This window comes from Streptosporangium sp. NPDC050148 (assembly GCF_055586505.1).
Window position 1 is genome coordinate 1 of sequence record NZ_JBVJIA010000030.1, and the last position, 57,671, is coordinate 57,671.

Genomic DNA, 57,671 nt, shown 5'->3' on the forward strand with positions numbered 1-57,671 from the left:
CCCCCCCCCCCCCCCCCCCCCCCCCCCCCCCCCCCCCCCCCCCCCCCCCCCCCCCCCCCCCCCCCCCCCCCCCCCCCCCCCCCCCCCCCCTCCCCTCAGGGGCCGCCCACGCGGATCCCACCCCCGCCGCACCCCCCGCGCCCGCCTGCGACGCCACCGGGACTCCCCCCGCCTACCACGGCAGGGTCCCCACCCCCAGGAGCGTGCTCGGCTTCGACCTCGGCGAGCGCGAGGTCACCTCGGCCGAGTCCGACACCCTGCTCGGCGCGATCGACAGGGCCAGTGACCGGGTCGTCTCCGGCACCCTGGCCACCAGCGCCGAGGGGCGCCCCCTGAAGTACGCCGTCGTCGGCACCCCGCACAACATCCGGAACCTGCGCGCGATCGAGACCTCGATCAAGCTGCTGCGCAACCCGCTCACCCCCGCGGGCGCCGCGAGGGTCCTGGCCAGGAACACGCCCGCGATCCTGTGGGTCGCCGGGAACGTGCACGGCGGCGAGGAGAGCGGCACCGACGCCGCCCTGAAGACCCTCCACGACCTGGCCGGGCGGGACGACTGCGCGGCCAGGCGCATCCTGGACAACGCCGTCGTGGTGATCCTGCCGACCCAGAACCCCGACGGCCGCGAGGCCGACACCCGGCGGAACGCCTACTCCTTCGACATGAACCGCGACTGGTTCGCGCGGACCCAGCCGGAGACCGACGGCAAGATCGAGCTGATGCGGAAGTACCCCCCGCAGCTCTTCATCGACGCCCACGAGATGGGCGGCACCGAGTACTTCTTCCCGCCGAACGCCGACCCGTTCTACCACGACATCGCCGAGCCGGCGATCGACTGGATCAACAACACCTACGGCGCCGCGATGATCGGCGAGTTCACCAGGCGCGGCATCCCGTTCTTCAACCGCGACGTCTACGACATGTTCTACATGGGCTACGGCGACACGGTCCCCACCACCGGCTTCAACGCCGCGGGCATGACGTTCGAGAAGGGCAACGCCTCCCCGATCGCCGCCCGTACCTTCGAGCAGTGGCTCACCCAGTGGGTCTCGCTCTCGGCCGCGGCGGCGAAGAAGACCGAGATCCTCACCACCTGGCACGGCATGTACGCCGAGGCCTTCAAGCAGGGTCTCGAAGGAAGGCTGGAGCCGAACCAGGTCTACAACCCGGGCAACGAGGTCATCACCCAGGTGCCCGACCGGAAGGTGCGCCACTACTTCCTGCGCGCGGACGACCCGGCCAAGAAGGCCGAGACCGACCTCGTCGTACGGCGTCTCCAGCGGATGGACGTCCAGGTGTTCAGGCTGGCCAGGCCGCTGACGGTCGGTGACTTCAAGCCCTACGGCAGGCCCGGGACCAGGACCACGCTGCCCAGGGGCACCTACTGGATCCCGATGGCCCAGGGCCAGAAGCACTGGATCCAGGCCATGCTGAACGAGGACACCTACACGCCGTTCCCCTACTTCTACGACGTGACCGCGTGGAGCCTGCCGCTGCTCGGCAACGTCTCCGGCGGCTCCTCCGGCCGGGCCCTGCTCCCCCTCGCCACGCCGGTGCGGGCGGTGGACGCCCCCTCGGCACGGGTCACCACCTCCCGCGCGATCGGCGTCCTGCAGCTGTCCGGCGGCACCGCGCAGAACGCCGCCGAGTCCTCCGGCTGGCTCCGCCACCGCCTGGACCGCGAGTGGAAGCTGCCCTACCGGGTGCTCACCCCGGCCGACGTGGCCGCGGGCGGCCTGGCCGGGCTGGACGTGCTGCTCGTACCGGACGGCCCGGCGAACGCCGCGAACACCACCCTCGGCGAGACCGGCCGCGCCGCGCTGCGCGACTGGGTCGGCGCCGGCGGGCGCTACGTCGGCTGGTCGGGCGGCACCCAGCTCGCCGTGCTGGCCGGGATCTCCGGTGTGACGCTGACCGAGCCGACCTCGGACGTCCCCGGCTCGCTGCTGCGCACCACCGTGGCCCAGGGGCCGCTGAGCCGTGACGTCGGTCCGGACGTCATGCAGTTCTACGCCTACGACCTCGTCATGCGGGCCGCGAACCCGGCACACGTGCTGACCTCCTACCCGGCCGCGGGCTCGCCCGAGTGGTTCCTGTCCGGCTTCGCGCTGGGCGCCGAGGAGCTCGCCGGGACGGCGGCGTCGGTCGCCGAACCGGTCGGCGCCGGTCACGCGGTGCTGTTCGCCGCCGAGCCGAACTTCCGGGCCTTCACCGACGGCACGGCGAAGATCGTCGCCAACGCGATCACCGCCGACCTGCCGTCGGCCTCGGCCCGGTCGTCGCGCGCCCCTGCACCCGACGCCTCCAGGGCGGCGGCGGCCGTCCCGGACCGCGAGTCGCCGATCCGCGTCACCGTCGCGGCGTCCGGCCGTGACCGGGTCGCCTCGGTGCTGAAGGGCCTCGGCGCCGTCTGGACCGAGCAGGCCGCCACCGGCGGCGCGGTCCGGTTCACGGTCGCCAACCCCGGCGGCCTGGACGCGCACGAGCACCCCTGGGCCGGGAGGCTCCCCGGCGCGCTGCGCACCGCGGGTGTCTCCCCGCTCGCGGTGGTCCTGCCGAACTGACCGGGCGCGGCGCGCGGCTCGTCTCCTCACGGGCCGCGCGCCGCGTTCTCACACGATCCGGACGACGTGCTTCCCCTGGACGCCGCCGGCCTCCAGCGCGCGGTGCGCCCCGGCGATGTCGGCGAGCGGGTGCACGGTGTCCACCACCGGCCGCAGCGCCCCGCTCTCCACGTACGCCGTCAGGTCGGCGAAGAGCCGGTGGGTGGGGTTCCCGCTGAAGAACCGCACCCTGCGGGAACCGAACACGACGGAGGCGATGACGTACGACAGAGAAGGGACGACCTTCCGGCTGTCGAAGGTGATCGACACCATGCGCCCGCCAGGCGCCAGGAGGCGGCGGTAGGCGCCCAGGTCGGTGCCGGCGCTGTCGAAGATCACGTCGAACGGCCCGAGGTCGGCCGGGCCGGTGGTCGCGTAGTCGAGGACCTCGTCGGCGCCGAGATCCCGTACCAGGTCGAGGTTCCGCGCGCCGGCGAGCCCGGTGACGCGTGCGCCGTAGGCCCGGCCGAGCTGGACGGCGACGCTGCCGACCCCGCCGGCGGCACCGCGCACCAGCAGCCGCTCCCCCTCCCTGAGACGGGCCCTGTCCCTCAGCGCGGTGATCGCCGTCGTGCCGACGGGCAGCGCCGCGGCCTGGACCAGGTCGAGCCCGGCCGGCGCGTGGGCCAGCTGCCGGGGACGGACGACCACGAACTCGGCGCTGCTCCCGAAGACCCCGCGCGGCAACGTCCCCCACACCCGGTCGCCCACGGCGAGGCCGGACATGGCCGACCCCAGGGCCGCGACCTCACCGGCGAAGTCGATCCCGGTGCGCTTCGGGAAGCCCCACCCCGGCGGCAGTCCCGTCACGGGCCGTATCCTCCCCGCCCGGCCCATGAGCTCGCCCCCGTTCACGGTGGTGGCGTGGACGCGCACCAGCACCTCCCCGGGACCGGCGACCGGTGTGGGCACCCTGCCCTCGTACAGCACCTCCGGAGGCCCGTACCTGTCGTACAGGGCCGCGCGCATCTGGCTCACCGTCGCCGTCCGATCCGCCGGTGTCCACCGGCATTCTCCGGACCCGCCGCTCCGCACCTCGCGCGGCCGAGCGGATCCGCCCTCGTCACCTGGGGAAAGAGCCCCGGTGCGGTCAGGCTATGGTCCAAACGGACGGGGTAGCCCACTTAGAGACGATGTGAGACACATGCCTTCTCGTTCCTCTCGGATACCGCGCGCCTCCGGCACCGTTCCCGCCCAGGGGGGCGGGCTGCGGGCGGACGCGCGCCACAACCGCGACCGCATCGTCGCGGCCGCCGGTGAGGCCTTCGCCGCGCGCGGGCTCGACGTGCCGATGACCGCGATCGCCCGCCGGGCCGGTGTCGGGACGGCCACGCTCTACCGGCACTTCCCCACCCGGGAGTCGCTGGTCACGGAGGTCTTCGCCGACCGGCTCACCGCGTGCGCGTCGGTCGTCGACGACGCCCTCGCCGACCCCGACCCGTGGCGCGGATTCCGTACGGTCATCGAGAGGGTGTGCGCCATGCAGGCCGTCGACCGGGGGTTCACCGCGGCGTTCCTGCGGGCGTTCCCCGGCGCGGCCGGCTTCGGGCGGGAGCGCGCCCGCGCCGAGCACGGGTTCGCCGAGCTGACCCGTCGGGCCAAGGAGTCCGGTCACCTGCGCGCCGACTTCGACCACACGGACCTCACGCTGCTGCTCATGGCCAACAACGGCATCACCGCCGGCTCCGCCGAGGCGGCGTCGGCGGCGTCCCGGCGGCTGGTGGCCTACCTGCTCCACTCCTTCCGCGCCGACCGCGCCGACCCGGCCGTCCCGTTGCCGCCGCCGTCACCGCTCGGCCTGGAGCACGTGCACGGCCTGGCGGGATGACGCGGGCCCGCGTCCCCACGAACGACGGGCCCGCGGGCGGCCGGAGCGCCTCGGTCAGAGCGCCTCGGCCAGGGCGCGGGCCAGGTTGCCGGGGGCGTCGGGCGCGTACCGCAGGAACAGGTAGGGCTCGGTGAGCTCCAGCTCGATCAGGGCCGGGGCGCCGTCGGCCAGGCGGACCAGGTCGACCCGGGCGTACAGCAGGGTCGGGTATCCGGCGAGCACCCGTTCGGCCAGCGCGACCTGGTCCGGGTCGGGGTCGCGGAACCGGCCGTGGTCGTCGGTCCCCTGTCCCGGCTTGCTGGCCTCGCCCCCCAGCATGGCGTTGCGCCGGACGGCGTGGCTGAACCGGCCGCCGAAGTAGAGCAGCGAGGTCTCCCCCTCGGTCTCGACCATGTCCAGGTACGGCTGGATCATCGCGGTCCGCCCCGCGCCGGTCAGCCGGGCCACGTGCGCCTCGGCCTCGGCACGGTCGGCGGTCCTGATGGTGTCGCGGGCCCCCACCGAGATCGACGGCTTGACCACGTACTCGTCGAGGTCCGGGAAGTCCACGGCCTCGCCCGGCACACCCCAGTAGGTGGGGATGATGGGCGCGTCCAGCTCCCGCAGGTAGGTCTTGTCGGTGTTGCGCTCCAGCACGTCGGCCGGGTTGAGCAACCGGGTGACCGACCCGACGCGCCGCGCCCAGGCGAGGAACTCCGCCCTGCGGTCCACGTAGTCCCAGGTGGTACGGACCACGACGGCGTCGAACGCCGCCCAGTCGACCCCGGGGTCGTCCCATCGCTCCACCCGTCCGGTGATCCCCGCCTCGGCCCAGGCGGCGACGGCGATCTCCTTCTCGTCGTCCACCTTCTCGGGGTCGGCCCAGGTCACGTACACCGCGGAAGCTCCCACCGGAACATCTCCCTCTGTCAGCACCAAACTAATAGGAGACACCTTACTTAGGGAGGTCTCCCGGCAGCCGCCCGCCCCCGGGAGCCGTGACGAGAAACGAGGGACGGTGCGGTGGTGCCGGGTGGTCCCGGTCACCGTCGTTGAGGACGCCGGAGACCACCAGGACCTCCCCGGGCCCCGGTTCAGAGCAGCCGACGCCGGGGTGAGGCCCCGGCCCGTCAGTTCACGGTCAGGCCGCGCAGGGCGAGGATGGCGGCGGCCTGGACGGGGCTGACGACCGCTCCGCGCAGCGACCGGAGCCGGGTGTCGTCGACCTCGCCCAGGTCGGCACCGCGCAGGTCGGCACCGGCGAAGACCGTCTCGACGGTACGGGTGCCGATCAGGCGGCAGTCCTCGAACACGGTCTTGGTGAAGTCACAGCCCGACAGGTTCGCGTCGTCGAGGCGGACACCACGCAGGTGCAGGCCCCGGAACGAGCAGCCCACCAGCTCGGCCAGCGTCAGGTTGCAGCCGTCGAACCGGTAGCCGGTGCCCCGGCAGGTGGAGAGCACGGCACCGATCATGCGGCAGCCGGTGAAGGAGGCGTCGGTGAGCAGGGCCGACTCGAAGACCGCGCCCGACAGGTCGACGTCGCCGAAGACCGCGTCGACGAGGTCGGCACCGCCGAACCTGAGCCCGGCTCCCCCGCCACCGGAGAAACGGGCCCCGTCCAGATCGGCCCGGCGGAAGTCGGCCCCCTCCAGCACGCACCCCTCGAAGGCGGCGTCCACCAGCGACGCCCCGGCGAGGTCGGCGCCGGTGAGATCGCACTCCGTGAAGACGTAGGGGCCGTCCTCGGCCAGGTGCCCGCCGAGCGAGAGCCCCGCCAGGTCGGCCCCTTTGATCTCTCGCTGGTCCGCCAGCAACCTCGCCGCATCCATGCGGCGATTCAAGCAGCCCGCCCCGACAGAATCACCGGGCGCCTCCACGGGACAGAAGGCCGACCCGCGGGTCAGGTGACGACCGGCTCCCCGGCCAGGAGTTCGGCGGCGGCCTGGCCGCAGACGCGGGCGGCCCCGTGGGTGGCGATGTGGACCGCGCCGAGGTCGGAGCGGCCGGGCAGGCCCATCTCCACCACGACGGCGTCGGCACGGGCGGCCAGGAGGTGGCGGAGCGCGTCGGTCTGCCAGGCGTGGCGGTGGGCGTCACGGACCACGACGACCAGCGGACGCCCGGTCGCGGCGACGAGCGCGGCCTCGATCGCCCCGCCGGTGGCGGTGGCGGCCTCCAGCCTGGTGACCGTGGTCCCGGCCAGCAGCTTGCCGAGCGGCTCGCCGACCCCCCAGGGGGTGTCCTTCTCGATGGCGAGGTTCATCTCGGGGGCCAGCTCGACGACGTGCGGCGGGGAGGCGAGCGGGAGCACCGCGGCCGCGGAGCGGCGGGTCACCCGAAGGGCCCGTCGTGCGGCGGCCAGGCCGATCGGCGGTCCGGAGGGGGTGCGCGCGTCCTCTGCGGGGTTCGCGGACGTCCGGCGCGCCGCGGAGGTGGTCCAGAGGGCCAGCTCGCAGACCCTGCGGGCCGCGTCGGCCAGCCGCTCCTCGTCGAGCCGGCCCTCGATCACGGCGTCCACGATGGCGTCGCGGACCGCGATCGCGGTCTCCTCGTCGGCGTGCTCGCCGCCCACGCAGATCGCGTCGGCGCCCGCGGCGACGGCGAGGACCGAGGCGCCGCCGATCCCGTACGAGCGGGAGACCGCGGCCATCTCGATGCCGTCGGTGACGACGACGCCGTCGAAGCCCAGCTCGTCCCTGAGCAGGCCGTGCAGGATCGGCCGGCTGAGCGTGGCGGGCATCGCGGGGTCCAGGGCGCCGACCAGGAGGTGACCGGTCATGATCGTGCGTACCCCCTGGGCGACGGCCGCGCGGAAGGGGCGCAAGGCCACGTCGCGCAGTTCCTCGGCGGTGGCGGTGACGAGCGGCACGCCGTGGTGGGAGTCGACCGAGGTGTCGCCGTGGCCGGGGAAGTGCTTGGCGCACGCGGCCACGCCCGCCGACTGCATGCCCCGGATCCAGGCGGCGGTGTGCCGGGCCACCAGGTCGGGGTCGGCACCGAAGGAACGCAGCCCGATGACCGGGTTGTCAGGGTTGGAGTTCACGTCCGCCGAGGGGGCGAAGTTGAGGTTGACCCCCGCGGCGGCCAGGTCGCGGCCCAGGTCCGCGGCGATCTCCTCGGTGAGGGCTGGGTCGTCGGCCACGCCGAGGGCGAAGTTGCCCGGCCGGGTGCTGCCGTCCACGGCCTCCAGGCGGGTGACCTCGCCGGACTCCTCGTCGATGCCGACGAGGAGCTGGGGGTTCTCCTCGCGGAGCGCGGCGGTGAGATCGGCGACCTGCGCGGGGGTGGCGATGTTCCGGGAGAAGAGCACCACGCCGGTCAGCCCCTCACCGAGCCGGCGACGGAGCCAGTCGGGCGGCGTTCTGCCCTCGAAGCCGGGAAAGACGACCGTCTCCGCCAGACGGAGCAGCTCTGGGCCGCGCTTCATTCACCCTCCTCGCCTGACGACCGGCCGGTGTTCCCTGCCGAGGACGCGTCAGACACCACGTTGCCCGACCCGCCGGGAAAGCGCTCCCACGGCGGCTTGGGCGCAAATCTAATAGGAAAGTTTCCTAATTGCTAGGGGGTTGACCATGGGTCTTCGTCATGGACCCGCCGATTTCGTGATCACACCCCGTTGTGCGCGGACCGTACGGGAACACGTCGCGGACGGGAGCCCTCACCGGCACGGCCCGGACGCTGTCCCGCACCTCCCTGCCAAGGCATCCGATCCGGCCACCTTCCTGGGCGGGCACCGTGGCCGCCACCTCCGGTCGGCGCACGGCGTGGCGGCTCCCCGCGCCCTCGCGGATCACCGGAAGGCGTCACCCCCCTCCCGCACCGCGGGACACCTCGCCCGATTCACCATGCGAGACCCTTTATTACCCATTTGCATCATCTTGATGAGCATCTGACGGTTTAGTGCACATATAGAAGCGCGAATACCATCATGCCTTCCATGTCAGATGACGGCGGCGAGAATCCCGTACGCCCGAGGATGAGGGACTCAGGATCTTCTTCGTCACCTAATTCAGGTACCGCCATAAGAAGATATATTCGCGAAGCCATCGCTTTACGCCGGCACATGTTTCAAGATCTCGAAAAGCCCGTCCGTCGACCGTACAGGGATCGGTACATGATTTCGTTCGACAACAGGACCGCCCGGCTCCAGCGGATCGAGCGCGGCGAGGAGGGCTATGGAGAGGGCGATCCCGCCTCCCAGGCGGTCCGCTTCTACCTGGACCACCTGGTCGACGACGTGGTCGCCAGAGCCGCAGGGGAAGGCGTCACGAGCGCGCGGGAGCCCGTCGAGCTGCTGATCAGCCTCTCCGGCTTCTCCCCGCTCACCACGATCATCACCTGCAAGGCGCTGAAACCCCGGCGGCTCCTCGTTGTCTCCTCCGAGACCGCCCAGGACAGCATCGACGTCATCGCCGAGAGCCTGGTGGGTCCCGGCCGGCTACGGCAACGCGACTTCACGCACCGTTCCTGCACCCCCACCGACCCATTAGGGATTTACCGGATTGTCAAGGAGGAATTGGACAGACTCCGCCCGGCCGACGGCTCCCGCCCGTACGCGATCATCGACATCACCGGCGGCCGGAAGGTCATGAGTGCGGCGGCGGCCCTGGCCGCCTGGCAGCTGGGACTGGATCTCTGTTATGTCGACAGCGTGTACGACCCCGTGCGGCACCGCCCCATTCCCGGCTCGGACCGGCTTCTCATCCTCGACAACCCCACCGCCCTTTTCGGCGAGCAGGAGATGGCCGGGGCGCTGCAGGTCTTCGCCAGCGGCGCCTTCGAAAGCGCGCGACAGCGATATGACGAGTTGTGCGAGAGCCTGGCGGCACCGGGGCGAGCGCGTTTCATGCGGGCCCTGTCGGATCTGTACGGGGCCTGGTGCGACCTGAATCTCGACCGGCTCCCCGCGTGCGTGGAGACGGTCGAGGCGGCGCTCGCCCACGAGTCGTACCAGATCAGCGCAGAGACGACCGAACGGATCACGCGCCAGGTCGCCTTCCTGCGGCGGCTGGCCGCGGGAGACCGGGACAGCCTGGTGATCGGCTGCTTCGTGCTCGGCGAGCACTATCGGGAGCTCGGCCGCCACGACTTCGCCGCGCTGCTGTCCTACCGGACCATCGAGGGCTGCCTGGCCGGGCGGCTGGAGTCACTGGCGCCCGGCTTCACCTGCGACCGGCCGGACTACTCCCTCCTCACCGACGACGTGCCGGGCCTGCGGGAGCGCTACGGCCGAATCCAGTCCTCCCTGGGCCGGACGGGGGCGATGGACACCCTGCCACCCGTCATCGGACTGATGAGCGCGGCGGCCCTGCTCACGGCACTGGGCGACACGCTGCCCCGCAGGGCCGGGATCTCCGAGACCCCCGCCCTGTCGCACCTCAACACGCTGGTCACCGCGCGCAACAGGTCGATCCTGGCCCACGGCGACCGTCCGGTGAGCCCGAAGGACAGCCTCACCCTCGGCACCAAGGCCCGTATCGTCCTGCGCGCGGCATGGGCCGTACGAGGAGCGGCCGAGAACGTCACCGCGCTCTGCGACGACCTGCGGTTCGTCCGCACCGACCGGTAGGGCGACGACGTGCTCGGCACCATGCTGCTCATGGCGATCCCGCTGGTGTGGCTCATCGAGTACTCCCGCGAGGTCCGCGTCGTCCTGAACGCCCCTGACGGGGCGATCCGGCTCCCGCTCACCTACCGGGCGGGCCTGCCCGAGAAACTGGCCCGGATCGGCGCGGACATCCGCGACGTCGAGGAGGATCTACGGAAGGGCTTCGTCAGCGCCAGGCTGACCGGCGGCAGCGGTGACTACTTCCGCCTGAGCGGGCCTCGCTACGACATCTTCGTCAGCAACCAACCGGAGCTGCACAGCGGCGAGCCCCTGGCGGTCGTGACCTCGGTGAAGCAGCGCACGCGCCCCTCCCGCACGGAATTCACGGTCAGTGCCGCGGTGTCCTTCCATCCTCCCTCCCAGCAGCGCGTCTGCGACATGGAGGCCGTCCACCGGGAGGTGCGGGAACGGATCCGCGCCGCCCGCCGGGCCCGCGACCTCGCCGCCGAGCACCTCGGCTCGCCGGACGAGCGGATCATGGAGAGCGCCCGCCTGCACGCGGACGTGCGCCGCTACTATTCGGCGCTGCTGATGATGATCGACCTCCTCGCGCTGCGGATCGAGCACGAGGAGAAGGTCAGTCTCCCGGGCGAGGTCCTCGGCCCATCGCCGCTCTTTCCTGCCGACACCCTCCCGGTCCGCCTGTACGGCCCGGCCGACGGGTTCGGCATCGGCACCCCGGTCACCGTGGAGGCCGGGAGGGACAAGGCGAGGGTACGGGTCGAGTCGGCCGGCGAGGGCGTGCTCCACCTGGCGCGGCCGGACCGCCTCACCCTCCCGCCGGGAACGCGGGTGACCCTCACCAGCACCGCGCGCTTCGCACTGGCACCGCACTCCTACGCGGTCAACCGGCTGCTGCAGGAGGAGGTCGTCGGCGACTGGGACATGCTGGCGCGGATGCTCAGCGCGCCCGCGACGCTCCCCGCCCTTCCCTCACCCCCGCCACCGGTCCGTTTCCTCTCCCCGGAGCTCAACGCCGAGCAGCGCGCGGCCGTCGCGGGCGCGGTGGGCAGTCCGCACGCCTTCTTCATCCAGGGCCCGCCCGGGACCGGCAAGACCACCGTGATCACGGAGATCGTCCGGCAGCTCGTGGAGCGCGGGGAACGTGTGCTGCTGCTCGCGCCGATGCACGTCGCGGTCGACGAGGTCCTGCGGCGCCTCAGCGATGTCGAAGGCGTGTTCCCGCTGCGCGCGGTGTACGACGACACCCGGGTACGGCCCGAGCTGCGGCGGTTCACGAGAACGGAGATCGTGGGTGAGATCGCGCGCAGGGCACGTCGTCCCGGGGACTCCGGGGTGGCCGGGTGGCGTGCCGAGGCGGCCCGCCTCGCACACGAGCGCGAGCGGATCGAGGCCTACGTCGAGGCCAGGCGGGCCGCGGCCGAGGCGGCCGCACGGCATGAGGCATCGTCACGCGAACGCGCGCGCAACCGCGCCCGGCACCGTGCCGTCGCGGAGAAGGCCGAGTGGCGGGCCTTCGCGGCCGCGGAGGCCCACCGGGCCGCCGAGGCGCGGCTGGCCCACGCCGGGCACGCCGAGCGCCTGGCGCGGGAGGCCCTCGACCGGTTCGAGGCCGAGGCGACGATCGGGCCGAGAGTGCTGGCGTGGTTCGGGGCCGGGGAGCTGGGCCGGCTGCGCCGGGCGCACCGGGCGGCGCACGGTGAGCTGGACGCGGCCCAGGGGGCCCACCGGCACACCGCCACGGCACGCGCCGAGGAGCAGTGGCATCTGGAGGCCGTCCGGGCGCGAGGCACCGAGCAGGACGCCCACGACGGCAGGGTGTGCGCGCGGGCCGCGCGGCTGGCCGAGGAGGCCGGGGAGGCGCGCCTGCGGACGGCGGGCCTGCTGCCCGACCCCGGCATGGCGGACGCCGGCGACGCCGAGATGATCGCGCGGGCCGACCGCGCCCGGGAGCGCGAATGGCGCCTGGACCGCTACGCCCACCTCGAACAGCGCTGGTTCCAGCTCACCGGCCTGGACCGGGCGGCGGGGCCGGACGGACAGCGGGACGTCACGACCAGGCTGGGCGAGCAGCTCGCCGCCTCGGCCAACCTCGTCTGCTGCACCACCGTCGGATTCGGCGGCATCAAGGACCTGCGCGACGAGGAGTTCGACACCCTCATCGTCGACGAGGCCAGCCGGGTCGTCGACAGCGAGTTCCTCATCGGGGCCAAGCAGGCCCGCCGGTGGGTGCTGGTCGGGGACGAGAAGCAGCTTCCCCCCTATGTCGAGGCCCGGGACGAGCACTTCCTGCACGCGTTGAACGCCCTCCACATGACCGACAGGGGCGCCGTCCCCGACGTCCGCTCCGCGGTCGACACCCTGGGACGCCTGTGGAAGGAGGACGAGGAGCTGCACCGGTTCCGCGCCGACTCGGTCCTGGAGATCACCGAGCGCGTCCGATCGCGCGGGCACTGGCCCAGGCCGTACAGGGACGCCTTCTCCAAGGGGCGGCGCCGGCTCCGCGACCATGGCGCCGACGCCGACCGGGAACTGCTCGGCGCGATGCGCACCCACCTCGTGCGCAGCCTGTTCGAGCGATGCGTCGTGCAGGCCCCGCCGTCCCTGCGCCAGGAGCTCGTCGAGCAGCGCAGGATGATCGACCCCATCGCCGCCCTGGTCAGGGACCCTGTGTACGGCGGACGCTACGTCAGCCCGTCACCGGAGGTGCTGGCGGCCTCGGGGGTGACGCCGCTCGTGACCGGCCAGACGTTCCGGCAGCCACTGGTCCTCGTCGACACCTCCGGTCACCCCAGGGCGGACGAGAGGCTCGTGGGCACCGGGTTCGTCAACGACCACGAAGCCGATCTCGTCGCCTCTGCCTGCAGGATCTGGGAACAGGAGCTGACCGCCCGCGGGGAGAGGGAGGTGACCGTCAGCGTGCTGACCTTCTACCGCGCCCAGGCACGCGCGATCCGGCAACGGCTGGAGGCACCCGGAGGGCCGGGGTTCCGAACCCTCAGGTTCCAGGTGATCGACTCCATCGACGCGATCCAGGGGCAGCAGAGCGATCTGGTCGTCATCAGCTTCTGCCGTACCCGGCGCGGCCCTCTGCGCGAGCGGCCGGGCTTCGCCCTGTGGCTGCAGGACATTCGCAGGCTCAACGTCGCGTGCAGCCGGGCACGTCGCTCGATCATGCTGGTCGGTCACCTCAACACCCTTCTCGGGCTGCGAGGGGTACCCGAGGCGGAGCGTTTCTACGCGAACCTGGCCGCCCGGTTCTCCCCCGGCGCCCCCTCCGCGCTGCTGATCAAGCAGCTGGAGGAGACGCCCTCGTGAAGATCACGCGGATCACCCCGGTCGCGCTCGGGGACGACGCGGTCGCCGTCGTCTCGGAGGCGTTCCTGCCGATGCTGTACTGGCGCGGCGTGCCGGTGCTGGTCAGACGGTCACGCGAGCTGACGTCGCTGGAACGCTTCGTCCTGGAGATGGGACTGGCACTCGGCACGGTCGAGCCCGCCGACTTCTCCGCGGTGACAGGACTGCCGTCCGGCGTGCTCGCTGGAGCGGCGTGGCGGTTGGTCGCGGACGGGGTACTGGCGTCCGACGGTGTCGGCTACCGGGTGGATCCCGGGCGGGCGACGGACGCTCTGAGGCGGCAGGCCGTCGACGGGCTGGTGCGCTCGTCCGCCGACTTCGTCCTGCTGCCGCGCACCGGTGACCTGCTCGTCGTCGGCTCGGAGCAGGGCCCGGGTCAAGGCTCGGGGCAGGGCCCCGGACAGGGCGGCTGGCTGCGTGACCTCGAACGCCGACAGTTCACCGCGGATCAGCGGGCCCCCGTCCCGCCCGGCCTGAGACAGTACGGCAGGGCGGCCTACCTGGGCATGCGCGTCCGCGAGGGGACGGTACGGGGAGAGGCCGCGGGCATCGTCGACGTGCCGGTCCCCGACCACGGTGACGTCCCCCTGGTGGAGGACCTGAGAGGCGGACCTGGAGGACCGGATCTGCCGGGGCTGTGCCCGGCCCCCCGCTGCCGTGCCGTGGTGCGCGGAGGCCCCGGCGGGCACGTCGCGGACGTCACCCTGATCGGCTCCGGCCGACGTACCGGGAAGGATCGCGAGCGGGTCGAGCTGGAGGTCCGGCTGAGCGGCGCCGATCAGCTGTTCGATCGGTGGCTGGAGCCGGCCGGCCGTCTCGGTGACCCGGTGACGCGGCGGGCCGCCTGGAGGGAGCTCGGCCCGCGGGACGGCCATGACGGGCCGCTCCCCGATATGCGAAGACGCGGACCGGCCGCGTGGGAGGTGCTGGTGACCGGGGAGGTCACCCGGGCGATCTGCGACGAGGGCCGGACGCCGGGCGAGATCGCCGGGCTCGCCCTGCAGGGCGAGGAGGCGGTGGTCGAGGTCTCCTGCCGGTTCTTCCCTGCCGACGACGAGGCCCGCCTGCTGTTCGCGCGGGACGACGTCGTCACATCGGTGATGTCGGCGGACGACCCGGCCGCCGAGCTGGAACGAGCCTGCTCCGAGGCGCGAAGGCACCACGGGGACGCGCTGACCGAGGAGTCGGTCCGCGAACGGATATGGGCACTGGGCCACTACGCGCTCGCCTACGAGCTGCGCCGACGCGAGGACTTCGCCTATGACTGACCGGCTCGACCTCGGCGCGCTCACCTTCGACGAGGGGTTCTTCCTGCTGCGCGACGCTCCCCGGACCCACGGCCCGTACCGGCCCGGCGAAGGGGACCGCGACGGGGCGCGTGACGGCTACCGGCACGTCTTCACCTACGCGGGATCCCCCCGGACCATCAAGGAGGCGGCACTCGAACTGATCACCGGGGCTCGTGACAAGGTGTTCGTGGCCAGCTACCTGCTGGGCGAGAAGTCCCTGCTGGAGGCCCTGTACGCCACGGCGGCACGGCTGCGGGGCGGCGTATACGTCGTCTCCGAGCTCAGCGAACAGAGCCTGCGCCGCCGTCTGGCCGAGCTGGAGGACGACCGGAACGCCGGGGACGTCGACGACGCCGTGCGCACCCAGCGCAAGCACTTCGCCGAGCTGACCCGGCACGGTATCGCGGTACGGGGACACCCCGACTGCCACGCCAAGTTCGTCGTGGTGGACGACCGGGTCGCCCTGATCTCCAGCGCCAACCTGGACACCAACGGGCTCAACACGATCGGGGAGAACGGCGTCGTCGTCACCGAGCCCGCCGAGGTGGACAGGATCGCCCGGTTCTTCGTACGGCTGTGGCATTCCTGTCCCTACGAGATGCCACCGGGATCAGCGACCTACTCCGTGCAGCGGCGCGAGCCGGAACCGAGCCCGTGCCGCGTCCCGCTTCCCGGGAAGCCCTCCGGTCCGGGCGTCATCTGGACCCATGACGACGAGTCGTTCATCCTCGACCACCTGCACGACGTGATCGACCGGGCGCGGAGCAGCCTCATCCTGGCCACCTTCTCGCTGAACGGGCTCGGCGGCCGGCGGGATCTGCTCCTCGGACCGCTGGAGCGCGCGATGGGGAAGCGGCCGCTACGGGTCGACCTGCTGTGCCGGGGACGCAACAACATGGCCGTCCACCGTGCCGACGCCACCGCCCTGGCCGATCTGGGGGTACGCGTGCACGCCGACTCTCTCAACCACGCCAAAGGCGTCATCGCCGACCGGAGCGTGGGCGCGCTGTTCTCCGCGAACTTCGACGCCGCCCACGGGCTGCTCGACGGGGTCGAGACCGGGGTGCGGCTGGACGACCGGGCCGCGCTGGCGGAGGCCGTCCGCTACTTCACCCACGCAATGGCCGAGGCGGACCTGTCCTTCGCCCGGCGGCCGACCCAAAGACAGATGGACGCCCGGCTGGCCGCGCGATGGCGGAGGCCGTGGCCCCTGGAGCCGGTGCTCACGGTCGGCGCCGAGGAGGACGTCTGGCGGAGGTTCTCCGAGGCCGCAGCGAGACCGCCGGTCCTCTACACGCGGGAGCGCGGGGGCCGGCTGCTGCTGTACGCGGGCACGACCGTCTGGGAGCTCTCGCCCCGGCGCGACCGGACGTCCTGGACGCTGCTGCCGGCGCTGGCGGAGTCCTCACCCGGGGCAGGTGCCCTGCTGGAGAGCTGGCTGTCGCCGCCCCGGGGGCGAGGCCCCGGCGCCTCCGGTGTTTCCGGCACCCGGGGGATCTGCCCGGCCGTCCTCGAACGTCGGTGAACGGCGCCGGTCTCGCGCGGCCAGGCCGCCGTTCCCGCGGTCCCCGGGGTCCGGACCGTGCCGGCGATGTACGCCCCGGCCGTCGTCCCATCCCTGCGTCACTTCACCCGACAATCCCTGTAGCAAACGCTTGGTCACATTCGGGAGCCGGGATGAGCTGGAGCGTTCAGGTGAACAAGCGATTGCGCAAGGGCTCATAATGGGGGACGTGAACACGCGAAAGAACGCCGGCGGCGCGACCACGACCCCGGTCAAGCGCCAGGGCGCGACCAAGCGGACGGCCACCTCCGGCCCCGCGTCCGAGCGGCGCGACCACCTCGTCAAGCTCGCCGCCGAGCTCTTCGCCCGCAAGGGCTTCCAGGCGACCAGCGTCCGGGAGATCGCCAAGGAGGCCGGCATCCTGTCCGGCAGCCTCTACCACCACTTCGACTCCAAGGAGACGATCGTCGACGAGGTGCTGACCACCTTCCTCGACGACCTGGTGGGCCGCTACCGCGCCGCCCTGGAGGCCGGCGGCGATTCCCGCACGATTCTCTCAGAGATGGTGCGCATCGGGTTCAGCACCCTGGAGCCGCACCGCGCCGCGATCACCGTCATGCAGAACGACTGGAACTACCTGCGCTCCCTGCCCGGCGACCGCTTCGACTACCTGGTCAGGGCCGAGGACGAGGTCGAGCGGATGTGGGTGGAGCAGATCAAGCTCGGCCAGGCCTCCGGGCTGTTCCGCGCCGACGTCGACCCCAAGCTCACCTACCGCATGATCCGCGACACCATCTGGGTCGCGGTGCGCTGGTTCCGCCCCGGAGGCCGCCTCAACACCACGAGCCTGGCCGAGCACTACATCACCGTCCTGTTCGACGGCCTGGCGACCGGCGAGCGGAGCAGCCAGAAGGTGTGACGGCGTCGGCGAACCCGGCGCGGCGACCCGCACGGCCTGTGAGAATCAAGCGTCCGCGAAGTGAACGGAAGTGGTGTGCGAGCGTGGAGATTCTGCAGAAAGCCGTGCGCATGGCGCTCACCGACGTGGCCGACCCCGCCAAGGCCCCGATCATGCAGGCCTACATGAAGTCGGCGATGCCCTTCCTCGGCGTGCAGGCCGCCCCCCGCCGCGCCGCGCTGCGACGGGTCTTCGCCGAGTATCCGGTCGAGGTGTCGTACGCCTGGCAGGAGGCGACGTTGGCGCTGTGGCGGGGGGCCGAGTACCGCGAGGAGCGCTATGCGGCGATCGAGCTGACCGGCTTCCGCCTCTACCGGGCCTTCCAGACCACGGACACGCTGCCGATGTACGAGGAGATGATCGTCACCGGGGCGTGGTGGGACTACGTCGACGACCTCGCCGTCCACCGGATCGGCGGGCTGCTCGCCGCCTACCCCGACGTCATGCGCCCGCTGATGCTCCGCTGGGCCCGCGGCACCGACCTGTGGAAGCGCCGCACCGCGATCCTCTGCCAGAACCGCTTCAAGGCCGCCACCGACACCGGTCTGCTGTACGCCTGCATCGAGCCGAGCCTGTCGGACAACGACTTCTTCGCGCGCAAGGCGATCGGCTGGGCCCTGCGCGAGTACGCCAAGACCAACCCCGGCGAGGTCGTCCGGTACGTCGACCACACCGGCATCAGCGGGCTGAGCCGCCGCGAGGCCCTCAAGAACCTCCAGACCCGCTGAGCGCCGATCCCCCGCGGAGGCTTCCCCGGGGGATCGGGCGGCCCGATTTGACCTCGACTTAACTTGAGGGTTCAGGCTGTGCGCACGAGATCGACCACGAGGGGAAGGCTGGTCATGATGCGCGCGATTCAGGTACGGGAGTTCGGCGGTCCCGAGGTACTGGTGCTCGAGGAGGTCCCCGAGCCGGTCGCCGGCCCGGGACAGGTCGTGGTGGCGCTGGAGGCCGCCGACGTCATCTACCTCGACACGCTGCTGCGCGGAGGCTGGGGACAGGACTTCTTCCCCCGGACGCTCCCGTACGTCCCCGGCCACGGTGGTGCCGGACGGGTGCTCTCCGTCGGCGAGGGCGTGGATCCCGGCTGGGCCGGGCGGCGCGTGGTCGCCGGCGCCTCCACCGGTTACGCCGAGCGGATCGTCGCCGGTGTGGAGGAGGTCATGGAGGTGCCCGGCGCCCTGGGGTCCGCCGAGGCGGCGGCCGTGCTGCACGACGGCGTCACCGCGCTGAACCTCGCCCGTACGGCGGAGATCGGGAAGGACGAGTGGGTGCTGGTGACCTCCGCCGCGGGCGGTGCCGGGTCGCTGCTGGTGCAGCTGGCGCGCGACGCCGGCGCCCGGGTCGTCGCGGCGGCCCGGGGCGAGCGCAAGCTGGCGCTGGCCCGCGAACTGGGGGCGGAGGCCGCGGTCGACTACTCGCTCGCGGGCTGGGGGGACCGGGTGCGCGAGGTGACCGGCGGCGCCGGGGTCGACCTCGCCTTCGACGGCGCGGGCGGCGAGCTCGGCAGGGCGACGTTCGAGACGGTGGCCGGCGGCGGCCGGTTCCTCACCTACGGCACCGCCGGGGGCGGGTTCCTCGAGATCGACCCGTCACTGGCCGAGGAGCGACGGGTCCGGGCGACCAACACGCTGGCGGCCGGGCCGCCCGACCCGCTCCTGGTGCGGGAACTGCTCGCGGAGGCGCTCTCGCTGGCCGCCGAGGGAAGGATCCGGCCGCACATCGGCGCGACCTTCCCGCTGGAGCGGGCGAGGGACGCGCACACCTCCCTCGCCGAACGTCGCACGGTCGGCAAGTCGCTGCTGCTCGTCTGAGGACCCCAGGGCACCGAGAACGGGGGTCAGGGGGTCGCGAGGGTCACGGGGTTATCGTGCGGGCGTGCGCGGCGAAGAACTCGGGGTCGCTGTGCACGGGCACGACGCACAGGAGGTGCCCCCCGGGCGCCCGCAGGATGCGGCACTCCAGCCAGCGGTCGATCTCGGTCGCCCCGAGGGCCAGCAGGCGTTCGGTCTCGGCGTCCACGTCGTCGGTCTCGATGTCGAGGTGGTAGCGGGCCGTGTCGTCGACCGCCTGCACCGCCACGGTCAGACCGGGGACGGCCTCCGGCAGGTCGGTGAACTGCGGCTCGGCCGGTACCGGCCGGGGCGTGCTCCCGAGCACGGCGGCCCAGAAATCGGCGGCCCGGGACGCCTCCTGTCGGGGGGCGTCGATGATGACGGCGTACAGACGGGTGCGGTGCATGCGCCACACGATAGCGGCGCCCCCGCGACGGCCCGGACCGCCCCGGACCGGCCCGCGACGATCCGCGACGGGTGGCTGCGGGTGACGACGGTCCGCGACGGGGGCGACGGTCCGCGACGGGTGGCTGCGGCCGGGTGGTGCCGGGTGTACGCCACCCGTCGCGGGCCGTCGCCCCGGCCTCCCTGCCGGGCCGCGTCACTTGAGCGCGCCCGCGGTGAGGCCCTTCTGGATCTGGCTCTGGAAGAGGGTGTACACGATCAGCATCGGCAGGATGGCCATGCTCAGCGCGGCGAACAGGGCCGCCCAGTCGGCGTCGTAGCCGGCGGCCGTGGAGATGTCGGCGATGCCCTGGGTGAGCACCCATTTCTCCCGGTCGGAGGTGAGCAGCACCAGGGGGAGCTGGTACTGGTTCCACTGGCCGAGCACGTTGAAGATGGTCACGCTGACGATGCCCGGCTTGGCCATCGGCAGCATGACCTGGAAGAAAACCCGGGCGTGCGAGGCCCCGTCCACGAAGGCCGCCTCGGCCACCGCGCCGGGCAGCGTCCTGAAGAACGCGGCCAGGAAGAACACCGTGAAGGGCAGCGAGTAGGCGATGTAGACCAGCACCAGCCCGCCGTGCGTGTTCAGCCCGATGTACGGGCCGATGACCGGGACCGCCCCCATGTTCTGCACCACGAAGAACAGCGGGGTCAGCGCCAGGTAGACCGGGAAGGCCAGCCCGGAGACGAACAGCAGGTAGACGGCCCGGTTGCCGCGGAAGCGGTAGCGGGCCAGCACGTACGCGGCCATCGAGCCGAGCAGCATCGTGCCGAACGTGCCGAAGGCCACCACCACGACGCTGTTGATCATGTACTGGCCGATGCGCGCCTGCTCCCAGGCGCGGGCCCAGTTGTCCAGGCGGAGCATGGCCGGCAGCGACCAGGCGTCCCCGAAGATCTCGTCCTCGCTCTTCACCGACGCCAGGAACGTCCACACGATGGGCACCACGACCAGGACGGTCCACGCCAGGAGCGCGACGTGCGTCAGCGCCGACAGCGGGCCCAGGCGCCTGCGGCGCTCCTCGCGGGCGTACGCCCGGCTGTGGGGGATCACGGCGTCCGCCATCAGAACTCGATCCGCTCACGTCGCGACAGGCGCAGGGCCAGGATCGCGAACCCGATGGTGAAGAAGAACAGCACCACGCCCATCGCCGAGGCGTAGCCGAACTTGAAGTACTGGAAGGCGGTGCGGTAGATCTCGGCGGCCATCACGGTGGTGGAGTGGTCGGGCCCGCCGTGCTCGGCCGTCATCACCCACACGATGGCGAAGACGTCGAGGGCCGCGATGCCGAGGTAGACCCAGCCGACCTGGACGGTGTCCCAGAGCAGCGGCAGCGTGACCCGCAGGAACAGCGGCGCTCCCTGGGCGCCGTCGATCGACGCCGCCTCGAACAGCTCGCGCGGGATGGAGGCGATGCCCGCGGAGAACAGCACGACGTAGAAGCCGACCGCCTGCCAGACCAGCACGGCGAGGATCGACCAGAACGCCACGTCGGTGCTGGACAGGAAGCCGATCGGCTCGAACCCGAGCGCGATGAGCGGCGCGTTGAGCATGCCGCTGCGGTCGGGCCGGAAGACCTGCTGGAACAGCACGGCGACCACGGCGACGGCCAGCACCTGGGGGAAGAAGAACACCACCCGGTAGAACCTCGACCCCCGCACGCCCGCGGTGCCGCCCCGCCCGCCCGCGTTCAGCAGGAACGCGAAGAACAGGGCGATCCCGAGGGTGAGGACCGGCAGCAGGATCAGCAGGAGCAGGTTGTGGCCGACCGCCGTCCAGAACACGTGGTCGTCCAGCAGCCGCCGGAAGTTCTCCGCTCCCACGAACCGCGGGGTCGCGTTCACCCCGCGCCAGTCGGTGAACGCGATGGAGAAGGCCTGCGCGTAGGGCGCGATCACGTAGATCAGGTAGAGCGCCACCGGGAGCGCGAGGAAACCGGCGACGAACCGTGTCCTGCCGTGGTTCATGACCGGCCCCGCCGTCCCCCGGCCGCCGCGCCGCCCCGCGCGGCCGTCACCGGCCGAACTTCTTCACCGAGGAGTCCGCCTTGACCGCGTCCGCCTTCCGCTGCGCGCGGTCCGCCCACTCGGTGACGGACAGCTTGCCGGACATGAGCTGCCCGGAGGCCGCGGCCACCTCGTCGTGCAGCTCGGCGTACCACTTGCGGAACAGAAACCAGACGGCGTTGTCGCCCGCGGCGGCCAGCGCGGTCGAGGCGCTCTTCAGGCCCGGCTTGAGCGTGCGGCCCTGGTCGGCCCCCTTGACGACGGTGAGCGTGGAGACCATCTCCATGAACCCGCCCGCCCCCTCCTTGGAGAGCATGGCGCGCATGTACTCCAGGCCCGCGCGGGGGTTGGCCGACCTGGCCGGGACGATGTACTCCTCGCCCGGCTGGGCGTGCAGGGTGCCGTACGGCAGGGCATCGGAGGAGCCGAAGTCGGGCAGCGGGAACATGGCGTATTCGAAGCCGTCGGGGATGGAGTCCTTCTGCTCGTTCTCCAGCCAGGAGCCGCAGGGCAGCATCGCGACCTGGCCCCTGTTCTGGGCGGTCTGGGTCTGCACGTGGTCGAGCCCGGCGGTGCCCTGGAGCAGGTACTTCGACCCGAGCTCGGCGAACGCCTCGGCGGCCTGCCTGACCGGTTCCGCCTTCCAGGCTCCCTCCTGGAGGTTGTCGATGTTCTTGAGCACGTCCTTGCCGCCGATCTTCGCGGCGAGCGTGAGGATCGCCTCGTAGATGTAGAACGGGTGCTTGCCCGCGTAGGTGAAGGGGGCCGTCCTGCCGGCCTTCTTGATGGTCTCGCACAGGGCCAGGAAGTCGTCCCAGGTCTTCGGGACCTGCCAGCCCTCGGCCTCGAAGAGCTTGCGCGAGTACCAGATGCCCCAGACGGTGTTGGCGTAGTTGAGGACGTACGGCCTGCCGTCGTAGCTGCCCAGCTCGATGGCGGCGGGGTCGATGGTGTCGCGCACCTTCACGGCGGGGTCGTCCCAGCTCGGCGCGTCGTACAGCGGCGTGAGGTCGGCGAGCTGGCCGTCCTGGACCAGGGCGCCGAAGTCCATGGCGCCCGCGCCGGAGTTGTTGACGACCTCCGGCGGGTTCCCCCCGGCGAAGCGTGGCTGGAGGGTCTTGGCGACCTCCTTGGTCGCGTTGTGCTCGATCTCCAGGCCGGGGTGTTTCGCCTTGAGGATCCGCTCGTGGACGTCGCGGGCGTAGGCGTCGCCGAACCCGCCGTCGAAGATCCAGATCTCCAGGGGCCTGTTCTCGGCGAAGCCGAGCGGGTTGGCCGCGCTGGTGGCCCCGGCGGCGGGGGCCGAGGACGCGGCGCCGCCGTTCCCGGCCGGGGTGGCGCACGCGGACAGGACCGGCAGGGCGAGACCGGCCAGGGCCGCGCCGCGCAGGAGCTCACGCCTGGTCGGCTGGTTCATGCTTCCCTGGTTCATGCTTCCTCCTGGGAGTGGAAGGCGGTGGTCAGGCACCCCGCCGGATCCGTCCGGCATAGCGGTTCTCGAGAAGGCGGTTGTGCTCGTCGCCGCCGGTCACGTTGGCGGAGCGGTAGATCGGCGGGGTCCGGCCCGCCCGGGTCAGGCCGCGTACCACCTCGGCCACGACCATCTGGGCCAGCAGCGCCGAGGTGATCGTGGAGACCGCCCCGAACGTGCCGCCGCCCGGCAGCGGCAGGACCGCGTCGCCGTACGGGGCGCGGTTGTCGAGCACGACGTCGGCGAGGTCGAGCAGCTTGCGGCCCGAGGGGTGGCGGGAGGTCATCGCGGTGCTGTGCCGCACCGAGGTCAGGGCGATCAGGCCGTGCCCCCGCTCCTTGACGATCGAGGCCAGCTCGACCACCGAGCCGTTCACCCCCGAGCTGGAGATCAGCACGAACACGTCCTGCGGCCGGACGGGCGCCAGGTCGTAGATCCGCCGGGCGACCGACGGGTCGCGCTCCAGCTCACCGGCCGGCCCGAGCAGGGTGGCGACCGGGGCCTCGCCGTACAGCACGACGTCGCGCAGGGCCAGGCGGTTGCTGGGCACCAGTCCGCCCGCGCGCCCGGCGATCTCCATGGCGATCGCCTCGGAGTGTCCCGAGCCGAACGCCTGGATCACGCCGTCGTCGAGCAGGCAGGCGACCATGAGCTCGGCAGCCCGTCCCACCGCGTCCGTCTGGGTCCGGGAGACCTCGTCGACCAGGGCCTTCACCCGGTCGACGTAGTCGGCGGCCCCCACGTCCACCGTGCCGTCGCGCACCCTGCCGTCGCGCACCCTGCCGTCGTGCCCCGTGCCGTCGTGCCCCGTGCCGTCGACCATGGCGCCGTCGTGCGCCGTGCCGTCGTCGGCCGTGCCGTCCGCTGTGCCGTCCACGCTCAGTTCCTCTCGACGCGATGGCTCTCCAGAGCCCGGATCGTCCGCTCGAACGCCTCGTTGGTCTGCTCGTAGGTGCGCTGCGCGACCGCGACGTAGATCGTGTCGAGGACGAACAGCTGGGAGTGGACGGCGGCCAGGCCGCCCAGCCGGAAGGTGGTCTCGCGGCTGGCCGTGGTCAGCACCAGGTCGGCCAGCTCCGCCAGCGGGGAGCGGGCGAAGGAGGTGACCGCCACGGTCAGCGCTCCCCTGTCGCCCGCCTCGGCGAGGGACTCCAGCACCTCGCGGGTACGGCCCTGGTGGGAGATGCCGATCGCGACGTCGCCCTCGCCGAGCAGCGCGGCGTCGGCGAGGGCCTCGTGCGCGTCGGCGTGGCTCCAGCAGGGGATCCGGATCCGGCGCAGCCGCCCGCCCGCCATCCCGGCCACCGCGCCGCTGGTGGAGACGCCGAAGATGAGGACGCGGCGGGCCGCGACGACGGCCTCGGCGACCGTGGTGACGGTGCCCGCGTCGAGCTGTGCCGCGGTCTCCTGGATGAGCCGGGAGTCGGCGGCGGCCATCACCCCGATCGCCGCGTCGAGCGGGTCGGTGGGGCCGATCTCGTGCCCCACCCCCATGTCCCAGTTGGCCTGCGCGGCCCGGCCGTCCTCGGTGGCCAGCGCGACCCGCAGCCCCGCGTACCCGGCGAAGCCGAACACCCGGCAGAAGCGGGTGACGGTGGCGGGCGAGCTGCCGCTCCGCTCGGCCAGCGTGATGATCGTGGAGCGGGCCGCCGCGGCCGGGTCGGCCAGGATCGCCTCTCCCACCCGGCGCAGCGCCTCGGGCAGCGCCGGGGTCTCGGTCCGGATGCGTCCGAGCGCACCTGCGGCCACAGGCATTCCTTTCACCACTGGTCAATTGGATGAAAATTATTCTCACATCGAGGCCGCGTCAAGGCCGTCCGGGACACGAAAAGGGCTCGGCCCCTTCCCGATCGCGGCCTCGGGCGGGCGATCCGGGCTTCCGGGAAAGAGGATCGACAACCTTTGCGGGGTCCTGGGCGTCGTTTTTAACAAAGGTTCCAGACGAGGAGCCGCCTGACGGAGGCGAACCCACGATGACTCGACGTCCGGCCGACGCGCCGCACCAGGTTCCCGGCACGCACGTCCACGACGAGCTGGCCGCCCGCCGCGCCCGGCGCGCCGGGGAGCAGAGGCTGCGCGACGAACCGCACCTGTGGCTGCTGGAGCGTGAACACGGTGTCCGCCTGACCGTCGAGGAGCTGCAGGCCGCCGACCGGCGGATGCGGCAGGTGCCGTCACCGCGCCGCCGGGAGCCCGCGCCCCGGGATTCCAGGTCGCGGGAGTCCAGGCCGCGGGAGTCCGAGCCGCGCCGGGAGGTCTCGCCGATCGCGAGGCTCTCCCCGGTCGAGGAGCCCTCTTCCCCTTCCGCGGAGCCCACCAGGACGGAGCTGGACGAGGAGACGCTCTCCCTGCAGCTGCTCGTCTGGCGCCGCCTGGGCCCGAGGGGGTTCGCGGGCTTCATGCGGGACCTGGAGGAGATGGAGGCCGAGCTGGCCAAGGCCCGCGACGACGGCTGGGGCGAGCCCGGCTGAGCGTCCCCTTTCTCCTGGGCAAGTGCTTGCTCGGTAGACCAAAGGACGCCATCTCATTGGCTACCTGTACTATCCAACAATGCGGATATCAGAACTCAGCGCCGCATCGGGCGTGGCCATCCCAACGATCAAGTACTACCTGCGCGAGGGTCTGCTCCCCGCGGGCGAGCAGACCTCGGCCACCAGGGCGCGGTACGGCGAGGACCACCTGCGGCGGCTCCGGCTGATCCGGGCGCTGCTGGAGGTCGGCCGGCTGCCGATCGCGTCCATCCGCAGGGTCATCGAGGCCGTCGACGACAGGACCCTGAGCCTGCACCACGTGCTCGGAACCGCGCAGTACGCCATCGCGCCCCCCGTCGAGCCGGACGCCTCCGGCCAGGACTGGACCGAGGCCCGCGCCAGGGCCGACGCCCTGATCGAGGAGCTGGGCTGGCGGATCGACCCGGCCGCCCCCACCCGCCAGGAGCTGGCCCAGGTCATCCTCACCCTCGTCCGGCTGGGCATGCCCGCCGGCGGCGAGGCCCTGCTCCCCTACGCGAGCACCGCCCTGAACCTGGTGACCGAGCACGAGATGCGCGCGATCCCCGTCGACGGCCCCAGGGAGGCGGCGGTCGAGGCCCTGGTCCTCGGCACCGTCCTGCACGGCAGGGTGCTGGACATCATGCGGCGCCTGGCCCACGAGTCGGTCTCCGCCCGGGTCTTCGCCGACACCTCGGACGACGCTCCGGACGGCACCGGACCGCCCGGGTGACGAACGTCTCCCTCGCCCTCGCGGACCGGGAAAAGGGCAGCTCACAGCCGTGAAAACGGTGAGTGCGAACTTTTCTCACCGCCCCTGCCTGCCCAAACGGCGGCGAGTAACATTCTGTTCACACATGGGCAACAGATGCGAAATCGCGACTTGCGAATCTTTGAGGGCAGCAGATCCCTCCATCCTCAAGGACCTCGCCGATGACCTTCAAGGCTGAATACATCTGGATCGACGGCACCAAGCCGACCGCCAAGCTCCGCTCCAAGACCAAGGTCCTGGCGGACGGCGCCGAGCTCCCGATCTGGGGCTTCGACGGGTCCAGCACGAACCAGGCCGACGGTTCCTCCTCCGACCGCGTGCTCAAGCCCGTGTTCACCTGCCCGGACCCGATCCGCGGCGGCGCGGACGTGCTGGTGCTGTGCGAGGTCCTCAACATCGACATGACCCCGCACGAGAGCAACACCCGCGCGGCCCTCGTCGAGGTCGCGGAGAAGTACGCCGACCAGGAGTCGTGGTTCGGCATCGAGCAGGAGTACACCTTCTTCAAGGAGGGCCGCCCGCTCGGCTTCCCGCTCGGCGGCTTCCCCGCCCCGCAGGGCGGCTACTACTGCGGCGTCGGCGCCGACGAGGTCTTCGGCCGCGAGATCGTCGAGAAGCACCTCGACTACTGCATCCAGGCCGGCCTGGCCATCTCCGGCATCAACGCCGAGGTCATGCCCGGTCAGTGGGAGTTCCAGATCGGCCCGGCCGGTCCCGTGGAGGTCTCCGACCACATGTGGATCGCCCGCTGGCTGCTCTACCGCACGGCCGAGGACTTCAACATCGCCGCCACCCTGGACGCCAAGCCGGTGAAGGGCGACTGGAACGGCGCGGGCGCGCACACCAACTTCTCCACCAAGGCGATGCGCGAGGGCTACGACCCGATCATCACCGCCTGCGAGGCCCTCAGCGGCAACGCCCTGGAGCACGTCAAGCACTACGGCGTCGGCATCGAGGACCGCCTCACCGGCCTGCACGAGACCGCCCCGTGGAACGAGTTCAGCTACGGCGTCTCCGACCGCGGCGCCTCGGTCCGCATCCCGTGGCAGGTCGAGGTGGAGAAGAGGGGCTACATCGAGGACCGGCGTCCGAACGCCAACGTCGACCCGTACCTGGTGACCCGCCTGATCGTGAACACCTGCTGCTCCGCTCTGGAGAAGGCCGGCCAGGTCTGATCCGACCGGTCGGCCCGAGGGCCGCGGAACCGTCCTGCCGGGGGCGTTCCGCGGCCCTCGGCGTTCCCGGTGGCCCCCCTGACAAGACGAGACGTTTCGGCTCATCACTTGGTACATTCGAGCCGTGAAGACACCGAACCCGGCCCGTCGCAGCGAGCAGTCCCGCCAGGCCATCCTGACCGCCGCCTTCGACCTGGTCGCCGAGACCGGGTACGCCAAGCTGACGATAGAGGCGATCGCCGCCCGTGCGGGAGTGGGCAAGCAGACCATCTACCGCTGGTGGCCGTCCAAGGGCGCCGTCTTCGTCGAGGCCGTGCTCTCCATGGGCGGGGGCGAGGGGCAGGACCTGTCGCTGCCCGACACCGGGGATCTCGGGGCCGACCTGCGGCAGGTGCTGCGGGCCATCGTGGACGAGTACAACGACCCCAGGCTGGAGGCGATGAGCCGAGCCCTGAACCTGGAGCTGCTGCAGGACCCGTCGATGAACGCCGAGATCACCGAGCGGGTCATGGGACCGCACCTGGAGGCGACCAAGGAGCGGCTGCGCAGCGCCCAGCGGGCGGGCCAGGTGGCCGCGGACGCGGATCTGGACGTGGCCGTCGAGCTGCTGTACGGGCCGGTCTACCACCGCTGGATGCTGCGGACCGCCCCGCTCACCCACGCCTACGCCGACACCCTCGTGGAGTTCGCCCTGGGCGCCCTGAGGGCGGCGTAGACCCGGCCCTGGAGGGCCCGCCCGGCCGAGATGTGGCTTGTCCTAAATAAACGTAAAAATCTGGACTTTCTAGATCATGTCGGGCTCCGTCCCAGCTCCAGAGCCTAAAGCAGGTACGAGTGACGAAAATCCCTCGAAACAGGTGCTTTAGGACAGCGCTAAACAGGTAGCTCGCGCCGTACCATAACTGCGATGCGGGACGTAGTGGAGCAATTACAGCGTTTGGGCATGTCGGGCTATGAGGCCAAGGCATACGTCACCCTGGTCGGTGCCGGGCAGCCTCTCAACGGCTACGAGGTGGCCAAGCGTTCCGGCGTGCCCCGCAGCACCGTCTACGAGACGCTGGGCAAGCTGGTGGCCAAGGGCGCGGCCTACGAGCTGCGCGGCTCGGACGACGCCACCGACTACCTGCCGCTGCCGCCGAGGTCGCTGCTGCAGCGGATGCGCCGGGAGTTCGACGACTCGATGGAGGCCCTGGAGGTCTCGCTCCCGGCGATCGTGGCGCCTCCCCGGGCGCACCTGATCCACAGCCTCAAGGACGCCGGAGCGGTCCTGGCGCGGGCCGAGGACGTGGTGGCCGGGGCGCGCACCGACCTGTTCGTGTCGATCTGGCCCGAGGAGATGACGCTGCTCCTCCCGCTGGTCGAGCGCGCGGTCCAGCGCGGGGTCGCCACCTCGGTGATGCACTTCGGGCCGGCCCGCAAGCCGGTCGGGCGGCTGTACGAGCACCGCTTCCCCACCCGCGCCGCCTCCCCCGAGGGGCGCGGCGACCGGACCCACGGACGGCCGGACCTGGACCGGCGGCTGCTGGTCGTCACCGGCGACCGGCGGGAGACCGTGGTCGGCGGGTTCACCGAAGGCGCCGCGTGGGGCGTCTACACCGAGGACCCGGCCGTGGTCACGATGGCGGTGGAGTACGTCAGGCAGGACATCGCCCTGCAGATCATCGCCGAGCGGGTCGGGCACGAGACCATGGGCGAGCTGTGGGCCGGTGACGCCGAGCTCCGGAGCCTGCTCGCCGGCCACGACCGTCCCGCCGCCCTGCTCCGCGCCGCGGGCATGCCCGGCCGTCCCGGCGCGCGGCCCCAGGAGGCCACGGGCCGGGCCGACGAGCCCGGCGCGCCCTTGCGGGAGGGCGACGCCCCGGCCCGGCGGGCACCCGAAACCGACAATCCATCGGATGCCGGATAAAACCGTACTTTAACCCGCGTGTGGCATCCTGCGTAGAGGTTGTCCCACAGCGATCCTTCCGTCTCGGGGAAAGGCAGGACATGGAGAAGCCGGTCATCGTGACGGTCGACGACGATCCCGGGGTGTCCCGTTCGGTGGCCCGTGACCTGCGCCGGCGCTACGGTCACTCGTACCGCGTGGTCCGGGCCGACACCGCGGCCGACGGCATCGCGAGCGTCCGCGAGCTGCGGCTGCGCGGCGACGACGTCGCGGCGATCCTCGCCGACTACCGGATGCCCCAGATGAACGGCGTGGAGTTCCTGGAGCAGGCCATGGACCTGTACCCCTACGCCCGCCGGGTGCTGCTGACCGCCTACGCCGACACCGAGGCCGCGATCCAGGCGATCAACGTGGTCGACCTGGACCACTACCTGCTCAAGCCGTGGGACCCGCCGGAGGAGAAGTTCTACCCGGTGCTGGACGCCCAGCTGGAGGCCTGGCAGCGCACGGACCGGCGCCGGTCCGACGAGCTGCGGGTGGTGGGCGCGCGCTGGTCGGCCCCCTCGTACGAGGTCAGGGACTTCCTGGCGCGCAACCAGGTGCCCTACCGCTGGATGCTGGCCGACTCCGCCGAGGGCGCCGAGCTGCTCGCGGCGGCCGGGCAGGCGGACACGACGGTGGACACGACGGCGGGCGGGACGGTGAACGGGACCGCGACCGGGACGGTGAACGGGACCGGGGGCGGAACGGTCCCGGCCAGGCTGCCCCTGGTCGTCACCGCCGACGGCACCACGCTCGTCGCGCCGGCCCCCGCGGAGCTGGCCCAGGCCGTGGGACTGGCCACCGCCCCTGCCACCGACTTCTACGACCTGATCGTGATCGGCGGCGGTCCCGGAGGGCTGGGCGCGGCCGTCTACGGCGCCTCCGAGGGGCTGCGCACGGTGATGGTCGAGCAGCACGCCTCGGGCGGGCAGGCCGGGCAGAGCTCCCGGATCGAGAACTACCTGGGCTTCCCCGACGGCGTCTCCGGCGCCCAGCTCGCCGACCGGGCCAGGCGCCAGGCGCTGAAGTTCGGCGCCGAGCTGCTCAGTGCCCGTACGGTCACCAGCCTGGAGGTCAAGGGCCAGGCCCGGGTGGTCGGTTTCGACGACGGCGGCAGGATCGCCGCGCACACCGTGATCCTCGCCACCGGCGTCTCCTACCGGCGCCTCGGCGCCCCGGGCCTGGACGACTTCATCGGCTCCGGCTGCTACTACGGCGCGGCCCTGACCGAGGCGCCCGAGTGCCGGGACCGCGAGGTCTACATCGTCGGCGCCGCCAACTCGGCCGGTCAGGGCGCGGTCTACCTGTCGGGGTACGCCAGCAAGGTCCACCTGATCGTCAGGGGCGACGGCCTGGAGCGGACCATGTCGCACTACCTGATCGAGCAGATCTCCCGGATCCCGAACATCGAGGTGCACCTGGGCACCGAGGTGGTGGGGGCCGAGGGCGACGGCCACCTGGAGCGGATCACGCTCAAGGACGCGGACGGCGAGCGCACGGCCGACGCCGAGTGGCTGTTCGTCTTCATCGGCGCCGAGCCGTTCACCGACTGGCTGGGTGAGATCATCGAGCGCGACGACAGGGGCTTCATCCTCACCGGCCCCGACCTGACCGCCGGTGAGAGGCGGCCGCGCAACTGGTCGCTCCGGCGCGAGCCCTACCACCTGGAGACGAACGTCCCGGGGGTGTTCGCCGCCGGTGACGTCCGGGCCGAGTCGATCAAGCGGGTCGCCTCGGCGGTCGGCGAGGGCGCGATGGCCGTCGCCCTGGTCCACCGCTACCTGGAGAAGACGTGACCGCCCCGGACGAGGTCCCCCGCGGTACCCACGAAGGAGGCGGGATGATCGACACCGACGTGCTCCGCGGGCTGTTCCTGTTCGAGGGACTGTCCGACGACCAGCTCCGGTGGCTGGCCGAGCACGGGACCGAGGAGGAGTACGGCGCGGGCCAGACGATCGTCGCGCAGGGGGAGCCCGCCGACTGCTTCGTCGTGCTCGTCGAGGGCGAGGTGGTGATGGTCACCGACACCCAGGCGGGCCCGGTGAGCATGAGCCCGACCTCGCAGCCCGGCGTCTACGCCGGGGCCGTCTCCGCCTACCTGGTCGACCGTGCCCCGGCGACCTACGGCCACTCGCTGCGCGCCACCAAGCCGACGCGGATGCTCGCCTTCCCGGCCCGGGAGTTCGGCCTGATCATGGGCGAGTGGTTCCCGATGGCGGTCCACCTGCTCGACGGGGTCCGCCTGGGCGGGATGGCCCAGCGGGAGTTCATCGACCGGCGGCAGCGGCTGACCGCCCTGGGCACCATCACCGCCGGGCTCACCCACGAGCTCAACAACCCGGCCGCGGCGGCCGTACGGGCCGTGGACGACCTGCGCTCGAAGGTGCGCTCCTCGCGGCGGCGGCTGGCCGCGCTGGCCGGGGAGGACATCGAGCCCCGGCGCCTGCGCGCGCTGGTGGACCTGCAGGAGGCGTGCGCCGACGGTGCCTCCCAGGCGCCGTCCCGCTCCCCGCTGGAGATCTCCGACGCCGAGGACGAGCTCTCCGACGCCCTTGAGGAGGCCGGGGTCTCCGACGCCTGGGAGATCGCGCCCGCGCTGATCGCCGCCGGGTTCGAGGCCGGCAAGCTGGACAAGGTCCGCGAGATGATCGGCGAGCGGCATCTGGACGCGGCGATGCACTGGCTCTCGGAGGCCATCGAGATCGCCCAGATGCTGAACGAGGTGACCGACGCGACCGAGCGGATCTCCTCGCTGCTCGCCTCGGCCAAGCAGTACTCCCAGATGGACCGGGCGCCGTACCAGTCGGTCGACCTGCGGGACCTGCTGGACAGCACCCTGACCATGTTCCGCGGGAAGATCCCGCCGGGGATCAGCGTCGCCACCGACTACGACCCCGACGTGCCGCCCGTCCCGGCCTACGCCGGGGAGCTCAACCAGGTGTGGGCCAACCTGATCCACAACGCGATCGACGCGATGGCCGGAAGCGGCGTGCTGACCGTCCGCACCCGGCTGGAGCACGAGACGATCGCGCTGGTCGAGATCTGCGACACCGGTCCGGGCGTCCCCGAGGGCCTGCGGGACCGGATCTTCGAGCCGTTCTTCACCACCAAGGCGGTCGGCGAGGGCACCGGGCTCGGCCTGGACATCTCCTTCCGCATCGTCGCCGGCCGCCACGGCGGCGACCTGCGGGTGGAGTCGGAGCCGGGTGACACCCGCTTCCAGGTACGCCTGCCGGTCACCGAGACCGTCACCGCCTGATCCCGTCCCGCGCCCGGCAGGCACACGGGACCGGGGCGTGTCCTCGTAGGGCGCGTCCGGGCGGTCAGGAGCCGTGGGCGCCCCGGGCGATGTCCATCAGGCGGGACAGGACGCGGGCGCCGGAGACCCGGACGCCGTCGTGCTCCAGCTCGTTGGTGACCCAGGTCCGCACGTTGCCGACCGCGCGGGCGGTGCGGACGGACAGGCCCTCGTCGACGTACATGTCGTCGTAGTAGACGGCGGCGACCACCGGGACGGTGTTGGCGGCCAGCCGGGCCGGGTCGTACAGGGCGGGCCAGCCGGAGGTCTCCGCCAGGATCTCGGCGGCCCCCTTGAAGGGGCGGAGCGCGGCGATCTCGTCGAACATCCAGGGGTAGATCATCTCTCCGGTGGGGAGCGTCGGCTCGGCGTCGGGGTGGAAGTCCTCCGGCAGCAGCCGGTGCGCGGCCCAGGCGGTGGCGGCCCCCTGGGCGTAGATCGACTCGTGCAGGACCGCGTAGAGCGGGTTGCCGACGAAGCCGGTGGCCATCATGACCTCGTACAGGAACAGGTCGGAGAGCCGGTCACCGGACCATGCCTCCTCCAGCACCCAGTGCAGGTACTCCGGCCCGTCGCTCATGCCCAGGCACATGCCCAGGGTCTGCAGCCGTCGCACGCTCAGCACGTCCCCGTCGGGCAGGCGGACCTCGTGGTGGCGCAGGTGGTCGGCGATCCCGTCCAGCCGGGCCGAGTCGTGCGGGTAGCGGGCGAAGTGGCGGCGGACCCGGTCGCGGACCCGGGGGTAGGTGCGCGTGTAGACGTCCTCGGCGGTGGCGTCCAGCCCGGCCAGGCCGCCGGTGACGTAGCAGGTGGCCAGGCCCTCGGGTGCCTGCGACAGGTAGGTGAGCGTGATGAAGCCGCCGTAGCTCTGGCCCAGGGTGTCCCACGGCCGGTCCCCGCACAGCTCCCGCCGGATCAGCTCGGCGTCGGCCACGATCGCGTCGGCCCGGAAGCGCGTCAGGCGGGCGGCGAGCTCCGCGTCGGTGCCGTCGATCGTCCTCGCGGTGATCGGGGTGCTGCGCCCGGTCCCCCGCTGGTCGAGCAGCAGGACGCGGTGGGTCCGGAGCGCGTGCCCCAGCCAGCCGTCGGCGGCGGCCGGGCGCGGTGACTTCCCGCCGGGACCGCCCTGCAGGTACAGCAGCCAGGGCAGGTCCTCCCCCCGCCTGGCCGGGTCCACCGCCTCCCGGGCGAAGACCTCGATCGTCCCGGCGCCGGGGTCGGCGTGGTCGAGGGGGACGGTGAACGCGTGGTCGGTGAGTGCCACACCGGGCAGAAGGACGGTCACCCACGGAAAGCTACCCGAGCCGGGCCCGCGTCCCGCCCCCGTTCCGCCTCCGGCGGCCCGAGGGGAGAGCGCGGGGACGTCCCACCCGGCGGGGAGCCGCCTGCGCCGAGGAGGACGAGCCGTGCCGGGACGGGCGGCACGGCCGTCGCGCGCCGTGCCCCGGCGACACCGCCGCGACGCGGGGGGCCGGGAACGACTCGGTAACGTCACCTTGACGCGGACCTAGTTTTGCCTCTTAAATTTCAATATGAATTAAGCGTCGAAGCGAGTGGCCACCCTCTCCTCCCAGCACGCCGACCGGCGGTGGGCGGGTGGCGCGACGTGCCACGAGCACCGTCTCGGCGCCACCCCGGCGAACCCGCCACCGATCGTCGTCCCGGCTTGCCCGGCAGGCGATCAATCCGTGTGACCACGCAAGGAGCGTTCAAGGGATGACCCAGACCGACGACCGGACCGGCACCGGCCTGGCCCTGTTCCCCACAGGTTTCCGCTGGGGGGTCGCCACCGCGTCCTACCAGATCGAGGGCGCCACCCGCGAGGACGGCCGGGCCCCCTCGATCTGGGACACCTTCGCCCGGACCGCCGGCCGGGTGCACCTGGGACAGACCGGTGACGTCGCCTGCGACCACTACCACCGCTACCCCGAGGACGTCGCGCTGATGCGGGAGCTCGGCGTCGACACCTACCGCTTCTCGGTCGCGTGGCCGCGGATCAAGCCCGACGGCACGGGCCCGGTGAACCCGCGGGGCCTGGACTTCTACGACCGGCTGGTGGACAGCCTGCTGGCCTCGGGCATCGAGCCCATGGCCACGCTGTACCACTGGGACCTGCCGCAGTCGCTGGAGGACCGGGGCGGCTGGACCGTCCGGGAGACCGCCCGATACTTCGCCGAGTACGCGGTGGCCGTCCACGACCGCCTCGGGGACCGGATCCGGACGTGGACGACCCTGAACGAGCCGTGGTGCTCGGCCTTCCTCGGGTACGCCACCGGCGACCAGGCACCGGGCCGCACCGAGCCGGGAGCGGCCTTCCGCGCCGCCCACCACCTGCTGCTGGGCCACGGCCTGGTGGCCCGCGCGCTGCGGTCGGCCGGGGCCAGGGAGGTCTCGGTCACGGTCAACCTCACCCCGGTCTCCCCGCGCGACCCGCTGGACCGGCACGACGTCGCGGCGGCCGGGCTCGTCGACGGCCTGCACAACCGGATCTTCCTCGACCCGCTCCTCAAGGGCCGCTACCCCGCCGACATGCTGGAGCACATGGCCCGTTTCACGAGCCTGGAGCACATCGCCGACGGTGACGAGGAGATCATCGGCGCCCCGATCGACCTGCTGGGGGTCAACTACTACGCGCCGACCTTCGTCGCGGCCAGGGTGGGCACGCCCTCCTCCGACCGCTTCCCGGGCACCGAGGGCGTCGAGTACCCCGAGCCCGACCTGCCGGTGACCGCCATGGGCTGGCCCGTCGAGGCCGACGGCCTGCGCCGGCTCCTGGTGCGGCTGGCGCGGGACTACCCGTCCACCCCGCTGATGATCACCGAGAACGGGGCCGCCTACCACGACTCCGCCGTGGACGGCCGGGTCGCCGACGCCGAGCGCATCGACTACCTGCGCTCCCACCTGCTCGCCGCGCACCAGGCGATCGGCGAGGGAGCCGACCTGCGCGGCTACCTGGCCTGGTCGCTCCTGGACAACTTCGAGTGGGCGTACGGCTACGACAAGCGGTTCGGGCTGATCCACGTCGACTACGAGACCCAGCGGCGCACCCTCAAGGACAGCGCCCTGTGGTACAGCGGGGTCATCGGCAGGAACGGGATCTGACCGGAGTCCGGCCCGCACCGGCCCCGCGCCGCCCCGTACCGCCCCGCCCCGTCACCCGGTGCGGGGCGGTGCCGCCTTTCAGCGGGCGGCCCAGACCAGGCCGCGCCGGGTGAGCTCGTACACGGTGGGATGACGCAGGTCGTCGAGCCGGTGGCCGATCGCGGAGAAGAAGACCTTCCCCCTCCCCCAGCGGCGGGTCCAGACGACCGGCATGGGGGTCGGCGGGGAGACGAACACGGTGGTGGCGAGCACCTCGTTGCGGGCGTCGGCGAGCATCCAGTACTGCTCGGTCTCGACGGTGAAGTCCCCCAGCCCGGCGACGATCGGGTGGCCGGAGTGCGCGGGGTCGATGCTCACGTCATAGGTGAGGAAGTCGTCCGGGTGGTGCAGGAAGAGGCCGCCGACCATCCGCAGGTAGTCGCGTCCGCCGAAGGCCGCCACCACGCCGCCGTGCCAGCCGGCGAAGCCGGTGCCGTCCTCGACCGCGGCGACCAGGCCGGCCTCCTGCTCGGGGGTCAGCACGCCGTCCGTCCAGCACTGCACGATCAGGTCGGTACCGGCCAGCAGCGACCGGTCGGCGTAGACCTCCAGGTCGCCGGTGACGGTCACCGAGAAACCGGCCGCGGTCAGCTCCGGGATGAACAGCTCGGTCGCCTCGACCGGGGCGTGCCCCTCCCAGCCACCGCGGACCACCAGCGCCGTTCTCGTCCCTGCCCCGGTTCTCGTCCCCGGCCCGGTGCCCGCCGACGGCCCGCCGATCGCAGGCCCGCTCATCGGTGTCCCCCGGTCGAAGGCCCGCCCGTCGAAGGCCCGCTCATCGACGGCCCGCCGGGGCGCTCGTCAGGGCGGCCGCGCCACCGGCGCCACCGGCGGCACCGGCGGCCGCGGGGGTCGCGGGGGTCGCGCCGGTCGCGGCCGTGCCCGCGGGTTCCCGGCCGGCCGGGCGTACCGCGTGGCTGCGCAGCAGGAAGTCCTCGACCACCAGGGTGGCCGCGCCCAGCGCGACCGCCTCGGCGCCCAGCCTGCCCAGCTCGATCGAGGCCTGTGAGAACGGCAGGGGCAGGGCGTACCGGCCGGCGGCGGCCCGGATCTCGGGCAGGAACTCCCGTCCCAGCAGGGACCCGGCCCAGCCGCCGAGGATGACGCGCTCGGGGTTGAACAGGTTGATCAGGTCGGCCAGCCCGGCGCCCAGGCAGCGGACGGCCTCCTCCAGCGCGGGGCGGGCCAGCGGGTCGGCCAGGAGCGCGGCGAACACGCTCTCCTCGTCGTCACCCCCCAGCTCCCTTCCTGCCCCGGCGAGGATCGCCTCGGCCCCGACGTACGCCTCCAGGCAGCCCCGGCTGCCGCAGCGGCACGGCCGCCCGTCCAGGACGATCTTCGTGTGCCCCCACTCGCCCGCGCCGCTCGCCGTGCCCCGGTAGGTGACGCCGCCGTTGATGATGCTCGCCCCGGCCCCGGTGCCGATGAAGGTCATGACCAGGTGCTGGGCCCCCTGGCCCGCGCCGAACCAGAGCTCGGCCTGCCCGGTCGTCTTGACGCCGTTGTCGGCGAAGACCGGGATCGAGGTGCCCTCGCGCAGCAGCGCGCCCAGCGGCACGCCGTCCCAGCCGAAGGCGCGGGCGTGGATGAGCAGGTCGGTCCCCTGCTCGGCGACGCCAGGGACGCCGAGGCCCATGCCGATGACCTCGGACTCGGTCGCGCCGGCCTCGGCCAGGACCGCCTCCAGCCCGTCGAGGATGTACCGGGCGACCACGGCGGGCTCGTGGTGGCTGGGGTCGAGGGCGAACTCCTTCCTCGCCCTCTCGGCCATGGCCAGGTCGTACAGCTCGACGCGGACGCGCGTCTCCCCCACGCCGACGCCGACCACGTACCCGTACGAGGGGTCGACCTTGAGCATGATCCGGGGGCGTCCCCCGTCGGAGTCGACGGAGCCGGTCTCGACCACGATGCCGTCCGCGATGAGGTCGGCGATCACGTTGCTCACCGTCGCGGCGCTGAGGCCGGTCGTCCGGGCCAGGTCGTGCCTGCTCAGCTCGCCGGCGAAGTAGAGCGTCCACAGGACGACGGACCGATTGCCCTTCCGCACGTCGCGGAGGGTCCCCCGCTGTGGACGGCTCATGGTTCTCCCCGGGCAAGTAATTTCACATGTTAGTACAACTATTCTAGTCACGGCCTCCGCAGGTTCCCCGGGCGCACCGGTCCCCGGCGCGGCGTGGTGCGCCGCCCCGGGGGACGAGGTGAGTTTCCCAGACGCGGGGTCAGGACGGCGACGGCCAGAAACCGAGGTCGTGGTCGGCGGCGTAGTCGACGGGCCCGACCGCGCCCGGCTTCAGGGCCTGGGTGTACGGCACGCGCGCGGCGGCGTCGAAGCGCTCCCAGCGGGGCAGCCCGACGCCGTTGGGGTCGCCGGTGCGGGCGAACCCGGTCCAGTAGCCGATCATCCGGTCCGACAGCTCCCGCTGGGCCGGGCTCAGCGTGACGTTCCGCTCCGGGAACAGGTAGGGCAGGTCGCCCGCGTGGAAGGCGCCGAACGGGAAGTCCGTCTTGACCGGCAGGAACATCGGGGCCCGGCGGTCGGCGAACTGGTAGGCGTAGACCGGGGCCCTGGCGGCCAGCAGCCTGTTCTGCTCGAAGGTCGCGCGGGCCCACATCCTGTCGGTGACCACCGCGGCCCAGGCCAGCGAGGGCGAGCCGTACCTCCGGGGCGGGTACCGGGTGGCCACCCTGGCCGCGTCCGCGCCGAACGCGGCGCGCAGCAGGCCGCGGTACGAGGCGGCGGTGACGGGCCGGCCGGCCAGGTCGTGCGTCATGGCGACGAAGAGCCGGTGCTCGTCGCGGGTGGCGCCGGAGATCACCGGTACCGCGTGCCCGCGGCCGGCCCGCAGCTCGGCCGAGGGCGACCGCGGCAGCGTCTCATTGCCGTACGCGTAGGACTGGAACATGTTCATGATCTGCGGGACCTTGAGAATCGTCCTCACCGGCAGGGCGCGCAGGCAGCGCAGGTCGGAGCAGCCGAGCTTCCCGGCCGCGTACCGGCCCGTCTCCTCGACCTGGGCGGCGGGGAGCCAGGCGTAGTCCGGACGGCCGGGCACGCCCTCGCCCATGCTCCCGGGGAGCATGTCCATCATCGTCTCGCCGCTCTGCATGACGGCCCGGTCGAACAGGCCCCTGGCCTTCGGCGAGGTCAGGTGCCCGCCGATGCTCATCGCGCCCCACGAGACGCCGAACACGGTCACGTTGCGCGGGTCGCCGCCGAACGCGGCGGCGTTGCGGCGCACCCAGCCCAGGGCTGCCTGCTGGTCCTGCAGCCCGTACGTCCCCGACCCGGCCAGCCCGGGATATCCGAACCCGCCGAACACCCCGAGCCGGTAGTTGATCGTGACGACCACCACGTCCCCCCGGGTGGCCAGGCGGCGCACGTCGGTGAGGTCCCCCGAGCCGAGGGCGCCGTCCCCGTGGATCCACACCATGACCGGCCTGCCGGTCCTCGGGGTGCGCGGCACGGTCACGTTGAGGAACAGGCAGTCCTCCTCGTCGCTGGTCACCTTCGCGTAGTCCGCGCCGACCTGGGGGCACATGGCGCCGGGCCGGGTGGCGTCCCGGGTCCCGGCCCAGCGGGCGGCCGGGCGCGGGGAGCTCCAGCGCAGCTCGCCGACGGGCGGGGCCGCGTACGGGACGCCGTTGAAGATCCTGTGCTCGCCGGTGACCGTGCCGCGCAGGGCCCCGGTCTCGACGCGCACGACGCGCGGGTCGTCCGCGCCGGTCCGGCGCGGCTCTCCGTCCGGAGCCGCCGCGCACGCCGCCGCGAGGGCGGTCGTCGCCAGAACGCTCATGATCTTTGTTCGCATGTCCTCCACGCTGTCAAGGGCGGGGCGGGGCGGGCAGAGCCGTCGATACGCAATGCCAGGGGACAAATGTCCCGGCCGGGACGGGTGCGGGAGCGGGAGTGGATCGGCCGAGGGTCCCGCGCCGCTCTCCTGGGCCGGAGCGGCCCCGGTTGTTAGGCTCGGCCACCGAGCAAGTGCTCACTTTCGAACGAGGCGGGGCGGACGATGACGGCAGAGGACACGGCCCGGAACGGCGTGCGGACCCACGGGCACTGCGACCCCCGTTTCTCCCGGGTACGGGAGGTGTTCGACGGCCACTTCGCCGACGGCGAGGAGCTGGGCGCGGCGTTCGCGGTCTTCGTGGACGGCGAGCCGGTCGTCGACCTGTGGGGCGGGACCGCCGACCGCAGGAGCGGGCGCCCCTGGGAGCGCGACACCCCCGTGCTGGCGTACTCGTGCACGAAGGCGGTGACCGCGACGGTGGCGCTGTCGCTGGCCGAGCGCGGCCTGCTCGACGTCTCCGCCCCGGTCGCGGACGTCTGGCCGGAGTTCGCCCGCCGCGGCAAGGACCGCGTCACCGTCGAGCACCTGCTCACCCACCAGGCGGGGCTGCCCGCGATCGAGGAGCCGGTCCCGGTGGAGGAGTTCGAGGACCAGGCCGCCATCGCGGACCGGCTGGCCGGGCAGGCCCCGATCTGGGAGCCCGGGACCGCGCACGGCTACCACGCGCTGACGTACGGGTTCCTGGTCGGCGAGGTGATCCGCAGGGTGTCGGGCTCGTCCGTGGGCGAGATCGTCGCCGCCGAGATCTCCGGGCCGTCCGGCCTGGACCTGTGGGTGGGGGCCGGCGACGACGTGGCGGCGCGGGCGGCGCGGCTCTCCGCCGGGGACCGCAGGCCCCCCGCTCCCGACGGGCCCCCGGCGGCCCCGGACGCGGACGCCGGGGACGAGGACCCGCTCCTCCGGATGGCCCGGGCCGCGCTGGACAGGGACAGCCTGATGAACCGGGCGCTGGGCAACCCGCCGATCCACCTGCTGCCCGGTGGCGCCAACCACCCGCTCGTCCTGCGCGCCGGCTGGCCCGCGATGGGCGCCGTCACCACCGCCCGCGGCCTGGCGGGCTTCTACCGCGACCTGGTCGCCGGGCGGATCGTCCGGCCGGAGACCCTGCGGGAGGCGACGCGCAGGAGGGTGAACGGCCCGGACCGGGTGCTGTTCGTCGACAGTTCCTTCGGCCTGGGGTACATGCGCCCGGCGATGACCTTCCTCACCCCGCCCGCCGGCGCGGAGTCCGCGTTCGGCCACACCGGCATGGGCGGGTCGCTGGGCCTCGGCGACCCCCCGTACGGCCTGGGCATGGCGTACACGATGAACAGGATGGCCGGCGCCGTCTCGGGCGGTCTCCGCGGCCACCGCCTGGCCGAGGCCGTCTACGAGTCGCTCACCCGGGACCGCGCGGCGCGCTGACCGCCGGGGCCCTCCGTCACGTCCGGATCCTCGCGAACCCGGCGGCGCTCACCCGTGTTCTTCGCCGAACTTGACCGATCGTGACAACCGACCACATGGGTGAGACCGTCGAACAAGCGACGGCACGCCGAAGGGGGCTGGATGGTTCCGGAATACCGCGAGATCCGGGAGCTCGGTGCCGGCGGGGGCGGACGCGTGGTGCTGGCCACGTACGCTCCCACCGGGGCCTACGTGGCCATCAAGTATCTCGACGCGGCCCTCAAGGACGACCCCGGCTTCCTGGCGCGCCTCCGGGCGGAGGCGCGCGTCCTGGTGGAGTTGCGGGATCCGAACGTGGTGGGGCTCCACGAGTACTACGAGGACGTGCTCGAGGCCGCGGTCGTGATGGAACTGGTCGACGGTGTCGCGCTCCGGCGGATCCTGGACGAGCACGGCACGACCAGCCCCGAGGCGGCGCTGGCCGTGCTCAGGGGCTCGCTGCTCGGCCTGGCCGCCGCGCACGACGCCGGGGTGCTGCACCGCGACCTCAGGCCCGAGAACGTGCTGGTCCAGGCCGACGGCGGCAGCAAGCTGGCCGACCTCGGCATCGCCCTCCCCTCCGGGCACCCGGGCGGCTTCGCCTACCTGGCGCCCGAGCGGCGGCAGGGGGCCCCGGCGAGCGCGGCGGCCGACGTCCACGCGGCCGCGTGCGTGTTCTACGAGTGCCTCACCGGCCGCAGGCCACCGGAGACCGGCCCCGGCGTCGCACCGGCGCACCGCGGCGCGACGCCCGTCCCGGTCGACGAGGTGCCCAGCTCGGTACGCGGGCTGATCACCCGCGGCATGGCCGTCGACCCGGCGGACCGGCCGCGGAGCGCGCGGGAGTTCCTCCAGGAGGTGGAGGCCGCCGCGCCCACGGCGTACGGGCCGGAGTGGGAGCAGCGCGGGCGGCGGCATCTCGCCGAGGCGGCCACGCTGCTGGCGCTGACGTTCCCGCTGGCGCGACCGGCGGAGGCCGGGCCCGCGGGCAGAGGGGGCGTGTTCGGCCGGGGAGGCCGGGCGGGACGCGCGGGGCGGGCGGACCGGATCCGGCGTCCCCGGCTGGGACCCAGGACGCTGGCCGTGCTGGGGGTGATCACCGTGGCGATGACCGCCGGGGTGATCGCGGGCAACCGGCCGCAGGACAGGCTCTCCGCGGACACGATCTTCACCCCGCCGCCCGACTCCGCGGTGGTCGAGGAGACCCCGGTACGGCGGCGGACGCGCGCGACCGCGCCGGCGGGCCCCGGGGAGCCGCGACCCTCGCGGAGCACGGTCGACGAGCGGATCCCGTCCCCCTCACGGGCCACCCCCGCCGACCGCGCCGCCCCGCTCCCCGTCGTGCCCCCGACGCCCCCGGCGCTCCCGGAACGCCCCCGCACGACCGCCCCCGTCCCGACCGGCTCCCGGACACCCTCCGCCCGCCCGCCGGACCCCACCCCGCGCACCACGCCGAGCCCCACGGGGTCGCCCACCGGGACGCGACGGCCACCGGCGCCCGCGCACACGGTCGGCGACCTGTCGATCCCGCGGATCGACGCGCACGGGGCCGTGATCCGTCTCCGCGCCTCCACGACCGGCGACGTCACGCTCACCGTCACGTTCGCCGAGGGACCCGACCCCGGGCGTCTCGTCGAGGCGCCCCCGCGCACCGTCGTGCTCGGCGGGTCCACGTCCTACTCGCACGCCCTCCCGTACGCCTTCGCCGACCCGGCCTGCGGGCACACCGTCCACCGCCGGGTCACGGTCTCCACCGTGCCCGGGGCCCCCGGCGGGGCCTTCGGCCGCACCGAGGAGGTCCGCGGCGAGCCGTGCGAGCCCCCCGCGGTCTCCATCACCTCCTTCGACGGCACCACCGTCGCGTTCCAGGTGACGACCTCCGGCCCCGCGCCCGTGACCGTCCGGCTCGGCTTCGCCCAGGGACCCGGCGGGGCCCACGGCACACCGCCCTCGGACACGCGGGAGCTGAAGCTCTCCGGCGGCACCGAGTACGCGCGGGAGGTGACCGGGGAGTTCGGCGAGCCGCAGGGGTGCGACGGGCACGCCACGCGGCTGGTGACGATCACCACCCTGCCGGTGGGCGCCGTGTCCTCCAGGACCGCCCTCGTGGACCTGCCCCCGTGCTCCCCCGACCCCGACCCCGACTCCGGCCCCGACTCTGGCCCCGACGCGGACCCCGGATCGCCCGGTCCCGGCACGCCCCCGGAGCGGCCCGCTCCCGAGGCGGCTCCCGGCCCGTCCGGTCCCGGCCCGTTCGGTTCCGGCCCGTCCGGTTTCGGCCCGTCCGGTTTCGGCCCGTTCGGTTCCGACGCGGGTCCGGGGCGGGCGGACGTCCCTGAACCGGCCGCCGACGAGCCCGGTCCCCGCGGAGCGGGGCGGAACGGCATCTCGTGAGGCGACCGAGCGTTCACCGGGTCGACGGGCGAGGGCCGGATCGGCGAGAGCCCCGGCCGAAGGGACCCCGGCCGAGGCCCCCGGTCGACGGGACCCCCGGGCGGTCGTCCCCGGCCGGTGGAAACCTTGGAGCGGGGGACGTCCGGGCCGCCGGAACCCCGGCCCCGGCACGTCCCGCGGGCATGCCCTCCGCAAAGGCCCGGCCGTGCGGTGACCGTACGGACACGGCGTGTACCAGGAGGTGACGGCCTGCGCATAGTGTGGAGACGCCGGCCCGGATCCAGCCACACGGCGGTCCACTCGACGAAGCCGGCGTGAGGTCCTGATGGACGAGGTGGCATCGGTCGCCCGCAAGCGCCGGCAGGCAACGGATCTGCCGTCCGAGGTGACCAGTTTCGTGGGACGTCGGCATGAGACCGCCGAGGTCAGACGCCTGTTGTCCGTGGCCCGCGTGGTGACCCTCACCGGTCCCGGCGGGGTCGGCAAGACCCGGCTCGCCCTGCACGTCGCCGCCGACGTCCAGCGGGCCTTCCCCGACGGGGTGTGGCTGGTCGAGCTGGCCGGGCTGCGGGACCCGGAACTGCTCGTCGGGTCGGTGAGCGAGATCCTGGCCATCCGGGACGTCTCCACCCGGCCCCCCGCCGAGGTGCTCACCGAGTACCTGCGGCCGAAGCGGGCCCTGCTGATCCTGGACAACTGCGAGCACCTGCTCCGCGACTGCGCCGTGCTGGCGGAGAGCCTGGTCCGCTCCTCCCCGGGCCTGCGGATCCTCGCCACCAGCCGTCAGGCGCTGGGCATCGCCGGAGAGCAGAGCCTTCCCGTGCCGCCGTTGCCGTTGCCCCCTCCCCCGCCGGACCCGGACCGCCCCGCGCCGCCCGCGGCACCGCCCACCACCTCGGAGGCGGTACGGCTGTTCACCGAGCGGGCGGCCTCGATCGTCCCGGGGTTCGCGGTCACCGACGGCAACCGCTCCGACGTGGAACGCATCTGCCGCAGGCTGGACGGCATCCCGCTCGCGATCGAACTCGCGGTCGTACGGCTGCGGGCCCTGTCCCCCGCCGAGCTGCTGGCCCGCCTGGACGACCGCTTCCGGCTGCTGACCGGGGGATCGCCCGCGGCGCTGCCCCGCCAGCGGACGCTGCGCGCGCTGATCGACTGGAGCCACGTCCTGTGCACCGAGCAGGAACGGCTGCTGTGGGCGCGCATGTCGGTGTTCACCGACGGCCTGGACCTCCAGGCGGCCGAGGCGGTCTGCTCGGGGGACGGCATCGAGCGGGACGAAGTGATCGACCTGGTGATCGGGCTGGTGGGCAAGTCCATCCTGATCCGCGAGGACCACCCCGGCACCCCCTCGGCCGCGCGCTACCGGCTGCTGGAGACGCTCAGGCAGTACGGCCGGGAGCGCCTGGTGGCCTCGGGACAGGAGACCGCGCTGCGGCGGCGCCACCGTGACCACTACCGGCGGCTGTCGGCACAGGCGTACGCGGAACGGTTCGGCCCCGGCCAGGTGGTCTGGTTCGGCCGGTTGAAGCTCGACCACGCCAACCTGCGCACCGCGCTGGAGTACTGCTTCACCGAACCCGGCGGGGCGCCCGAGGCCCTGGGCATGGCCGCCGACCTGCTCTACCACTGGATCACGAGCCACTACCTCGGAGAGGGACGCCGCTGGCTGGGCCGGGGCCTGCTCACCGGGACCGGGCCGGACGGGATCAGGGGCCGGGCCCTGTGGTCCGATGGCTGGCTGGCCGTCATCCAGGCCCACATGACCGCCGCGGAGACGATGCTGGAGGAGGCCGAGAAGATCGGCAGGAGACCGGGACAGGAGGCGATCCTCGGCTACGTCGCCCTCTTCTCGGGGATGATCGCGATGTCCCGGAACGAGGTCGACGTCGCGATCAGGCTGTACGAGGACGCGGCGGAGCGCCATCGCGCCGAGGACGACCCGACCGGTCAGGCCGCGGCGCTCATCCGGCTCTGCCTGGCCCACTCCTTCCGGGGGGACTGGCCGAACTCGATCTCCGTCGGGGAGAGCTGCCTGGAGCTCTGCGACGCCCACGGGGAGGTCTGGCACCGGGCGTACGCCATGATGGCGCTCGGCGTCGCGGTCTGGCGCCAGGGTGACGCGCGGCGTGCGATCGAGCTGGAGAAGGAGAGCCTGAGGTTCAACCGCTCGATCGACGACCTGCTGGGCACCGGCGTCAACCTGGAGGTGCTGGCCTGGATCGCCGCCGCCGAGGGCGACCACCTCCGGGCGGCCAGGCTGCTGGGGGTCCTGGAGCGGATCTGGAAGGCCCTCGGGGCGCGGCTGTCCGGGTACGGGCACCTGATGTGCTACCACGACGAGTGCGAGGCCGTCGCGCGCCACGCGCTGGGCGGGCCCGCCTTCGACGCGGCGGTCCGGCAGGGGGCCAGGATGACCTGCGACGAGGCGATCGCCGCCGCCCTGGAGGAGCTCGACCGCCCCGTCGCCCAGGTCGCCGAGGCCGAGCCGTCGCCGCTGACCCCCAGGGAGACGGAGATCGCCCAGCTCGTCGCCCGCGGGCTCAGCAACAGGGACATCGCGACCACGCTGACCATCGCCCAGCGCACCGCGGAGGGCCATGTGGAGCACATCATGACCAAGCTCGGCTTCCACTCACGGGCCCAGATCGCGGTCTGGACCGGCGAGCGCAACCGGACCGGCGACCGCGACGGTTCCCGGGACGGCTCCCGGGACGACGACGCGGGCACGAACGGACGCCACCCGCCTGGCGCCTGACGACGCCCTGGACGCGGACGGGCACGGTGGGCGAGGTTGCCCGGGCCCAGGGCACGCGATCGGCCGCGAGAGGGCCTTCAGGAGACGCGAGGGGGCCCGGGACCGGCCACGAGAGGGCTTCCCGGGAGCGCGAGAGGGGCCGGGAGCGTGAAGGAGGCCGAAAGCGCGGGGGGCCGAGAGCGAGGGGGATCCGAGAGAGGGGGAGACCGGAGCCGGTGAGTGCGATGCTCACCGGCTCCGGCCTTCGGCGGGAGACGACGGGTCGGGGGACCCGCGCTCCGCCTCGGGGAGTGGCGGGTGGGTTCAGCCCTGCGCGGGGGACGCGGTGAGCTCGAACCAGACGGTCTTGCCGGTGGCGGTACGGGCGCTGCCCCAGCAGCAGGAGAGCAGTTCGAGCAGGTACATCCCGCGTCCTCGCTCGTCCTCGTCGCGCGCCCGGCACACCCGGGGCAGGGAGGGGTCGGCGTCCTCGACCTCGCCGCGCAGCATGCCGTCCGTGAAGTACAGGGCGAGACGGATGGCCCCCCGCGAGTGGCGCAGAGCGTTGGTGACCAGCTCGCTGACCAGCAGTTCGGCGACCTGGCTGTGCTCGTGCAGCCCCCAGCCCTCCAGGCAGTCACGGGTCATGTGACGTGCCCGGGGCACGGAGGAGGAGTCGGGGGCGAACAGGTGCCAGCGCTCCCGGACGACCGGGCGGCCGGGGTCCGTGGACGGCCGTCCGATGGACACCGGTGAGACGGCCTGCGGGCACGGCTCCGACGGTGTCGTGCCGTCCGCGTCGTCACGGGCGCACGAGGTGCCGAAGACGTGGACGGTCCCGGAGGCGTCGGCGATGCCGGACGTCCCGGTGGGGGCGGTCGCCTCGACGGCCGAGGCGGGGGGTGCGGGGGACGCGGGGGGTACGGGGGACGCGTCGAGGGTGTCGGCGACGCGGAGGGGGCCGCTCACGCCGCACGCCCCAGGGAGTCACGGTGCACGGGGATGCCGTGCACGGGGACGCTGCTCCCGTCCGGAAGGAGTGCTCCGGTGTCGTCGAAGACCACGACCCCGTTGCAGAGCAGGCCCCATCCCTGTTCGGGATGGAAGACCACCAGATGGGCGGCGTCGTGGTCGGGGGCGCTCGCCAGGGGACATCGAGGCTGGTGCTGACACATGGCTCGTACCTTCGATCCTTCTCCGCTTGCAGGAGCCTTTGCTGGATGAGACCAGCCTCTCGCACAAGCGATTCCTACACATGGGGACAAATACCTACATGACTACCCATATACCCCAAACAGGAGGAAAACTCGCAGAAAACCCCAGACTACCCGAGGTGTCGGGGAAGCGAAGGCCCGGGCCGACCGGGCGCGAGGCACTTTGGTAGATCTTTTGATGAAGAGGTTTGGTGGGGTGAAGTCCAAAATCGGCCGCTGACGTCGTTGTTTGTTCGATTCCGTGACCGTGGGTGACACGACGGGCACGCTAGTGTGTCGTAAATCCCCCTTTTGTCCGGGTAACCTCCCTCGTCACGGAAGACATCCGGTCAATGGCACCGCCACACGCGTCCCACCGCCCCCGCGGTCGGTCGTCGTGCACGTGCCGTCGTCCAACCTCGTCTCCCGGTGGCCGGGTCGCAGGGCGGAGCGACCGGACGCACGGCCGCCGGGGGTCCCCCTGATGCCTCACATGATTCCTGAGATGCAGAAGTTCATCGAGCTGCTCGAGAGCCAGCTCGGTTACTCCGAGAAGAGCGGCGGCTACACCAAGTTCGGCAGCTGGTACGGCAAGACCGTCGAGTTCGACGCCGACTACACCTCCGCGCCGTGGTGCGACATGTACCTGTCGTGGGCGGCCAAGCAGCTCGGCTACGAGGCCTGGGTGGGCCAGTTCGCCTACACCGTGTACCACGCCGAGTGGTTCCGGGAGCAGGACGCCTGGGGGACCACCCCCAAGCCCGGCGCCATCGTCTTCTTCGACTGGGGCGGCTCCGACAGCATCGACCGCATCGACCACGTGGGGATCGTCACCGCGGTCGAGGGCGGCAGGATCCACACGATCGAGGGCAACATCGACGGCGGGGTCGCCAAGCGCAAGCAGCGCGAGACCGACAAGGTCGTCGGCTACGGGTACCCGGAGAAGATCAAGGCCCGGCTGGACAGGGAGGCCCGGCAGGAGACGATCCAGAACCCCGCCACCGTCAACGGCCCGGTCGGCCCCACCACCGACGCGCCCGGGCTCGTCGCCGTCGTCCCCACTCCCGCCCCCACCCGCTCCTCCACGGGTTCCGGTACGGGTTCCGGTACGACCAAGGCCTCCCCCAAGCACGCCAGGAAGCCCGCCGAGCAGGCCGGGGAGCAGGGCCACCGGCCCGCGGACGGCGACAGGACGTCCTCCTCCGAGAAGGGCGACACCCGCCCGGGCGACACCGCGGAGACGCCGAAGAGCACGACCGGGACCAAGGCCGGCGTCCAGGCCAAGGGCCCGGCCGTCGCGGGCCGTACCTCACAGGGCAAGCAGGGCAAGCACGCCAAGGCGTCCACCGCCGACACCAGCGCGCTCGCGACCACCCCCGTCGCCGCGAGCGGCGATCTCACCGGGTACACCCCGGAGCTCGGCACCCCCGCGGTGCTCGCACCGGTGCTGCTGGCCGCGGTCGCGATCCTCGCGCACACCAAGGCGAAGCAGTCGCGGCTCCGGTTCGCGGCCGCCGCCGAACGCGCCGTACCGGTCGCGCCCCCTCGCAGGTCCCCCGGCCGCCGCCGCGCTCCCGGGCGGCGCCGCATGCCGAGGAACGCGCCCGTCACGGCCCGTCTCGTCGGCAGGCCCCAGGAGCTCGTCCCGGCCACCACGTCGTTCACCCCGGCCGCGGCGGCCGAGTTCCCCGCGGTCACGGCCCCCGTCGACGTCCTGGAGGAGACGAGGGCACGGACCCCGCGCGACGACCGTGCCCGCGCGCCCTACCAGGGCAGGCGCCGCCTGCACGAGCGTCCCGTGGTGGAGTCGTCCACCTTCGTCCAGGACGCCCCCCTGCGCGGCCGCCGTCATCGGCGCAGCGACTCCATGGTCAGCACGACCATCGCGGCCGGCCCGGCCGGGCCCGCCCCGTCCACCACCTCCGCCGTGCCCGCCCGCCCCGCCTCGCCGGGAGGTCCCCGGGTGCCGGCCGGTCCCGCCGTCCCGACCGTGTCGGCGCGTTCGGCCGCGGTGGGCCACCCGGCCTCCGCGCCGGGAGCGACCGCCGTGTCCGTCCCCGCGCCGCACGAGGGCCGGGGCCGTCCCGTCACCCGGACCGGACCGTACGCGCCGCCGGCCGAGTCCGGCGACATCCTCGTGCACAGCGGCTACCGGGGACGCCGCCGGGCGAGGGTCCCCGCCTAGGGACGTCGCCCGGCCCCGGCCGGATCGGGCACCGGGCCGGGCGGAGACGTCAGCGGTGGTCGGGCGGGCGCTGTGCCATGCTCCGGCGCAGCTCCTCCAGCTCCGCCTCCAGCCCGGCGATCCGGGTGTCGGCCCCGGGGCCTGCCGGACCCCGCCGGGGCTGCTCGGAACCGTACGGCGACCGCGGCCGTACCGCCCGGGTGTCCCCGGGCGCGCCCGGATACGGGTGGGCCGGCTGCTGCTGCGGGTACGGGTGCTGCGGAGCCCCGTACGGCTGCGCCTGCGGCGGGTACTGCCCGTGTCCCGGCACCGGATGGCCGGGCCCGGCCCCGTAGGGAGCCGGCGGGAACGGGGCCGCTCCCCTGGCCCGGCGCCTGCCCCTGGCGACCGCGACGATCGTGCCGATCACGAACAGCGCGGCCAGCCCGCCCCCTCCCCACAGCAGCCACGGCAGGATCGGCGTGCCGCTCTCGTCCTTGCCCGCCGTGATGGCCTGCTGGGAGTCGCGGATGTACGTGGCGACGTAGGGGTGGCTCGGCTGGAGCGCCTGCACCTCGCGGAACCTGGGCAGCGCGTCGGAGTACCTGTTCCGGAAGAACAGGTCGAGCGCCTCGTTGTACGCCGTCGTCGTCGCCGACCGGGCGGGCTTGATGTTCTTCTCGTTCAGCTTCTCCTTGACGACGCTGACCGGCAGCACGAAGCTCTCACCCTCGGTGGAGCCGCCGTCCTGCTGGATCAGGCCGCCGACGAGGATGCCGATGACCTTGCCGTTCCTGCCGAACACCGGCCCGCCCGAGTTGCCGGGGTAGGACGGCGCCTGGGTCTGGATGTACGGCACGCCCTCGGGGGTCTGGCGGGTGGCGTTGTAGGGGCCCTCGGTGAAGGCCGGGTCCAGCTTGGACTCGATGTTGAAGATCGAGGTCTGCGTCACCGTGCCGGGGAACCCGCTGATGTAGAGGGTGTCGCCGACCCGGACGTCGGAGTCCTCGCCCAGCGGCACGGTCGGCAGGTTGCTCTGCCCGTTGGCCTTGAGGATCGCGACGTCCTTGCCCGGGTAGACCGTGCCCTTGGCCACCAGTTCGAGCGGCACCGTCTTGGTGGTCTTGTCGACGCCCCCGCCGGGCAGGCTCTGCAGCAGCGAGAGCGAGCTCTGGACGTTGCGGATCTTGATGTTGTCCGCGTTCCAGACCTGGAAGATCTTCGCCGCGGTCCGCAGGATCTCCTCGTCGGAGGCCACGTCACCGAGCTCGGCGACCAGGTCCGCGGCGTCCTTCTCGTTGATCTTCGTGAGGGCCTGGGTGGCGAAGGTCTTCGCCAGCGCGGTCTCCTCCTGGCCGACGCAGTGCGCCGCGGTGACCATGTAGCCGTCCGGCGTGACCCACCAGCCGGTGCAGAGCCCTCCGGCCGTCGCCTCGACGACCCGCTCCCGCCCGCCGGGCGAGAAGTAGCGGCCCGGGTTCTTGGCCATCTGCTGCACGACCCAGCGGTAGATGCTCCTCTCGTCGGAGGAGATCTTGCCGGTCTGTACGGCGGCGACCCCCTGCTGGGTCAGTCCCTTGATCGCGTCCAGGTTCGCCACGGGCGTCGGCACCGCCACGTCGGCCGTGTAGGAGACCGAGGTCAGCTGGACGGCCGGGTGCGTCCTGGCGGCCAGCCACGTCCCGACGGGGACGTCGACCTCTTCGGGTTGCGCCGTCGCGGTACCCGGCAGTGCCAGTGTGCCCGCCAGCACCAGGCCCGTCACGGCGCCGATTCTTGCCCACATCTGCGTACTCTCCCCAAACTCGCTTCCCGGGGCGAGAGCATGACGGGAGCGACTTGAGGGGCACTTGGAAGCGACTGGGAGAGGTACCGGACGCTCCCGCGGCACACGCGGGCCGTTCCGGGACAGGCGTCCGGGAGACGCCCGGCGGGACGGTCGAGGCGTCTCCCGGACGCGACCGGCCCCTCAGGCGTAGACCGGTCCCCCGGCGACCGGGCCCTCAGAAGGCGTGACCGGCCCTTCAGAGGTCCCTCAGGAGGTGTGACCGGGCACTCAGAAGGCGTGACCCCCTTCAGAAGGCGCGAGCGGCCTCTCAGGAGGCGTGGCCGGCCCCGACGAGCTCCCGGCGCGGCTCCGGCTCCTCCTCGTCCTCCTCCTCGTGGCCCTCCACGGAGAGGTTCGGCAGGATGCGGTCCAGCCACGGAGGACACCACCAGTTGAACCTGCCCAGCAGCACCATGGTCGCCGGGACCAGCAGGCCCCGGATGATCGTGGCGTCCACCGCGATGGCCACCGCCAGCCCGACGCCGAAGATCTTGACCATGGGGTCGGGGTAGGCGATGAAGGCCACGAAGACCGCGACCATGATCAACGCGGCGGAGGTGATGACCCGGCCGGTCGAGCCCAGCCCCTCGGCCACCGCCCTGCGGTTGTCGCCGTGCCTGAGGTAGGCCTGGCGCACCGCGGTGAGCAGGAAGACCTCGTAGTCCATGGACAGGCCGAACAGGATCGCGAACAGCATCAGCGGGATGTAGCTGTCGATCGGCACCGTGAAGAAGATCGTGCTCAGGTAGGAGCCGTCCGTGCTGACCGGCGGGTCCATGCCGACCAGGCCGCTGCCCAGCCCCAGGGAGAACACCAGCGACAGCGCGCCGAACGCGGCGCCGAGCGAGACCAGGTTCATCAGCGCGGCCTTGATCGCCACGACCGGCGAGCGGAACGCCAGGAGCAGCAGCAGCGCGCTCAGCAGGATCACCACGCCGACGACCAGGGGCGTGCGGCCGGCGATCCTGTCACCGGCGTCGGCCATGCCGGCGACCTTCCCTCCCACGTGCACCTGGGCGCCGGGGACGTCGAGCGCGCGTACCGCCTGGACCACCTCCAGGGCGCGGGGGTCGGCCGGGGCGTAGTCGGGGATCGCCTGCAGCAACGCCGCCGTACCGCCCTTGTTGAGGACCGGGTCGGTGACGTGGGCGACCCCGTCGACGTCCGCGACGCGGTCCTTGAGGAGCTGCAGCACGGCCGGGGCGGGCTCGCGGTCCACGACCCTGACGTCCAGGTCCGCCACCACGACCAGCGGCCCGTTCATGCCGGGCCCGAACCCGGCCTGCAGCAGCTCGTACGCGCGCCGCGTGTCGGTGCCCCGGTCGCTGTAGCCGTCGTCGAGCGTGCCCAGCCTCATCGCCAGGGCGGGCGCGGCCAGCGCGCCCAGCAGGGCGACGCTGAGCGCGAGCACGGTCCAGGGGCGCCTGGCCACCCACAGGCCCAGCCCGGTCCAGCCGGAGGAGCCGTGGTTGCCCCGGCGTCCCAAGAACGGCAGGCGCAGCGCGTTGACGCGGTGCCCGAGCAGGCCGAGCAGCGCGGGGACCAGGGTGACCGAGGTGAACACCGCGGCGACGACCGAGATGCCGGTGATCCAGCCGAGCGTCTGCAGCAGGGGGAAGCCCGCGAGCAGCAGCGCGCTGAGCGCGATGATCACCGTGCCGCCGGCGAACACCACGGCGCCGCCCGAGGAGGCGACCACCCGGCGGACCGCCTCGTGGACCGGCACCCCGTCGGCCAGCAGCTTGCGGTACCTGCTGAGCAGGAAGAGCGCGTAGTCGATGCCGACGCCGAGGCCGATCATCGTCGCCATGATCGACGCCTGCTTGGGCACGTCCAGCAGGTGGCCGAGCAGGCTGATCACGCCGAGACCGGTCGCGATGCTGATCAGCGCGACGAAGATCGGGATCATCGCGGCGACCAGGGTGCCGAACGCGAGCAGCAGGACCAGCAGCGCGCAGACGATGCCGATGATCTCACTCGTCCCGGTCTTGATCTCCTTGTCCGCCGGGTTGGACGAGTCGGCCGGAACCGCCTCGATGCCCGCCTGCCGTACGGGCTCGACCGCCTCGGAGACGAGCTTCGTCGTCTCGCTCCGCGTGGCGGAGCCGCCCTCCTCGAGCTTGACGGTGATGAGGCCGATCTCCAGGCTGGGCGCCAGACCGCCGACCCGGTAGGGGGTCTTCACCTCGGCCACGTTCGGCACGTCGCGGACCTGGTCCACGGCGCGTTCCACCGCGCGTTTCCTGGACTTCGCGGTGAGCGCGCCGTCAGGCGAGTAGAGGACCATCTGGAAGGTGCCACCGGTCTTGTACTCGGAGCCGAAGCCCTCCTTCATCAGGTCCAGGGCCCGCTGCGCGTCGGTCCCGGGAATGCTGGTGTCGTTGCTGGTGGGCCCGGGAAAGAACACCGAGCCCGCGGTCAGCAGCACCGCCGCCGCCACCCACAGCGCCAGCACCGCCCTTCCGTGCCACGCGCACCAGCTTCCCAACCGCCCCAGCAAACCAGACATCGATGTCCGCCCCGTATGAATGTGAAATGTGCCTGAAACATCGTCCTGTACGGTCGTACAAACCGACGATATAAGGGTATGCGGGTATATTGCGAAACGGTGCGGACGGCGTGGGAATGAGACGATGACCACACTTGACCCTGGAAGCGACACACGCGACCGGATCCTGGACGCCGCCCGGCGGCTGTTCGCCGAGCGCGGCTACGCGGCGACCTCGCTGGCCGACATCGCCTCGGCCGTGGGCCTGACCAAGACGGCCGTCGCCTACCACTTCCATCCCAAGGACCGGCTGGCCACGGAGCTCATCTCACCGGCCAGCGAGGACATCGTGGGCCTGCTCGAAGGCGACTTCGACGACGACCGGGCCTTCGTCGAGGCCCTGGTGACCTTCATCGTGCGGCACCGGGCGATCATCCGGTTGATCATGGAGGACATCAACACGGCCGACGACGCGCCGCCCGGCTCCCCCGGTGAGGCCCTGCGCGCCTTCCGCGACCGGATCTACCGGCGCCTGGCCGGGTCCGACCCCGGCCCCGAGCGCAGGGTCCGTGCGTGGGCCCTGCTGGGCTCGCTCCAGTACGCGGTGGTCAAGACGATCGACCTGTCCGAGGAGGAGGTCAGGACGACCCTGCTGACCGCCGCGCTGGCCTCCTTCGAGTCCGGGTCCCGCTGATCACCGGCTCACCGGGCCGTCGGCTCACCCGCTCACCCCGAGGGGACGGCGTTGCCGGGAACGGTCTCCGGCGCGTTCGTGGGACTCGGTGGCGCGTCGGTCTGCCCGGGATCGGGTTCCCGGGTCGGTTCCGGTCCGGGCCCCGGGCCGGTCTGGCTCCTGACACCGACCGTGATCACGATCGTCGCACCGGGCCGGGCACAGGCGCCGGGCGCCGGGCTCTGCGCCAGCACCATGCCGTCCCGGGCCGGGTCGGTGACCAGTCGCGCCCGGCTCCGTACCGCGAAGCCCGCACCGCCCAGCGTGTTCGAGGCGTCGGTCGCGCCCTGACCGGTCACCGGTGGCACCGGGACCCCGTACCGGGAGACGACCAGCGTCACCGCGCTGCCCGCAGAGACGCTCGCGCCCGCGCCGGGGGTGCTGGCGAGCACCTGTCCGGCGGGCTGTTGCGAGCAGCGCCTGCCGACCCCTCCGACGACGAGCCCGGCCCGCGTCAGCGCCGCCTGGGCCTCGCGCCTGGCGAGACCGATCAAGGTGGGCACCCGGGTCCCCGCGGACACCTCCAGGTCGACCCTGCCCTCCCTGGACAGCGCGGTCCCGGCGACCGGCGAGCTCCCGACCACCTGCCCGACGGGCCGGTCGGAGGAGACGCTCCTGACCGTCCCGGGGACCAGCCCGGCCTTCTTGATCAGGGCCGCCGCCTCGGAACGATCCAGTCCGACGAGCACGGGCACGACCACCGTGGTCACCGGGGGCGGCAGCGGCGAGGACCTGACGCCCTCGGCGCGCGGGGGCCCGGCCGAGGGCCGTGGAAGGCGGCCGGGCGAGGGGCTCGTCCTGTCCGGCCGCGGCGTGCTCTCCGTCTGCGGGCCGACCTCCACCACGGGGAGGGCGGAGCGGTGCCGCGGGTCCGGCGGGGCCGCACCGCTCAGCGCCGGGACCAGGACCCCCACCAGCACGGCCGCGCTGATCAGCAGTGCCCCGGAGACCGCGACCGAGGCCCTGGTGGCCGCCCGGCCCGGATGGGTCCTGGGCTCGTCGGACTCCCCGTCGCCGAAGGACGCGAACCGGCCGGACCGGCCCGGCGGGATCGGTGGGCCCGGCCGGGAGAGGCGGCCGGAGGAGAGGGAGGCCGCCCGGGAGGGGCCGGAGGAGAACCCGTCCGAGGAGAGACCACCGGCCGAAAGGCCCTCGGACGGGAGGCTCTCGGACGGGACCGGGGGGACCGGCGGTGAGGAGAGGGCGACCGGGCCCATGAGACCGGACCCGTCCGACCTGACGGACCTGCCGGACGCGCCGGGACCGGCGGACCCTCCGAAGGAGGCCGCCCGGCCGGGGATGGCCCCGGCGCCGAGCACCGACCGGTTGACGTCGTCGCCGAGCAGCGCGAGCAGCAGCTCCCGGCTGTCGGGCCGGTTGCGGGGGTTCTTGTCCAGGCAGTCGGCCACCAGCGCGCCCAGCAGCCCGTCGAGCCGTCCCAGCTGCGGGGACGCGGTGAGGATCCGGTTCAGCACGGCCGCTATGGAGTCCTGGCCGAAGGGGGCGTGGGCGTTGGCGGCGAAGCACATCGTGGCGCCCCAGGCGAAGACGTCGGCCGCCGGGGCGATCTCGGCGCCCTCCACCTGCTCCGGCGCCATGTAGGCGGGGGTGCCCGCGCCGCGTCCGCTCTGGGTGGCCGCCGCGTCGAGCGCCCTGGCGAGCCCGAAGTCGATGACCCGGGGCCCGTCGGGCCCGAGCAGCACGTTCTGCGGCTTGAAGTCGCGGTGCACGATCCCGGCCCGGTGGATGGCCGCCAGCGCGGTGGCCGTGCCGATGGCCAGGCGCTCCAGCCTGCCTCCCTCGTGGGGACCGCTGACCGCGACCTCGCGGTGCAGCGACGGGCCGTCGACGTACTCGCTGACGATGTAGGGCCGTTCGCCGTCCAGCCCCGCGTCGATCACCTGGGCCGTGCAGAACCGGGCCACCTGCTTGGCGAGCTCGACCTCGCGCAGGAAGACCTCCGAGTCCTCCCCCAGCGAGCCGTGCAGGAGCTTGATCGCGTAAGGCTCCGAACCGGTGTCGGGGCGCACCCCGACATAGACCACCCCCTGGCCTCCCTCTCCGAGGCGCCCGATGATCTCGTACTCACCGAGCGTCGCCGGATCCCCCGTCTTGAGCGGCTGCGCATACGGCACGCGAGCCTCCCCTCGCCGCCACCCTTCTCACTCAAGAAGAAGGATCGCCCAGAGTCAACGGGGATGAAGGTCTTGTGTCCCTCACCGTGACACTCATGTGATGCTCAGGCCAGGACAAGACATGGCACACCATCCGAATCGCCCTGGAGGACGGCCGGCCCCCGGGCGGGCGCGGTCCGGCCGCCGTTCCGCCGGCAAGGGCGTCACCGGCACGACGGCCGCCCCCGGTGCCCCCGGTGCCCCCGAGGAGACGGCACGGCGACGGTGTCGGGTTCGAGGTCCCCCTGGAGCGTCCCGTCGAGGAGGTCGTCCCCGCGATGTGAGGACGCCGCACGGACACCGCGGGCCGAACCGGTAGCCTGGCCGGGTGCTCGAAGAGATCAAGGCCACCCGTTACGTGACGCCCCTGCGCGAGGGCGGCTCGCTCCCCGGGATCATGGAGGCGGACGACCTCGGCACCCACGTCGTGAAGTTCCGCGGCGCCGGGCAGGGCCGCCGCGTCCTGGTCGCGGAGATCGTCTGTGCCGGGCTGGCCCGCCGCCTCGGCTTCCGCACGCCCGAGCTGAAGGTGATCGACGTCGATCCGCAGCTGGGCGCCCGCGAGCCCGACGAGGAGATCCAGGACCTGCTCAAGGCCAGCGAGGGCAACAACCTCGCGGTCGACTTCCTGCCGGGCGCGCTGGGCTTCGAGCCGCTCACCCGGCCGCCGGAGGCCGGCTTCGCCTCCCGGCTGCTCTGGTTCGACGCGCTGATCCACAACGTCGACCGCAGCTGGCGCAACCCGAACCTGCTGCTCTGGCACGGCGACACCTGGCTGATCGACCACGGCGCCGCGCTCTGGTTCCACCACAACTGGCCCGCCGCCGACCCGCTGCGCCCCTTCGACGCGGACGACCACGTGATGGCCCCCTTCGCCACCCGCCTGGACGAGGCCGACGCCGAGCTCAGCGTGACGATCACCAGGGACCTGCTCGACGGGGTGGTGGACGACGTGCCCGACGAGTGGCTGGAGGACGAGCCGGGGTTCGACGGCGCCCAGGCCGTGCGGCAGGCGTACGTCGACCACCTGCTGAC

At 72.8% G+C, this 57,671-nt stretch carries 42 protein-coding genes (1 of these 42 running past the window's edge); 23 read left to right on the forward strand and 19 right to left on the reverse strand.

Annotation, left to right across the window (positions count from 1 at the left end):
* The first annotated feature begins 203 nt into the window (after nt 1-203).
* Nucleotides 204-2,564 carry a M14 family zinc carboxypeptidase gene (locus ACZ6RT_RS28410; RefSeq protein WP_470157117.1) on the forward strand — a complete coding sequence of 787 codons (2,361 nt, stop codon included), beginning with the start codon at nt 204-206 and terminating at the stop codon, nt 2,562-2,564.
* Nucleotides 2,565-2,612: 48 nt separating this feature from the next.
* Here ACZ6RT_RS28410 and ACZ6RT_RS28415 read toward each other — a convergent pair whose 3' ends face one another.
* Complete coding sequence (locus ACZ6RT_RS28415) at nt 2,613-3,572, reverse strand: NAD(P)-dependent alcohol dehydrogenase (RefSeq protein ID WP_470157118.1); 960 nt, start codon at nt 3,570-3,572, stop codon at nt 2,613-2,615.
* A gap of 175 nt (nt 3,573-3,747) precedes the next feature.
* Here ACZ6RT_RS28415 and ACZ6RT_RS28420 point away from each other — a divergent pair, with 175 nt between their 5' ends.
* The gene (locus tag ACZ6RT_RS28420; RefSeq protein ID WP_399196576.1) at nt 3,748-4,431 is read left to right on the forward strand and encodes a TetR/AcrR family transcriptional regulator; all 684 of its coding nucleotides are present in this window, start codon (nt 3,748-3,750) and stop codon (nt 4,429-4,431) included.
* A gap of 54 nt (nt 4,432-4,485) precedes the next feature.
* On the opposite strand, the gene ACZ6RT_RS28425 is transcribed toward ACZ6RT_RS28420, so the two are convergent.
* The 3 genes from ACZ6RT_RS28425 to ACZ6RT_RS28435 all read right to left on the reverse strand — a co-directional run bounded on the left by ACZ6RT_RS28425 (nt 4,486) and on the right by ACZ6RT_RS28435 (nt 7,840).
* On the reverse strand, nt 4,486-5,322 hold the full coding sequence (locus ACZ6RT_RS28425; RefSeq protein WP_470157119.1) for an ATP-grasp domain-containing protein: 837 nt from the start codon (nt 5,320-5,322) through the stop codon (nt 4,486-4,488).
* A 218-nt stretch (nt 5,323-5,540) separates the two neighbouring features.
* Nucleotides 5,541-6,242: a pentapeptide repeat-containing protein gene (locus ACZ6RT_RS28430; protein WP_399196574.1), complete on the reverse strand. Its 702-nt coding sequence runs from the start codon at nt 6,240-6,242 to the stop codon at nt 5,541-5,543.
* 71 nt (nt 6,243-6,313) lie between these two features.
* Entirely contained in the window at nt 6,314-7,840 is a 1,527-nt protein-coding gene (locus tag ACZ6RT_RS28435; RefSeq protein WP_470157120.1) for a glycoside hydrolase family 3 protein, read from the reverse strand.
* 687 nt (nt 7,841-8,527) lie between these two features.
* On the opposite strand from ACZ6RT_RS28435, the gene ACZ6RT_RS28440 reads away from it, so the two are divergent.
* The 7 genes from ACZ6RT_RS28440 to ACZ6RT_RS28470 all read left to right on the forward strand — a co-directional run bounded on the left by ACZ6RT_RS28440 (nt 8,528) and on the right by ACZ6RT_RS28470 (nt 18,904).
* Nucleotides 8,528-9,982, forward strand: coding sequence for a hypothetical protein (locus ACZ6RT_RS28440; RefSeq protein ID WP_470157121.1), 1,455 nt, complete (start codon nt 8,528-8,530; stop codon nt 9,980-9,982).
* A gap of 9 nt (nt 9,983-9,991) precedes the next feature.
* Entirely contained in the window at nt 9,992-13,300 is a 3,309-nt protein-coding gene (locus ACZ6RT_RS28445) for a DEAD/DEAH box helicase (protein WP_470157122.1), read from the forward strand.
* Nucleotides 13,297-14,607 (forward strand): hypothetical protein, encoded by a 1,311-nt coding sequence (locus tag ACZ6RT_RS28450; RefSeq protein ID WP_470157123.1) that lies wholly within the window; start codon nt 13,297-13,299, stop codon nt 14,605-14,607. Before ACZ6RT_RS28445 ends, ACZ6RT_RS28450 begins: the two co-directional genes overlap by 4 nt.
* Nucleotides 14,600-16,153, forward strand: a complete 1,554-nt coding sequence (locus ACZ6RT_RS28455) for a phospholipase D-like domain-containing protein (protein WP_470157124.1) — start codon at nt 14,600-14,602, stop codon at nt 16,151-16,153. The genes ACZ6RT_RS28450 and ACZ6RT_RS28455 overlap by 8 nt, the downstream gene beginning before the upstream one ends.
* A gap of 208 nt (nt 16,154-16,361) precedes the next feature.
* Nucleotides 16,362-17,051, forward strand: coding sequence for a TetR/AcrR family transcriptional regulator (locus ACZ6RT_RS28460; RefSeq protein WP_399196572.1), 690 nt, complete (start codon nt 16,362-16,364; stop codon nt 17,049-17,051).
* 83 nt (nt 17,052-17,134) lie between these two features.
* Nucleotides 17,135-17,818 carry a DNA alkylation repair protein gene (locus ACZ6RT_RS28465; RefSeq protein WP_399196571.1) on the forward strand — a complete coding sequence of 228 codons (684 nt, stop codon included), beginning with the start codon at nt 17,135-17,137 and terminating at the stop codon, nt 17,816-17,818.
* Nucleotides 17,819-17,932: 114 nt separating this feature from the next.
* Nucleotides 17,933-18,904 (forward strand): zinc-binding dehydrogenase, encoded by a 972-nt coding sequence (locus ACZ6RT_RS28470; RefSeq protein WP_470157125.1) that lies wholly within the window; start codon nt 17,933-17,935, stop codon nt 18,902-18,904.
* 43 nt (nt 18,905-18,947) lie between these two features.
* On the opposite strand, the gene ACZ6RT_RS28475 is transcribed toward ACZ6RT_RS28470, so the two are convergent.
* The 6 genes from ACZ6RT_RS28475 to ACZ6RT_RS28500 all read right to left on the reverse strand — a co-directional run bounded on the left by ACZ6RT_RS28475 (nt 18,948) and on the right by ACZ6RT_RS28500 (nt 24,605).
* Nucleotides 18,948-19,331, reverse strand: coding sequence for a VOC family protein (locus tag ACZ6RT_RS28475; protein WP_470157126.1), 384 nt, complete (start codon nt 19,329-19,331; stop codon nt 18,948-18,950).
* Nucleotides 19,332-19,526: 195 nt separating this feature from the next.
* Nucleotides 19,527-20,438 (reverse strand): carbohydrate ABC transporter permease, encoded by a 912-nt coding sequence (locus ACZ6RT_RS28480; protein ID WP_470157127.1) that lies wholly within the window; start codon nt 20,436-20,438, stop codon nt 19,527-19,529.
* Entirely contained in the window at nt 20,438-21,340 is a 903-nt protein-coding gene (locus tag ACZ6RT_RS28485) for a carbohydrate ABC transporter permease (protein ID WP_470157128.1), read from the reverse strand. The genes ACZ6RT_RS28480 and ACZ6RT_RS28485 overlap by 1 nt, the downstream gene beginning before the upstream one ends.
* A gap of 46 nt (nt 21,341-21,386) precedes the next feature.
* Nucleotides 21,387-22,811 (reverse strand): N-acetylglucosamine/diacetylchitobiose ABC transporter substrate-binding protein, encoded by a 1,425-nt coding sequence (ngcE, locus tag ACZ6RT_RS28490; protein WP_399196566.1) that lies wholly within the window; start codon nt 22,809-22,811, stop codon nt 21,387-21,389.
* Nucleotides 22,812-22,839: 28 nt separating this feature from the next.
* Entirely contained in the window at nt 22,840-23,727 is an 888-nt protein-coding gene (locus tag ACZ6RT_RS28495) for a sugar isomerase domain-containing protein (RefSeq protein WP_470157129.1), read from the reverse strand.
* Nucleotides 23,728-23,729: 2 nt separating this feature from the next.
* On the reverse strand, nt 23,730-24,605 hold the full coding sequence (locus ACZ6RT_RS28500) for a MurR/RpiR family transcriptional regulator (protein WP_399196564.1): 876 nt from the start codon (nt 24,603-24,605) through the stop codon (nt 23,730-23,732).
* A gap of 218 nt (nt 24,606-24,823) precedes the next feature.
* Between ACZ6RT_RS28500 and ACZ6RT_RS28505 the strand changes: the two genes are divergently transcribed.
* The 7 genes from ACZ6RT_RS28505 (at nt 24,824) to ACZ6RT_RS28535 (ending at nt 32,472) form a co-directional block, all read left to right on the forward strand.
* Complete coding sequence (locus ACZ6RT_RS28505) at nt 24,824-25,321, forward strand: hypothetical protein (protein WP_470157130.1); 498 nt, start codon at nt 24,824-24,826, stop codon at nt 25,319-25,321.
* A 79-nt stretch (nt 25,322-25,400) separates the two neighbouring features.
* On the forward strand, nt 25,401-26,072 hold the full coding sequence (locus tag ACZ6RT_RS28510) for a MerR family transcriptional regulator (protein ID WP_470157131.1): 672 nt from the start codon (nt 25,401-25,403) through the stop codon (nt 26,070-26,072).
* Nucleotides 26,073-26,272: 200 nt separating this feature from the next.
* Nucleotides 26,273-27,286, forward strand: a complete 1,014-nt coding sequence (gene glnII, locus ACZ6RT_RS28515; protein ID WP_399196561.1) for a glutamine synthetase — start codon at nt 26,273-26,275, stop codon at nt 27,284-27,286.
* A gap of 124 nt (nt 27,287-27,410) precedes the next feature.
* Nucleotides 27,411-28,001 (forward strand): TetR/AcrR family transcriptional regulator, encoded by a 591-nt coding sequence (locus ACZ6RT_RS28520; protein ID WP_399196560.1) that lies wholly within the window; start codon nt 27,411-27,413, stop codon nt 27,999-28,001.
* A gap of 192 nt (nt 28,002-28,193) precedes the next feature.
* On the forward strand, nt 28,194-29,192 hold the full coding sequence (locus ACZ6RT_RS28525; RefSeq protein ID WP_470157132.1) for a TrmB family transcriptional regulator: 999 nt from the start codon (nt 28,194-28,196) through the stop codon (nt 29,190-29,192).
* A gap of 80 nt (nt 29,193-29,272) precedes the next feature.
* Nucleotides 29,273-31,009, forward strand: coding sequence for an NAD(P)/FAD-dependent oxidoreductase (locus ACZ6RT_RS28530; RefSeq protein WP_470157133.1), 1,737 nt, complete (start codon nt 29,273-29,275; stop codon nt 31,007-31,009).
* A 44-nt stretch (nt 31,010-31,053) separates the two neighbouring features.
* Nucleotides 31,054-32,472: an ATP-binding protein gene (locus ACZ6RT_RS28535; protein ID WP_470157134.1), complete on the forward strand. Its 1,419-nt coding sequence runs from the start codon at nt 31,054-31,056 to the stop codon at nt 32,470-32,472.
* 64 nt (nt 32,473-32,536) lie between these two features.
* On the opposite strand, the gene ACZ6RT_RS28540 is transcribed toward ACZ6RT_RS28535, so the two are convergent.
* Nucleotides 32,537-33,796, reverse strand: coding sequence for an alpha/beta fold hydrolase (locus ACZ6RT_RS28540; protein ID WP_399196556.1), 1,260 nt, complete (start codon nt 33,794-33,796; stop codon nt 32,537-32,539).
* A gap of 431 nt (nt 33,797-34,227) precedes the next feature.
* Here ACZ6RT_RS28540 and ACZ6RT_RS28545 point away from each other — a divergent pair, with 431 nt between their 5' ends.
* Nucleotides 34,228-35,613 carry a GH1 family beta-glucosidase gene (locus ACZ6RT_RS28545; RefSeq protein ID WP_470157135.1) on the forward strand — a complete coding sequence of 462 codons (1,386 nt, stop codon included), beginning with the start codon at nt 34,228-34,230 and terminating at the stop codon, nt 35,611-35,613.
* 78 nt (nt 35,614-35,691) lie between these two features.
* Here ACZ6RT_RS28545 and ACZ6RT_RS28550 read toward each other — a convergent pair whose 3' ends face one another.
* The 3 genes from ACZ6RT_RS28550 to ACZ6RT_RS28560 all read right to left on the reverse strand — a co-directional run bounded on the left by ACZ6RT_RS28550 (nt 35,692) and on the right by ACZ6RT_RS28560 (nt 39,461).
* On the reverse strand, nt 35,692-36,387 hold the full coding sequence (locus tag ACZ6RT_RS28550; RefSeq protein WP_399196554.1) for a ThuA domain-containing protein: 696 nt from the start codon (nt 36,385-36,387) through the stop codon (nt 35,692-35,694).
* Nucleotides 36,388-36,427: 40 nt separating this feature from the next.
* Nucleotides 36,428-37,699 carry an ROK family transcriptional regulator gene (locus ACZ6RT_RS28555; protein ID WP_470157136.1) on the reverse strand — a complete coding sequence of 424 codons (1,272 nt, stop codon included), beginning with the start codon at nt 37,697-37,699 and terminating at the stop codon, nt 36,428-36,430.
* Nucleotides 37,700-37,871: 172 nt separating this feature from the next.
* Nucleotides 37,872-39,461: a carboxylesterase/lipase family protein gene (locus ACZ6RT_RS28560; RefSeq protein ID WP_470157137.1), complete on the reverse strand. Its 1,590-nt coding sequence runs from the start codon at nt 39,459-39,461 to the stop codon at nt 37,872-37,874.
* Between the two features lie 204 nt (nt 39,462-39,665).
* Here ACZ6RT_RS28560 and ACZ6RT_RS28565 point away from each other — a divergent pair, with 204 nt between their 5' ends.
* The 3 genes from ACZ6RT_RS28565 (at nt 39,666) to ACZ6RT_RS28575 (ending at nt 46,077) form a co-directional block, all read left to right on the forward strand.
* On the forward strand, nt 39,666-40,907 hold the full coding sequence (locus ACZ6RT_RS28565; protein WP_470157138.1) for a serine hydrolase domain-containing protein: 1,242 nt from the start codon (nt 39,666-39,668) through the stop codon (nt 40,905-40,907).
* A gap of 141 nt (nt 40,908-41,048) precedes the next feature.
* Complete coding sequence (locus ACZ6RT_RS28570; RefSeq protein WP_470157139.1) at nt 41,049-43,319, forward strand: protein kinase domain-containing protein; 2,271 nt, start codon at nt 41,049-41,051, stop codon at nt 43,317-43,319.
* 325 nt (nt 43,320-43,644) lie between these two features.
* Nucleotides 43,645-46,077 (forward strand): ATP-binding protein, encoded by a 2,433-nt coding sequence (locus tag ACZ6RT_RS28575; protein ID WP_470157140.1) that lies wholly within the window; start codon nt 43,645-43,647, stop codon nt 46,075-46,077.
* A gap of 303 nt (nt 46,078-46,380) precedes the next feature.
* On the opposite strand, the gene ACZ6RT_RS28580 is transcribed toward ACZ6RT_RS28575, so the two are convergent.
* The gene (locus ACZ6RT_RS28580; protein ID WP_470157141.1) at nt 46,381-47,025 is read right to left on the reverse strand and encodes an ATP-binding protein; all 645 of its coding nucleotides are present in this window, start codon (nt 47,023-47,025) and stop codon (nt 46,381-46,383) included.
* Entirely contained in the window at nt 47,022-47,231 is a 210-nt protein-coding gene (locus ACZ6RT_RS28585) for a DUF5999 family protein (protein WP_344906661.1), read from the reverse strand. The genes ACZ6RT_RS28580 and ACZ6RT_RS28585 overlap by 4 nt, the downstream gene beginning before the upstream one ends.
* A 523-nt stretch (nt 47,232-47,754) precedes the next feature.
* Between ACZ6RT_RS28585 and ACZ6RT_RS28590 the strand changes: the two genes are divergently transcribed.
* Nucleotides 47,755-49,434 (forward strand): CHAP domain-containing protein, encoded by a 1,680-nt coding sequence (locus ACZ6RT_RS28590; RefSeq protein WP_470157142.1) that lies wholly within the window; start codon nt 47,755-47,757, stop codon nt 49,432-49,434.
* A 49-nt stretch (nt 49,435-49,483) separates the two neighbouring features.
* On the opposite strand, the gene ACZ6RT_RS28595 is transcribed toward ACZ6RT_RS28590, so the two are convergent.
* Complete coding sequence (locus tag ACZ6RT_RS28595; protein ID WP_399196546.1) at nt 49,484-51,199, reverse strand: trypsin-like peptidase domain-containing protein; 1,716 nt, start codon at nt 51,197-51,199, stop codon at nt 49,484-49,486.
* Between the two features lie 310 nt (nt 51,200-51,509).
* On the reverse strand, nt 51,510-53,750 hold the full coding sequence (locus ACZ6RT_RS28600) for an MMPL family transporter (protein ID WP_399196545.1): 2,241 nt from the start codon (nt 53,748-53,750) through the stop codon (nt 51,510-51,512).
* Between the two features lie 124 nt (nt 53,751-53,874).
* On the opposite strand from ACZ6RT_RS28600, the gene ACZ6RT_RS28605 reads away from it, so the two are divergent.
* Complete coding sequence (locus ACZ6RT_RS28605) at nt 53,875-54,423, forward strand: TetR/AcrR family transcriptional regulator (RefSeq protein ID WP_399196544.1); 549 nt, start codon at nt 53,875-53,877, stop codon at nt 54,421-54,423.
* A 32-nt stretch (nt 54,424-54,455) separates the two neighbouring features.
* On the opposite strand, the gene ACZ6RT_RS28610 is transcribed toward ACZ6RT_RS28605, so the two are convergent.
* Nucleotides 54,456-56,597 (reverse strand): protein kinase domain-containing protein, encoded by a 2,142-nt coding sequence (locus tag ACZ6RT_RS28610; RefSeq protein ID WP_470157143.1) that lies wholly within the window; start codon nt 56,595-56,597, stop codon nt 54,456-54,458.
* Nucleotides 56,598-56,964: 367 nt separating this feature from the next.
* Here ACZ6RT_RS28610 and ACZ6RT_RS28615 point away from each other — a divergent pair, with 367 nt between their 5' ends.
* Nucleotides 56,965-57,671, forward strand: partial view of a HipA family kinase gene (locus ACZ6RT_RS28615; protein WP_470157144.1) — the 5' portion only. It continues 112 nt past the right edge of the window; 707 of the gene's 819 nt are visible here — the first part of the coding sequence; it begins with the start codon at nt 56,965-56,967; the stop codon falls past the right edge of the window.

Excerpts from the sequence above, each read along its gene's own strand:
- ACZ6RT_RS28420 (WP_399196576.1), top strand. The coding sequence starts at position 3,748 with ATGCCTTCTCGTTCCTCTCGGATACCGCGCGCCTCCGGCACCGTTCCC.
- ACZ6RT_RS28415 (WP_470157118.1), bottom strand. The coding sequence starts at position 3,572 with ATGCGCGCGGCCCTGTACGACAGGTACGGGCCTCCGGAGGTGCTGTAC.
- ACZ6RT_RS28440 (WP_470157121.1), top strand. The coding sequence starts at position 8,528 with ATGATTTCGTTCGACAACAGGACCGCCCGGCTCCAGCGGATCGAGCGC.
- ACZ6RT_RS28430 (WP_399196574.1), bottom strand. The coding sequence starts at position 6,242 with ATGGATGCGGCGAGGTTGCTGGCGGACCAGCGAGAGATCAAAGGGGCC.
- ACZ6RT_RS28530 (WP_470157133.1), top strand. The coding sequence starts at position 29,273 with ATGGAGAAGCCGGTCATCGTGACGGTCGACGACGATCCCGGGGTGTCC.
- ACZ6RT_RS28570 (WP_470157139.1), top strand. The coding sequence starts at position 41,049 with ATGGTTCCGGAATACCGCGAGATCCGGGAGCTCGGTGCCGGCGGGGGC.
- ACZ6RT_RS28585 (WP_344906661.1), bottom strand. The coding sequence starts at position 47,231 with ATGTGTCAGCACCAGCCTCGATGTCCCCTGGCGAGCGCCCCCGACCAC.
- ACZ6RT_RS28480 (WP_470157127.1), bottom strand. The coding sequence starts at position 20,438 with ATGGCGGACGCCGTGATCCCCCACAGCCGGGCGTACGCCCGCGAGGAG.
- ACZ6RT_RS28470 (WP_470157125.1), top strand. The coding sequence starts at position 17,933 with ATGATGCGCGCGATTCAGGTACGGGAGTTCGGCGGTCCCGAGGTACTG.
- ACZ6RT_RS28545 (WP_470157135.1), top strand. The coding sequence starts at position 34,228 with ATGACCCAGACCGACGACCGGACCGGCACCGGCCTGGCCCTGTTCCCC.
- ACZ6RT_RS28505 (WP_470157130.1), top strand. The coding sequence starts at position 24,824 with ATGACTCGACGTCCGGCCGACGCGCCGCACCAGGTTCCCGGCACGCAC.
- ACZ6RT_RS28455 (WP_470157124.1), top strand. The coding sequence starts at position 14,600 with ATGACTGACCGGCTCGACCTCGGCGCGCTCACCTTCGACGAGGGGTTC.
- glnII (WP_399196561.1), top strand. The coding sequence starts at position 26,273 with ATGACCTTCAAGGCTGAATACATCTGGATCGACGGCACCAAGCCGACC.
- ACZ6RT_RS28565 (WP_470157138.1), top strand. The coding sequence starts at position 39,666 with ATGACGGCAGAGGACACGGCCCGGAACGGCGTGCGGACCCACGGGCAC.
- ACZ6RT_RS28590 (WP_470157142.1), top strand. The coding sequence starts at position 47,755 with ATGCAGAAGTTCATCGAGCTGCTCGAGAGCCAGCTCGGTTACTCCGAG.
- ACZ6RT_RS28500 (WP_399196564.1), bottom strand. The coding sequence starts at position 24,605 with ATGCCTGTGGCCGCAGGTGCGCTCGGACGCATCCGGACCGAGACCCCG.
- ACZ6RT_RS28485 (WP_470157128.1), bottom strand. The coding sequence starts at position 21,340 with ATGAACCACGGCAGGACACGGTTCGTCGCCGGTTTCCTCGCGCTCCCG.
- ACZ6RT_RS28560 (WP_470157137.1), bottom strand. The coding sequence starts at position 39,461 with ATGCGAACAAAGATCATGAGCGTTCTGGCGACGACCGCCCTCGCGGCG.
- ACZ6RT_RS28595 (WP_399196546.1), bottom strand. The coding sequence starts at position 51,199 with ATGTGGGCAAGAATCGGCGCCGTGACGGGCCTGGTGCTGGCGGGCACA.
- ACZ6RT_RS28435 (WP_470157120.1), bottom strand. The coding sequence starts at position 7,840 with ATGAAGCGCGGCCCAGAGCTGCTCCGTCTGGCGGAGACGGTCGTCTTT.
- ACZ6RT_RS28475 (WP_470157126.1), bottom strand. The coding sequence starts at position 19,331 with ATGCACCGCACCCGTCTGTACGCCGTCATCATCGACGCCCCCCGACAG.
- ngcE (WP_399196566.1), bottom strand. The coding sequence starts at position 22,811 with ATGAACCAGGGAAGCATGAACCAGCCGACCAGGCGTGAGCTCCTGCGC.
- ACZ6RT_RS28510 (WP_470157131.1), top strand. The coding sequence starts at position 25,401 with ATGCGGATATCAGAACTCAGCGCCGCATCGGGCGTGGCCATCCCAACG.
- ACZ6RT_RS28550 (WP_399196554.1), bottom strand. The coding sequence starts at position 36,387 with ATGAGCGGGCCTGCGATCGGCGGGCCGTCGGCGGGCACCGGGCCGGGG.
- ACZ6RT_RS28535 (WP_470157134.1), top strand. The coding sequence starts at position 31,054 with ATGATCGACACCGACGTGCTCCGCGGGCTGTTCCTGTTCGAGGGACTG.
- ACZ6RT_RS28605 (WP_399196544.1), top strand. The coding sequence starts at position 53,875 with ATGACCACACTTGACCCTGGAAGCGACACACGCGACCGGATCCTGGAC.
- ACZ6RT_RS28525 (WP_470157132.1), top strand. The coding sequence starts at position 28,194 with ATGCGGGACGTAGTGGAGCAATTACAGCGTTTGGGCATGTCGGGCTAT.
- ACZ6RT_RS28600 (WP_399196545.1), bottom strand. The coding sequence starts at position 53,750 with ATGTCTGGTTTGCTGGGGCGGTTGGGAAGCTGGTGCGCGTGGCACGGA.
- ACZ6RT_RS28575 (WP_470157140.1), top strand. The coding sequence starts at position 43,645 with ATGGACGAGGTGGCATCGGTCGCCCGCAAGCGCCGGCAGGCAACGGAT.